Below are 57671 nucleotides of genomic sequence, written 5' to 3'. Positions count from 1 at the left end.
GCGCCATTGGCCGCTCCGCGACGGCCTGGGCCTCGGCCCGGGTTGCGAAGCTCGACGTGACTGCGGCGGCGAGCGCCAGGATCCCTGCGCCAAACACGATCATCGATCTCTTCATGCTCTTCCTGTCCATCGTTCGAGGTTGCATGCGCATTCAGCGCAACACGCCGCTGACAAAACGGATGCCGCGGATCACCGCGACATCTGTGAAAGGGTCAGCCGTGGCTGTTCATTGGCTCGAACAGGGCTTCGCCCAAGCGGCGCGTCTCGACCGAGATGCCGACAAGAATCTCGTCCTTGCCCGCCTGGAGCTGCGCCACTGCCTCCGCCGCGAAATCTTCGGCGGACATCATCCGGCTGTTGACTGTCCCTCCGCTGCGCGCATCGCCTCCTAGGCCAGTGTCGACGATCGGCGGGGCGATCTCCACGACCTGGATCCTCGTCGCCTTCAGCTGGTGGCGCAGGCTGAGCGTGAAGGAGTGCAGCGCCGCCTTGGTGGCGCAGTAGACCGGCACGTCGGCCATCGGCGAGAAGGCCAATCCCGACGTGACGTTGACGATCGCGGCCGCGTCCTGTCGCCGGAGCACGGGCAGCAATTCGGTGATGAGGTGGATTGGCGCGGTGAAGTTGATCGCCACTTCCTGGTCTAGCGTGCCGATGGCCGGATCGTCACGGAAGTCACGCCGATGCTGAACGCCGGCGTTGTTGATGAGCACGTTGAGGCTTGGATGGTTCACCGTCAGCCATTCGACCATCGCCCGGCGACTGTCGGGATCGGCGACGTCGCAGACGCGGGTAACCAGTCCTGGCGCTTCTTGTCGGGCCCTATCGAGAGTGGCCGCGCTTCTGCCGCAAGCGATGACCCGGTTGCCGTCCTTGAGAAGACGCCGCGCCAGCGCCAAGCCGATGCCGCTCGCGCCGCCCGTGACGAGAATGGTGTTGCCTGTGAGTTTCAAGTCGCAAGTCCTTCCAACGAATGAGGAAGGTGCGTCGTCGATGACGTGGCGATCAGCGGACACACCTTCGCGACCGGCAAGCCGGGGCTAGGTGTCGCGGATGCCCGTGAGGGAGAGTTGCCGTCCGCTAGGACGACGACCGGGCTACCATCCGGTCAGCACTCTTTCGACGCTTGTTCTTTGGCAGAATTGGCGACCGACGGCAATCGCTCCCGCTGGCGGCGAAGGCCGCCAGCGGGGACGTCTTTTCGTTGATCAGAATTTGCGACTGAGGCTGAGCCCCCATTCGCGGGGACGCCCGAAGCTGGCCTCCTTCAGCCCGAAGCCGCTGGAGGCGTTGCCGGACACCATGTAGCGCTCGTCCGACAGGTTCGAGCCGAACAACGCCGCCTGCCACATCCGGTCGGGCGAGGCGTAGGCCAGCCGCGCGCCGAACAGGTCGTAGGCCGGCTGGGTCAGGGCCGGATCGTTGGCCACGTCGTTGTAGACGGTGCTGTAGTGCGTCCAGTCGACCCGGGCGGTCAGGCGGCCGCCGCCCGGCAGCTCCCGACCGTACTCGACCCCGCCGTTCAACGTCCATTTGGGCGCCTTGACGAAGTGGGTGGCCAGGGTGATCGGCAGCACCTGACCCGCCGCCAGGCCGGAGCCGACCTCGGTATATTTGGCGTCCATATAGCCGCCGCCGAAGTTGAAGCTCCAGTTGGCGGTCGGCTTGGCTTGCAACTCGACTTCGACGCCCTTGACCTCGCCCGCCGCGGCGTTGGCCACGAAGTTGCGCGGCGTCTGATTCACCGTGACCTGGATGTCCTGGTAGTCGCTGAAATAGCCGGCGACGTTGAGGATCAGGCGACGGTCCAGCCAGGCGGTCTTGGCGCCCGCCTCGTAGGTGAGCAGGGTTTCGGGCTGGTACTCGGTGACCTCGCTGGCGTCGTTGAGCGGCCGGGCGTTGTAGCCGCCGCTCTTGAAGCCCTTTCCGACCGATCCATAGAACAGGATGTCGGGCGTGGCCTTGAACTCCAAACCGATCTTGGGCGTGAAGGAGTTCCACGATCCGCTCGGGCTGACCTGGGCGATGACGACGCCGTCGCGGATGCGACGGTGGTCGAGCACATAGTCTTTCTCGTCGCGGTTATAGCGGGCCCCGACCGTGGCGCTGAGGCGGTCGGTCAGGGTCAGACTGCCTTGGGCGAACAGGGCGTAGGTGGTGCTGGTCACCTTGGTATAGACCGCCGCCGAGGGGCTGTAGGGCGGCGGGGAGGCGCCGGGCGCCAGGCCGAGCGCCAGCTTGGCGTAGCCGGAATCGGTGCCCCGTTCGCGGAAGACATAGGCGCCGGTCACCCAGGTCAGGCGATCGCTGAAGGACTGACCGCTGAGCTGGAACTCCTGGCTGTATTGCGCCTGGACGTCGTGGTTGAAGGTCTCGCGGAAGGTGAAGGGCGTGTTGTCGCCATCGCGGGCGAAGGTCGCCTTCAGGCCACGCACGGCGCTGATGCTCTTGAAGCTGACCGCGCCCAGGTCCCAATCCACGGTGGCCGAGCCGCCCCACAGGTCCAGGTCGTTGATGTTGGGGCCCGTGCCATAGGTCGTGAACGGGCTGTCCGTCAGGAACGAGGTGTTCAGCGACTTGGCCCCGTTCGGCGCGGTGATCCCCAAGCCGGGCGCGATATAGGTGTTGAAGTTGCCCATGAACGGCCCGACCGCGAAGCCCGGGACCGCGCCGATCACCAACAGCTTCTGCGGCGCCGAGTGCTCCCGCGCCCGCGTGTAGTCGGCCGACAGGTTGACGGTGACCGCGTCGGAGGCCTCCCAGCGAAGTTGGGCGCGGGCGGCGGTGGCGTTGCGATCGCCCAGGTCGTCTCCGACCAGCAGGCGCTTGCCGTAGCCGTCGCGGGTGAGCCGCGCCGCCGAGAGGCGGGCAGAGACCTTTTCGCTGAGCGGAATGTCGACGTGGGCCTTGACGTCCAGCCGATCGTAGCTGCCGGTCACGCCCTCGATCTTGCCGCCGAGCTCGTCCTTGGGCTGGTCGGTGGTGATGATCACCGCGCCGCCGATGGTGTTCTTGCCGAACAGCGTGCCTTGCGGTCCGCGCAGCACCTCGATGCGGCTGACGTCGAAGGCGTCCAGCGTGCCGCCGATCGAGCGGGCGTAGTAGACGCCGTCGACATAGACGCCCACGCCGGGGTCGCTGAAGATGGCGAAGTCGTTCTGGCCAACGCCGCGGATGAAGACGGTGGCGTTGTAATTGCCGCCGCTCAGCGCCGCGGCGCCATCGAAGCGGATGCTGGGCGCGAACTTGGCGATCTGGTCGACGCTGTCGACGCCCCGGCTTTCCAGGGCTTCACCGGCCAGGGCCGTGACGGCGACGGGGGTGTCCTGCAGTCGCTCCTCGCGGCGGCGAGCCGTGACGACCACCTCCTCGATCTGGACCGTGGGCGCCTCGGACTGTCCGGAGGCGAGGGCGGGGGACGCGATCGCCTGGGCGCCGGCGGCGGCGCAGATCAGCAGGCCTCCGGCGCGCAGCCGGCCGGAGATATTCCCATTCCTGGGCATCTGTTTCCTCCTCGTACGATGTTTTTCTCGACGAACCCCCGAGAGGCTGTCGGCAACACGCATTTTGTTATGAGTACTAATTATTTCAGAGCATGAATGTATGGGAGATTCAATCGGCGATGGACGGGAGAGGGGCGTTCGGAGAACCTTGTTGCGCGAGGGTCACTAACCGCGGCCTAGGACGCTCCGAGACAAATCCGCGCGGCGTGGCGCGGGAGCCGGAACAACGCTAGAGAAGCAGGATGATCGACGCGGCCGAACGTAAGGAACCGATGGACGAGGGCGTCTCGCTGGGCGGTCTGGAAACCACGGTCGGATTTGTGCTGCGCCTGGCCCAGGTGGCGGTGTTCAAGGACCTGCTGTCGGCCCTGAAGCCGTTCGACCTGCGCGTCACCGACTTGTCGGTGCTGCTCGTCATCGAGGCCACGCCCGGCCTGCAGCAACGCGCCATCGGCGACGTCCTGCGCATCCAGCGTCCTAACCTGGTGACGATCATCGACCAGCTGGAAGACCGCGGCCTCGTGCGGCGAGGACCGGTTCCGGGGGACCGCCGGGCCTATGCCCTGTCCCTGACTCCCGAAGGCGAAGCGCTGCTGCGGAAGGCCAAGCTCGCGCACGCCCAGCACGACGGCAAGGTCCTGGACGCCCTGGGCGACCTCGATAAGGAGCGGATGTTGGCCGCCCTCGAGCGGATCGCCGCGATCTGATCGGGAAGGCCCGGCGCGACCGACGAGGGTGTCGGCCGCGCGCGGAGCGTCAATCTTCCGAAGTCGGGCGCGCCGCCAGCCAGAGGCAGATCAGGCCGCCGGCGACAATGACCGGCAACAACGCCAGAAGCACCTGGTTGGACGAGCGTCCCGCGCCGATCAAGGCGGCGGCCAGCAACGGGCCCGCGGCCGAGCCCAKTCGCCCCATGACCACGGCGGCGCCGACCCCCGTGCCGCGCAGGCGGGCGGGATAGAAGCCCGGCGCCAGGCCGTAGACGGCCGATTGCACGCCCGAGACGGTGGCGCCCAGCGCCGCGCCGACCGCGAGATAGACCAGCAGCGAGGCCGGCGCGCCGGCCGCGGCCGCCACCGAGGCCGCCGAGGCGCCGAACACGCCCAGGATGGTCAGCGTGCGCCGGCGACGGTTGTCCATCAGCCAGCCGGTGGCGACGCTGCCGGCCGCCCCGGCCAGGTTGAAGGCGATCTGCACCAGGCCAGCGTCCGGCCGGCTCAGGCCTCGGCCGATCAGCAACGACGGCAGCCAGCTGAGCAGCAGGTACATGATCAGCAAGGCCAGGAAGAAGGCGGTCCATAGCAACAGGGTGGTCAAGGTCCGCCCTTGGCCGGTGGCCGCCTCGACGAAGCCTGATTTCTGGCCGTCAGCCACCGCGTTCGAGGCTTTCGGCGGGTTGGGCAGCAGGGGAATGGCGAGCAGCAGGGCCAGCAGCGGGCCTACGCCGCCGACGTAGAAGATCATCCGCCAGTCCGACGGTTCGGCCCCGGCCAGGCTGACCAGGCTGGCGAGGGCGCCGCCGCAGGGCAGGCCGGCATAGAGAAAGCCGACGGCGCGGCCGCGCAGCTTGAGCGTGACGCTCTCGGCCACGATGGCGATCAGGTTCGGCAGCGCCCCGCCCAATCCGACGCCGGTGAGGAAGCGCGCCAGCAGCAAGCTGTTGAGATCCGTGGCCAGGCCGGTGGCGATCGACAGCAGCCCGAACGCCGCCACGGAAACCAGGAGGGTGACCTTTCGGCCGAAACGGTCGGAAAGCCGCCCGCCCATCGCCGCGCCGGCCATCAGGCCGAAGGTGCTGACGCTGAAGAACCAGCCCAGGTCCTCGGGCTTCAGGCCCAGATTCGGCGCCAGCCGTGGCGCGGCGACTCCGGCGGCCTGCAGATCGAAGCCTTCGAACAGGGCCAGAAGGCAGCAGATGGCGACGGCGATCAGGCCGCCGCGCTGGGGAATTGCGGTGTCGTCGCCGTCGCGCATGATGTCTCCTGGATTTCCTCGACGTCGAACCTTCTGGTTCGATCTTGTTGGTTGGGGTCAGCCGAGTTCGGACATGACCTCCGCGGCCTCGGCGAAGGCGGTGTTGGCGGCCGGAACCCCGGCATAGATGGCGATCTGCATCAGCACCTCCTTGAGCTCGTCCTGGGTGAAGCCGCCCTGTTCGAGGCCGGCGCGGACGTGGAGGCGGAACTCCTCCCAGCGGGCCAGGCTGGCGCAGATCGCCAGCACCAGCAGTCGCCGGGTGCGGTGATCCAGCCCCGGGCGGCTCCAGATCTCGTTCCAGGCATAGCGGGTGATCATCGCCTGGTAGTCGGCGGTGAACGGCGTGCGGCCGGCCAACGACTTGTCGACCCAGGCGTCGCCCAAGACCTTTCGGCGGGTGACGAGGCCGGCCTCGAACAGCGTGTCCTTGGCGTCCTGGACGGCGGTTCCGTGCAGGACCTCGGCCAGGAATCCGCGTACGGCCCCGGCGAAGGCGGCGGGGGCTTCGAGGCTGGGCAGGTGGGCGCCCTCGACCACGGCGTGGCGAGCGCCGGGGATGGAGGCGACGATCCGGTCCCCATGGCCTTCGAACGGCGTCGCGATGTCCCTGGCCCCGGTGAGCACCAGGGTTGGCGCGGTGATGGCCGACAGGCGGTCGAGCAGGGCCATGTCGCGGATCGCCGCGCCGCAGCCGCAATAGCCGTCGGGGCTTTGGGCCAGGATGCCGGCGCGGACGGTGTCAATGACGTCGGGACGCCGTGCGCGGAAGTCGTCGGAGAAGAAGCGGCCCAGCACCGCCTCGACGATCGCGCCCAGGCCCTCGGCGCGGATCAGCGCCAGACGCTGGTCCCAGGTCGACGGATCCATGGCCGGCGAGGTGCAGGCCAGGATCAGGGCCTCGACGCGTTCCGGCGCTTTCGGCGCGAGGACCATGGCGATCATGGCCCCCAGCGAGGTGCCGCAGATCGAAGCCTTGGCGACGCCCGCCGCGTCCATGACCGCCAGCACGTCGTCGGCCAGCAGATCCAGGCTGTAGTCGCCGGCCGGCGCGTCCGAGGCGCCGTGGCCGCGGGTGTCCAGGCGCAGCACGCGGAAGTCGGGCGTCAGGTGCGGGACGGCCAGGTCGTAGAGGGAAATGTCCAGGCCGATGGAGTTCAGCAGCACCAGCGCCGGCTTGTCGGCCGCGCCGTCCAGCCGCCAGTAGATCCGCGCGCCGTGGGAGGTGGCGAAAGGCATCAGCGGTCCTCTTTCCGATGTTCAGCCAGGGCGCGGGCAACCAGGGTCTCGGACTCGCCGAGGTCGGTCCCGACCCCGGCGGCGGCCAGGTTGGCGGCCATGCGGGCGGGGTCGACCTCCAGGCCTTCGACGACCGGCGTCATGGCGCTGAGGGCGCCGTGGGCCAGCTGGAAGAGATCGGCCAGCACGGGCGCCTCGACCTGCCAACCGCCCAAACCGCGCTCGTGATGCTGGAAGGCGAGGGCGGAAAAGACCGTCGCCGCCAGGTGAGGCGCGCGAATGGCGGCCGATAGCGCGACCTGGCAGCCCGTGGGATTGCGCTTATGCGCCATGGCCGAGGAACCGCCCCGGCCCTCGACGCGTGGTTCGAAGGCTTCGGCCACTTCGGCCTGGGCCAGCAGCGAGAGATCGCCGGCGATCTTGCCGACCGCGCCGACCAGGATGGCCAGGCTGGACGCCAGGCCGGCCACGCCCTCACGGCGAGCGTGCCAAGGCGTGGCGCTCGGAGGCAGGTCCAGCAGCGCCGCCATGCGTTCGACGACGACCTGGCCCTGGCCGTCCAGCCCCGCCAGCGTTCCGGCCGCGCCGCCCAGCTGCAGCCGGATGGCTGCGGCTTGCTCGGCCTCGAAGCGGGCGAGGGCGGTGTCGAGGCCTTGCAGCCAGCCGGCGACCTTCAGGCCAAAAGTGATCGGCAAGGCGGGTTGCAACAGGGTGCGGCCCAGCATCGGCGTGGCCGCGTGACGTTCGGCGAGGATCGCCAGAGCGTGGGCGAGGCGAACGCCTTCGGCCCGGATAAGCGCGGCGCCGGCCTTGGCCTGCAGCATCAGCGCGGTGTCGGCGAGGTCCTGACTGGTCGCGCCCTTGTGCAGCAGCGGCGCGACATCGAGCGGCAACCGTCCGCGCAGAGCGCTGACGAGGGGAATGGCCAGGGTCCCGGCGTGGGCGGCCTCGCGGGCGAGCGTTTCGATGTCCAATGGCTGCGCGCAGGCATTCGCGATGGCGTCGGCCGCCGCCGCGCCGATCAGGCCCGCCTCGGCCTGGGCGCGCGCCAGCGCGATCTCGAAATCCAGGGCGGCGCGCAGCAACGCCTCGTCACCGAAGGCCGCCAGCATGGCGGGGGTCGAGGCGGGGAGATCGCGCAGCAGGGACAAACGGAAACCTTTCGATCAGACGTCGAAGAAGACGGTTTCCCGCTCGCCTTGCAAGACGATGTCGAACCGCCAGGCGTCATCGATCTTGCGAGCGACCAAGGTGTCGCGACGTTCGGCCGGAACCAGGGCCAGGATGGGGTCGCTGGCGTTCTCGGCCGCGTCCTCGAAATAGATCCGCGTGACGAGGCGCTTGATCACGCCGCGGCCAAAGACGCCAACCGCGATGTGCGGCGCCTGCGCGCTATTGCTGGGCCCCGGGACCGAGCCGGGCCGCACCGTCTTGAAGCGATAGAGGCCGTTCTCGTCCGTGGCCGCGCGGCCGAAGCCGATGAAGCCCTCGTCCAACGGCAGGTTCACGCGGTCATCGCCAGGGCTGGCGTATCGGCCCGCCGCGTTGGCCTGCCAGATCTCGATCATGGCGTCCGGCACGGGTTTGCCGTCGGCGTCGTAGACCACGCCCTCGAGCGTGATCGTCTCGCCGGCGACGGCCCCGCGCGGCGGCGACAGGTTCAGAACGTAATGCTCTTCCGGAAAGAGCTCCGGGCGAGCCCCCATGTCGGACTGTCCCACCAGATCGGCGCCGCCCTTCCAGGGCAGGCCGTAGTGGAAGAACGGACCGACGGTCTGGGACGGCGTCTGGCCGAACAGGGCCGGATCCTGATTGTCCTGGCGCGGGGCCGGGTTGACCAACTCAGTCGTCATGATCGTCCTCGAAAGGCGTGGCCTCGCGGCCGCGCAGCACCACGTCGAACAGATAGCCCAGCGCCCAGTTGGCCTGGGTCGTGCCGATGTCGAAGCGCGAGACCATGCGCTGGCGGAACGGCATGGGCACGGCGTTGGCGATCGGGTCGATCTCGATCAGCGGATCGTCGGGGAAGTACATCTGGGTGATCAGGCGCGTGGCGAAGGCCGGACCCAGCAGGGACAGATGGATGTGAGACGGTCGCCAGGCGTTGTGGTGGTTGCCCCACGGATAGGCGCCGGGGCGGACGGTCACGTAGCGGTAGCGGCCCTCGGCGTCGGTGACCACGCGGCCGGCGCCAGTGAAGTTGGGGTCCAGCGGAGCATCCCACTGGTCCTTCTTGTGGATGTAGCGGCCGGCGGCGTTGGCCTGCCAGATCTCCATCACGGTGTTGGGGACCGGACGGCCGTGCTCGTCCAGCACCCGGCCCGAGACGATGATCCTCTGGCCTTGCGGCGTTCCCGCGTGCTGCGCCGTCAGGTCGGCCAGGGCGCCGCCCATCAGGTTCTCCCAGCAGCCGGCCGGGCCGGTGGTCTCGGTCAGGGTGTGCGGGATCTTGACCAGCGGCTGGCGCGGCGAGCGGGCCACGGTCGAGGCGTACCTGGGATGCAGCGACGCCGGCTGGCTGGCGTCCTCGCGGGCATAGGGCCGGATCAGCGACATGACGGTCTCCTAGACGCGCTCGAAGGCCAGGGCCGCGCCTTGGCCAACGCCGATACAGAGCGTGGCCAGGCCGCGCTTGCCGCCGGTGGCCTCCAGCTGGCGCAGAGCCGTCAGCACCAGCCGCGCGCCCGAGGCGCCGAGCGGGTGGCCCAGGGCGATGGCGCCGCCATTCGGGTTCACGTGAGGCCCGTCGTCGGGCAGGCCCAGCTGACGCAGCACCGCCAGGCCCTGGGCGGCGAAGGCCTCGTTCAGCTCGACGGTGTCGAAGTCGCCGATCGAGAGGCCGGTCTTGGCCAGAAGCTTGCGGACCGCCGGGACGGGACCGATCCCCATCACGCGCGGCGGCACGCCGGCGGTGGCGTAGCCGGTGATCCGGGCGCGCGGCGTCAGGCCGTGGCGTTTGACGGCCTCTTCCGAGGCGACGATCAGGGCCACCGCGCCGTCGTTGACGCCCGAGGCGTTGCCGGCCGTGACCGTGCCGCCTTCGCGGACGACAGGCTTTAGCTTGGCCAGCGCTTCGAGGGTCGTCTCGCGTGGGTGCTCGTCGCGCTCCACCAAGGTTGGACCGGCCTTGCCGGGGATCTCGACGGGCGTGATCTCGCCGGCCAGGAAGCCCGAGGCTTGGGCCGCTGCCGCCCTTTGCTGGCTGCGTAGGGCGAAAGCGTCCTGGTCCTCGCGGCCGATCCCATGATCGGCGGCGACGTTCTCGGCGGTCTCGGGCATCGAGTCGACGCCGTGGGCCTTGCGCATGGCCGGATTGACGAAGCGCCAGCCGATCGTGGTGTCGAAGATCTYGGCGTTGCGCGAGAAGGCGCTGTCAGCCTTGCCCATCACGAACGGCGCGCGGCTCATGCTCTCGACGCCGCCGGCGATCACGAGATCGTTCTGGCCCGACAGGATGGCGCGGGCGGCGTAGCCGATCGCCTCTAGACCCGAGGCGCAGAGGCGGTTGACGGTGACGCCGGGAACCTCGACCGGCCAGCCGGCCAGCAGCAGCGCCATGCGGGCGACATTGCGGTTGTCTTCGCCCGCCTGGTTGGCGCAGCCCAGGACCACTTCGTCGATGGCCGACAAGTCCAGGCCGGGATTGCGGGCGGCCAGAGCCCTCAGCGGGATCGCCGCCAGATCGTCGGCCCGCACCTTGGCCAGCGCTCCGCTATAACGGCCGATGGGGGTGCGGATACCGTCGCAGAGATAGGCCGTGGTCATTGGAAGGCTCCCGGATCGAAGGCGGCGCGGGTCTTCGCGCGCACCTCATCCAAACGAACGTTTGGAGCCAGTTCAATGAGTTTCAGGCTCTTCTCCCCCGAGGGCCCCCGTCGCTCCAGATCGAAGACGCACAGATCGGTGATTACCAGGTCGACGCAACCGGCCCCGGTCAGGGGCAGGGCGCAGCGCTCGAGGATCTTGCTCTCGCCGGCCTTGTTGGCGTGGTCCATGACCACGATCACCCGCTTGACGCCGGCGACCAGGTCCATCGCGCCGCCCATGCCCTTCACCATCTTGCCGGGGATGGTCCAGTTGGCGATGTCGCCGTTCTGGGCCACCTCCATCGCGCCCAGCACCGTCAGGTCGATGTGTCCGCCGCGGATCATGGCGAAGCTCTGGGCGCTGTCGAAGAAGCTGGAGGTCGGCAGTTTCGTGATCGTCTGCTTGCCGGCGTTGATCAGGTCCGGGTCGGCCTCGCCTTCGAAAGGGAAGGGACCCATGCCCAGCATGCCGTTCTCGCTCTGCAAGGTGACGTGCACGCCTTCGGGGATGTGGTTGGCCACCAGGGTCGGGATGCCGATGCCCAGGTTGACGTAGAAGCCGTCCTGCAGCTCGCGGGCGGCGCGGGCCGCCATCTCGTCGCGGGTCCAGGCCATCAGACGGTCTCCCCATGGGCTTCGCGAGGGCGCGTCGTCAGCTTTTCGATCCGCTTCTCGTTGATCGTCGAGCGGATGATGCGGTCGACATAGATGCCCGGCGTGTGGATGGCGTTGGCGTCCAGTTCGCCCGCCTCGACGATCTCCTCGACCTCGACGATCGTGACMTTGCCGGCCGTGGCCATCACCGGATTGAAGTTCCGCGCGGTCATCCGGAACATCAGGTTGCCTTCCGGGTCGGCCTTCCAAGCCTTGATGATGGCGAGGTCGGCGCGCAGCCAGGTCTCGCGGACGTAGGTCTCGCCCTCGAAGGCCTCGACCGGCTTGCCCTCGGCGACCACCGTGCCGACGCCGGTCTTGGTATAGAAGGCCGGGATGCCCGCGCCGCCGGCCCGGATGCGTTCGGCCAGGGTGCCCTGCGGGTTCAGCTCCAGCTCCAGCTGGCCCGACAGGTAGAGCTGCTCGAACAGCTTGTTCTCGCCCACGTACGAGCTGATCATCTTCCGGATCTGGCCGTTGTTGAGCAGCATCCAAAGCCCGAAGCCGTCGGCCCCRCAGTTGTTGCTGATCACGGTCAGGTTCTTGACGCCGGTGTCCTTCAGGGCCGGGATCAGGGTCTCGGGATTGCCCGACAGGCCAAAGCCGCCCGACATCAGGGTCATGCCGTCGAAGGTCACGCCCTCCAGGGCGGCCGCGGCGCTGTCGTAGATCTTGCTTTTCATGATGTCTCCAGGGCGCGGCTAGACCAGCGGAAGGCCGACATAGTTTTCGGCCAGCGTCACCTGAGCGGCGCGCGAGTCCTTGATGTAGGCCAGCTCGGCGACCTGCATCTTGCGGTCGAAGCCGTCACGGTCGGGGAAGCGGTGGGTCAGGCTGGTGAACCACCAGGAGAACCGCTCGGCCTTCCACACCCGGGCCAGGGCGCGGGCCGAGTAGCCATCGATCCCGGCCGCCGAGCCCTCCTGGAAGTACTCGGTGAGCGCTTCGGAGAGCATGATCACGTCGGAGACCGCCAGGTTCATGCCCTTGGCGCCGGTGGGCGGGACGATGTGGGCGGCGTCGCCGGCCAGGAACAGCCGGCCGTGCCGCATCGGCTCGGTGACGAAACTGCGCAGCGGCGCGATCGACTTCTCGAACGAGGGCGCGCGAACGATGCGCGAGGCGGCCTCGGGACCCAGGCGGATCGACACCTCGTCCCAGAACCGCTCGTCGGGCCAGTCCTCGAGACGATCGTCCAACGCGCATTGCACGTAATAGCGACTGCGGGTGGGCGAGCGCATCGACGCCAGGGCGAAGCCGCGCTCGTGGTTGGAATAGATCAATTCGTGGTCGCAGGGCGGGGMGTCGGTCAGAATGCCCAGCCAGCCGAACGGATAGACGCGTTCGAAGGTCTTGAGCACGCCCTCCGGGATCGCGGCGCGGCTGACCCCATGATAGCCGTCGCAGCCCGCGATGAAGTCGCAGTCGAGCCGATGCTCGACCCCGCCATCGCGCCAAGTGACGTAAGGGCGGTCGCCATCGATGTCGTGAGGCTGGACGTCCTCGGCCTCGAAGACGATCTGGACGTCGCGCTGCTCGGCCGCGTCGAACAGGTCCTTCATCACCTCCTGCTGGCCGTAGACCATGACGGTCGAGCCGCCGGTCAGTTCGGCCATGTCGATGCGGAAGATTTCGCCGTCGCTGGCCAGGTTGGTCCCGCTGTGGACGAGGCCCTCGCGCCGCATCCGTTCGGCGAGGCCGAGGCGCTCCATCAGGTCGACGGTGATCCGCTCCAGCACGCCGGCGCGCACGCGGCCTTCGACATAGGCGCGGTCCTTGCGCTCTAGGATGACAGCGTCGACGCCGGCCTGTTTCAGCAAGTGGCCGAGAAACAGTCCGGCCGGTCCCGCGCCGATGATGGCGACTTGGGTTCGCACGATGGAGCTCTCCGCCCTGATGTCGCCTCCCGCGACTTGCGTCAAACCTGACCCTGGCCGTCAGCAATTAGGATGGACAGAGCGTCACAAAAGTTGGATTTTTCGACTGATCGCGCCAGCCTTCGAACCTCGGTGTGGAGCTTCCGGACTTGTCAAAAACCCCCACGGTACCGAGCTTCTTTCTGTTCGGAGAGCCCTTGAAGACTGTCGAGGGCAAGTTCATCCACCTCGAAGAGTTGGACGATCGAACTCGGCCCAACGATTGGAATATCCGCGCCCACGCGCACGCGGACCTCAATCACGTCTTCCACATAACCGCTGGGGGCGGGATGATGCATGTGGACGGCGAGACGATCGCCTTCGCCGCGCCGTGCGTGCTGCTGGTCCCGTCCGGCCGGGTTCACGGGTTCGCCTATGAGGTCGAGACGGCCGGTTCGGTGCTGACGGTCGCCGACAGCTATCTTCGCGACCTGACCACCCGCGAGCCGGCGTTCACAGACCTGTTCCAGGCGCCGCGCCAGTTGCCGCTTGATCCTCAATCGCGGATCGCGGCCTCGCTGGAGGCGCTGTCGCGCGAGCTCGTCTGGACGGCCCCGGCCGGTGGCGCGGCGGTGGAAGCCCATCTGTTGACGATCCTGGTGGAGGCTCTGCGGCGGCTGGTCCGAGGTGAGGCCGCCAGCCCGGCCGTTCAGGGCGGGCACGTCACCTTGGTCGCGCGGTTCCGCGAGCTGGTCGAGGCGCACTACCGCCAGGGTTTGCCGATGGAGGCCTACGCCCGGCGGCTGGGCGTCACGGTCGCCCGCCTGCGCGCCGCGTGTCTGAGGGCCGCCGGCGCTTCCCCCCTGCGCCTGGTCCAGGACCGGCTGCTGCTGGAGGCCAAGCGCGCGCTTCTGTACTCCAACATGACGATCGCCGAGGTCGCCTACCATTTGGGCTTCGAGGACCCCGCCTATTTCTCACGCTTCTTCGCCAAGGCCGAAGGGGTTTCGCCCAAGCGCTATCGCGCCGCGCGAGCGGAACATTCGCCGACGATCGCCGCGTAATTCTGTCCCGCGGCCAAACGTCGGCTTGCGCGTATTGTTTGCTTGGCGTACAAAATGTCGAGCGTACAAATAATCAGCGCCGCGATGCGCTTTCGCGCCAAGGGAAGGAACGACCATGAGCTCGACCCAGGCCGTCTTCGAGCGTCTCGACCCCGTCACCGGCGCGGTCGCCACCACCTCCGCCGCCATGACCCCGGACCAGGCTCGCGCCGCCGTCGACGCGGCTCAAGCCGCTCTGCCGGCCTGGAGCGCGCTCGGACCGAACGCCCGCCGCGCCTTGCTGTCGAAGGCGGCCGAGGCGCTGGAGGCGCGGGCCGACGCCTTCGTGGCGGCGATGATGGGCGAGATCGGCGCGACCGAGGGCTGGGCGCGCTTCAACCTGATGCTGGCCGCTTCGATGGTCCGCGAGGCCGCGGCTATGACCACCCAGATCAACGGCGAGGTGATCCCGTCCGACAAGCCCGGTTGCCTGGCCATGGCGGTGCGCGAGCCGGTCGGCGTGATCCTGGGCATCGCCCCGTGGAACGCGCCGATCATCCTGGGCGTCCGCGCGGTGGCCACGCCCCTGGCCTGCGGCAACACCGTGGTGCTGAAGGCCTCCGAGAGCTGTCCGCGCACCCACGAATTGATCGCCGAGGCCTTCGCCGCGGCGGGTCTGCCGAAGGGCGCGCTGTCGATCGTCACCAACGCCCCCAAGGACGCGGCCGAGGTGGTCGGCGCCCTGATCGACCATCCGGCGGTGCGGCGGATCAACTTCACCGGCTCGACCGCGGTGGGCAAGATCATCGCCAAGCGCGCGGCCGAGCACCTTAAGCCGGTGCTGCTGGAACTGGGCGGCAAGGCGCCGCTGATCGTGCTGGAGGACGCCGACCTCGACGAGGCGGTCAAGGCGGCCGCCTTCGGCGCCTTCATGAACCAGGGCCAGATCTGCATGTCCACGGAACGGATCATCGTCGTCGACGCCGTGGCCGACGCCTTTGTCCAGAAGTTCGCCGCCAAGGCCAGCAGCCTGGCGGTGGGCGACCCGCGCGAAGGCAAGACGCCGTTGGGGGCCGTGGTCGATCTGAAGACGGTCACCCATGTCCAAGGCCTGGTGGCCGACGCCGTCGCCGCCGGGGCGATCCAGGTCAGCGGAGGTCCGGCCCTGGGCGTGCTGATGCCCGCCACGGTGGTCGACAAGGTCACGCCGGCCATGCGCCTGTTCCGCGAGGAAAGCTTTGGCCCGGTCGTGGGCGTGATCCGCGCGCGCGACGAAGAGCACGCCATCGCCCTGGCCAACGACACCGAATACGGCCTGTCGGCCTCGGTCTTCACCCGTGACATCGCGCGCGGCCTCAAGGTCGCGCGGCGGATCCAGTCCGGCATCTGCCACGTCAACGGACCGACCGTGCACGACGAGGCCCAGATGCCGTTCGGCGGGGTCAAGGCCTCGGGCTACGGCCGCTTCGGCGGCAAGGCCGGCATCGACGCCTTCACCGAGCTGCGCTGGATCACGGTCGAGACGCAAGCTGGCCACTTCCCGATCTGACATTCCCCGATCTGACATCCTGTGGGGGCGCCGCGTGTCGCCCCTCTACGATTTCCAAGGACCGAACATGACCGACGCCAACGACACCGCGACCTTTCGTGTCGAGAACCGCATCGCCTGGGTGAAGTTCAACCGCCCCGACAAGCGCAATTGCATGAGCCCCACCTTGAACCGCCGCATGATGGAGGTGCTGGACGAGCTGGAGTACCGTGACGACGTCGGTGTCCTGGTCCTGACTGGCGAAGGCTCGGCCTGGTCGGCGGGCATGGACCTGAAGGAGTACTTCCGCGAGACGGAAGCCAAGGGTCTGGGCGCGACCCGCCAGGCCCAGCGCGAGTCCTACGGCTGGTGGCGTCGCCTGCGCTGGTACCAGAAGCCGACCATCGCGATGGTCAACGGCTGGTGCTTCGGCGGCGGCTATGGCCCGCTCTATTCCTGCGACCTGGCGATCGCCGCCGACGAAGCCCAGTTCGCGCTGTCGGAGATCAACTGGGGCATCCTACCGGGCGGCGGCGCCACCAAGGTCGTGGTCGACCTGATGCCGCTGCGCGACGCGATGTATCACGCCATGACCGGCGAGCTGATCGACGGCCAGAAGGCCGCCGCCTGGCGCTTGGTCAATGAGAGCGTGCCGCTGGAGCGCCTGGAGACGCGGGTGCGCGAGCTGGCCGAGGTGTTGCTGAGCAAGAACCCGGTGGCGCTGAAGGCGACCAAGGACGCCGTCCGGCGGGTCAAGGAAATGACCTACGACGGCGCCGAAGACTATCTGGTCCGCGCCCAGGAGGCGGCCAACTCGTTCGACAACGAGGGTCGCAAGGAAGGCATCAAGCAGTTCATCGACGACAAGACCTACAAGCCAGGACTCGGCGCCTACGATCTCGCCAAGCAGAGCTGAGACGAGGGCAGGGGAGGACATGACGGCGGGAGGGACGATCAGATGACCCCGATGGACCATGTCGCCRTCCAGGCGCGTCTCCAGCCGGACCGGGTGGCGGCCGTCGACCTGGCCGGCGGCCGGCGCTGGACCTATGCCGAGCTCGACCTGGCGATCGCCCGGGCGGCGGGCGTGCTGCGGCGACGCGGGATCGGCGAGGGCGAGCGCCTGGCGGTGCTGGCTCGCAACCGGGTCCTGCTGGCGGTCCTGCATCTGGCCTGCGCCCGGCTTGGCGCGCTGTTCGTGCCTCTGAACTGGCGGCTTAGCAGCGGCGAAATCGCCGCCCTCGTCGAGGACGCCGCGCCCGCCCTGATCGTCGGCGACGCCCTTCTCGGCGCGGCTGGACTACTGGGTCTTGATCTCAACGCCCTGCAGGCGGAGATCGACGCCGCCCAGCCCGAGACGTCGACCCAGGGCGACCGTGAACGGCCGTCGCTGATCCTCTACACCTCGGGGACGTCCGGCCGTCCGAAAGGCGCCTTGCTGTCCGAGCGCAACCTGGATCAGACCGCGATCAATTTCGGTCGTCTGGGCAAGGTCACGCACCAGAGCACCTTCCTCGTCGACGCGCCGATGTTCCATATCATCGGCCTGATCACCTCGATCCGCCCGGCGCTGATGCATGGCGGGACGGTGCTGGTGTCCGACGGGTTCGAACCGAGCCGAACGTTGAGCCGCTTGGCGGATCCGGCGCTGGGCGTCACCCACTATTTCTGCGTGCCGCAGATGGCCGCGATGTTGCGGGGCTTGCCCAATTTCGACGGCGCGGCGTTGTCCCGCCTGACGGCCGTGTTCACCGGCGGCGCGCCGCATCCGGCCGCCGATATCCGCGCCTGGCTGCAGCAGGGCGTGCCGGTGGTCGACGGCTATGGCATGAGCGAGGCGGGCACCGTGTTCGGCATGCCGGCCGACATCGGGCTGATCGACGCGCGAGCCGGCTCGGCGGGCCTGGCCATGCCGGCCGTGGCGACCCGGATCGTCGATGAACAGGACAACGACTGCCCGCCCGGCGCCGCTGGCGAGCTTCTGCTGAAGGGCGACAATGTCTTCCAGGGCTACTGGCGCCGATCCGAAGAGACGGAACGCGCCTTCACCGCCGATGGCTGGTTCCGCACCGGCGACATCGCCCGCGCCGACACTGAGGGCTATCACTGGCTGGTCGATCGCAAGAAGGACATGTTCATCTCGGGCGGCGAGAACGTCTATCCGGCCGAGATCGAGGCGGCCCTGGCCGATCACCCGGCCATCGCCGAGTGCGCCGTGGTCGGCATGCCCGACCCGCGCTGGGGCGAGATCGGCCATCTGGTCGCGACCTGCCGGGATGGCGCCGTCCTCGATTTGGCTATCATTCTGAATCATCTCGAAAATCGGCTGGCGCGCTATAAGCTGCCCAAGGCTCTCACCCTGGTCGCGGCCCTGCCGCGCACGGGCTCGGGCAAGATCCAGAAGACGATCCTTCGCGAGCAGTTGCTCGCCGAGGATCCAAGAACCTGAACGTCAGCGGTCTCTCGGGGAGCGACTGGCGAACCAAAGGGAGGGATGAGATGGCGCCCAGTCTCGATCTACAAGGCGGCGCGGCTCGCACCAGGGTCGGGCTCGACGCCTGGAACGCCGTGGTCGCGTCTACCTTCGACAATCTCGTCGTCGACGCCGACCGCGAGGGGTTCGAGGGCAGCATCGATGTGTGCGACCTGGGCGGCATGGACCTGTCGCGGGTCGCCTCCAGCGCCGCCGTGGTCCGGCGCGGCCGCTCGGCCTTGGCGCAACGCCCCTATTTCAAGCTGCACGTCCAGGACGTCGGCCGCAGCCTGAACCTGCAGGATGGCCGCGAAGCCGTGCTGGACGAGGGCGACCTGATGCTCTGCGATCCGGCCCGCCCCTACACCATCCGGTTCGACGATCCGAACCGCATGCTGGTGCTGCGGATCCCTTCCGAGCGCCTGGCCGACCGGATCGGGGATCCCGAAGCGCTGTGCGGCCGGCGACTGGCCGGGACCGGCCTGGCGGGCGCCTTGCTGACGTCCTTCATCCGCACCCTCTGGACCAATGCCGGCCGCGGCTGCGCGCCCGTCGGAGAAGCGGTGCAGGAGGCGGCTCTGTCCCTGCTGACCGCCGTGGCGCGGGAGAGCGACGGGGAAGGGCGGAGCGTCCGGGATCTCGACCCGAGCCAGAGCGCGGGCGGCCGTATCAAGCGCTTCATCGACGAGAACCTGTGCGATCCGGACCTAAGCGTTAGCCGGGTGGCCGGCGCGCTCGGCGTGTCGCCCCGCTATGTCCAGATGGTGTTCGCCGGCATGGCGACCACGCCGCTGGCCTATATCCGACGCCGGCGATTGGAGCGCGCGGCCCGGACCCTGCGCGAGGACGGGACGACCTGCAACATCACCGAACTTTCGTTCGGTCTCGGCTTCAACGACCTCTCGCATTTCAGCCGTGCTTTCAAGGCCTTCTACGGCGTGGGGCCGCGAGAATTCCGGGCCAGCTGAGCCTCGATCCAACCTCGGCGTCCCCGAAAACGACGTCGGGCTTCGCACTCGTGAAAGTCGCCTTCGCGCCTGGCCAAGTTTGCCGCCGCCGCCCGTGCTCCACTGTCGACAACGACATAATAGGGAGGTTCGGGCCATGGGGCGTAAGCTCTGGTTACATCAGGTGTTCGGGGCGGCGTCGTTGCTGGCCCTGGCGACCGCGGGCGTCGCGCACGGCCAAATGCTCGAGGAGGTGGTCGTCACCGCCCAGAAGCGGGCGGAAAACGTCCAGGACGTGCCGATCGCCATCTCGGCCTTCACGGCCAACGCCCTGCAGGAACGGGCGGTCGGCAATGTCGCCCAGCTGTCCAACCTCGCCCCCAACGTCACCCTGGACGGCGGCACGCCGTTCTCGGGCTCGCCATCGGTGCTGTCGGCCTATGTCCGCGGCATCGGCTCCGACGACTTCGCGTTCAACATCGATCCGGGCGTCGGCATCTATGTCGACGGCGTCTATCTGGCCCGCACCGTCGGCGCCAACCAGGACCTGCTGGACGTCGAACGCATCGAGATCCTGAAGGGGCCGCAAGGCACGCTGTTTGGCCGCAACACCATCGGCGGGGCCATCTCGATCGTCACCCGCGAGCCGGGCGATGCGTTCAAGTTCAAGGGCGATGTCACCGTCGGCAGCTTCAAGCTGATGCAGGCGCGCGGCAGCGCCGACCTGCCGTTGGCCGAGGGGCTGTCCTCGTCGATCACCTTCGGGATCAAGAGCCGTGAAGGTTATGTCGAGCGCATACCGTTTCCGGACGCCCGCGCTCGCAACACCACCTCGTACACCGCCTTCCCGTCGTCCGACTATCGCACCGCCTCGCGCGAGGGCGGCGAGAACAGCTGGAACCTGCGGGGCAAGCTGAAGTGGAAAGGCGAGGCGACCAAGGTCGTGCTGGCGGCCGACTACACTCACGAGGACGGCGGCGGGCTGGCCAATACCCTGGTCGGCACGACCGAGACGGTCCCCGGCAACTTCGCGGGCACGACCAACCTGCCGGGCACGGCCTTCGATCCGACCGGGACCACCGGTTTCCTGTTCGGCGGGCTCTACAACTTCTGCATCGGCGCGACCCCGACCCAGATCGCCGCCCGCAGCGCCCAGGCGCTGTGCGGTGTGCGCGGCACCCAATACAGCCCTGGCCTGCACGTCGCCTCGCTGGCCGGCGTCAATGTCGACGCCGATCCGAACAACAACCGGCTGCCCTATGACGGCCGCTTCATCAGCAAGGACATCGACAAGAGCTACGCCACCGGCAACAGCTTCTCGAACCTGGTCAACTGGGGCGTCGGCGCGACCGTCGAGCACAGCCTCACCGACGAGGTGACGCTGAAGTCGATCACCGCCTACCGCAAGCTGCTGTGGAAGAGCGGCACTGACGCCGACGGCTCGCCGCTGAACATCGGCCAGCTCAGCTTCGACATGAAGCAGTGGCAGTTCAGCCAGGAGTTTCAGCTGCTTGGATCGGCCTTCGACAAGAAGCTGAACTATGTGCTGGGCGGCTATTACTTCAAGGAAAAGGGCTCGCTGCACGACTATGTCACCTTCGACGAAGGTCTGCTGCAGGTCGACGGCCCCAACCAGCTGGAGACCAAGAACTACGCCGCGTTCGGCCAGATCGACTGGCGACCGATCGACCTGATCGGCGTCACCATCGGCGGCCGCTACACCAAGGAAAAGAAGCTGTTCGAGGGCGGCCAGCAGGACCTGAACGGCTTCAACTACAAGCTCTTCGGCTGTTCGGACGCCAATGGCGCCATCACGCCGAACGGCGCCTTCCCGCTGGCCCCGATCTCGTGCCAGACGGGCCTCGGCTATCCCGATCCCAGCAATCCGGTGCGGGTCTATGCGCCGGGCGTTAACGAGCAGACGTTCAGCAACTTCTCGCCCAAGGTCGGCGTGCAGCTCCATCCAGCCGACGACCTGATGGCCTATGTCAGTTGGTCCAAGGGCTACAAGACCGGCGGCTGGACGACCCGCCTCACCAATCCCCAGCTGCTGGCCCAGCCATTCGGCGAGGAAGAAGCGACCACCTGGGAGGTCGGCTTCAAGTCCAAGCTGCTCGATCGCCGCCTGCAGCTGAACGGTTCGGTGTTCAAGACCCAGTACGACGGCATCCAGTTGAACTTCCAGCAGGGCACCTCGCCGACCATCCGCAACGCCGGCAACGCCGAGATCAAGGGTGTCGAGTTCGAGGCGGTCGCCGCGCCGATCGAGGGTCTGACGCTCAACGCCTCGGTGGGCTATCTGCACGCCCGCTACACCGATGTGCTGGCTGGCGTGCTGGCGGTCAGTGGTCCCAATCCCTTCCAGGCGGGCACCTTCGTCGGGGCGCCGTTGCCCAAGACGCCCACGTGGAAGATCAACTTCAGCCCGCGCTACGAGTTCAAACTGGCCAACGGCGGCTCGATCACGGCGATCGGCGACTGGACCTATACGTCCAGCATCTGGAACAACGCCCAGCGCACCTATCTGCTCGAGCGCCCGGCCGTCCAGGTGGTCAACGCCAGCCTTGCCTATGCCGATCCGGGCGGCGCCTGGAGCGTCAGCGTCGGCGGCACGAACCTGACCGACAAGCGCTACCTGACGACCGGCAACGAGAACATCGCCGCCGGCGCGATCTTCGGCACCTACAGCCGACCGCGCGAAGCCTATGTCCGCCTGGGCGTGACCTTCTGACGAAGAGTGGGGCGAGGGCGCATGCCGCTCGCCCCTTTTCGCCCTCTGGGGCTCAGTAAATCTAGGAGCGCGAGATCGCCATGAACGACATGAGCCCGCGACCCGGCGCGTTGATCGATGCGCCGTTGCTGTCGGCCAGCCAATGGAGCGAACGCCTGTTCTCCAACGGCTGGCGCACGCCCCAGGGCGGCGTGATCGACGTCCTGGAGCCCGCCACCGAGACGGTGCTGACCCGCGTCGGGCGCGCCGACCGGTTCGACGTGGCGCTCGCCGCGGCCTCGGCCAAGGCGGCTCAGCCCGCCTGGGCCGCGCTGACCGCCGATGCGCGGCAGGAAATCCTGTTCCGCGCCGCCGATCTGCTGGACCAGCACGCCGCCGACCTCGCGCCGTGGATCATGCGCGAGAGCGGTTCGGTCGGGGCCAAGGCCGCCGTCGAACTGGAGCACGCCGCCGGCTTCGTACGCCAAGCTGGCGCGATAGCGACCGAGGCCGCCGGGCTGGTCTTGCCCGCCTCCCTGGGCAAGACCAGCATAGCCCGCCGCGTTCCCCTGGGCGTGGTGGCCGTGATCTCGCCGTTCAACTTCCCGTTGGTCCTGTCGATCCGCGCCGTCGCTCCGGCCCTGGCGGCCGGCAATGCGGTCGTGCTCAAGCCCGATCCGCGTACGCCGATCAGCGGCGGCTTCCTGATCGCCCGACTGTTCGAGGCGGCGGGCCTGCCCGAGGGGCTGCTGCACGTGCTGCCCGGCGACGCCGAGGCCGGCGACGCCCTGTGCCGCGATCCCAACATCGCCATGGTCGCCTTCACCGGCTCCACGGGCGCCGGTCGCAAGGTCGGCGAGGTGGCCGGCGGGCACCTGAAGAAGGTGGCGCTGGAACTGGGCGGCAAGAATCCGCTGATCATTCTCGACGACGCCGATCCGGACGTCGCGGCCTCAAACGCCGCCTGGGCCGCGTGGCTGCACCAGGGGCAGATCTGCATGACCGCCGGTCGCCTGCTGGTGCAGCGGGGGATCCACGACGCCGTGGTCGAGCGCCTGGCGGCCAAGGCGGCGCACCTGCCGGTCGGCGACCCGATGGGTGGCGACGTGGCGCTGGGTCCGCTGATCAGCCGCAGCCAGCTCGACCGCGTCCACGCCATCGTCTCCGATACGGTGGCGGCCGGCGCGCGCCTCGTCGCCGGCGGAACCCGTGACGGCCTCTTCTATGCACCGACCGTGCTGACAGGGGTCACGCCGGGCATGCGGGCGTTCGAGGAGGAGATCTTCGGCCCCGTGGCGGCGGTCACCGTGTTCGACGATCTGGACGAAGCCGCGCGCCTGGCCAACCATGGCCCCTACGGCCTGGCGGCGGGGATCATCACCGGTTCGGTGGGGCGCGGCATGAGCCTGGGGAGCACGCTGGACGTGGGGCACCTGCACATCAACGACCAGACGGTCGACGCGGGGCCGCACTCGCCGTTCGGCGGCATGAAGGCGTCCGGCAACGGCAGCCGCATCAGCGGACCGGCGAACCTGGACGAATTCACCACCTGGCGGTGGGAGACGGTCAAGGCCGTCGCCACGCCGTATCCGTTCTAGCGCCGCGGTTTTCGAGGAGCCTTCCGTATGCAGATCACCGCCGCCGTCACCCGCACATCGGCCGGACCCTTCAGCCTCGAGACGCTCGACATCGAGGCGCCGCGGGCGGGCGAGGTCCTGGTCCGGGTCGCCGCCACCGGGGTCTGCCATACCGACATGGTGATGCGCGACCAGCATCTGCCCACGCCCCAGCCCGTCGTCCTGGGTCACGAGGGGGCGGGGATCGTCGAACGGGTCGGCCCCGGCGTGACCAAGGTCGCGCCCGGCGACCACGTGGTCATGACCTTCAATTCCTGCGGCCGGTGCCCTTCGTGCTCGGACCATGCCCCGACCTATTGTCACGAGTTCTTCCCACGCAACTTCATGGGCGCGCGCGAGGACGGCTCGTCGGGCCTGTCGCGAGGCGGGGAGACCATCCACGCCAACATCTTCGGCCAGTCGTCGTTCGCCACCCACGCCCTGTGCCACGAGCGGAACGCGGTGAAGGTCGACAAGGCCGCGCCGCTGGAGATCCTGGGACCACTCGGCTGCGGGGTGATGACCGGGGCAGGCGCGGTGATGAACGCCCTGAAGGTCCCCGCCGGCCGCTCGCTGGTGGTGTTCGGCGCCGGCGCGGTCGGCCTGTCGGCGGTTCTGGCGGCCAAGGCGATCGGAGCCGGTCCGATCATCGCCGTGGACATCAATCCCGAGCGCCTGGCCTTGGCGCTCGAGCTCGGCGCCGACCACGCCCTGGACGGCGCGGAGGGCGAGGTGGTCGAGAAGATCCACGCGATCACCGGAACCGGCGCGCACTTCTCGATCGACACGACCGCCAATCTCAAGGTGATGCGCCAGGCGGTCGATTGCCTGGGCGCTCGCGGCGTCTGCGGCCTGGTCGGCGCGTCCAAGATGGGCGACGAGCTGCCGCTGGACGCGGTGTCGGTGATGAGTGGCGGCAAGGTGGTGCGCGGCGTGGTCGAGGGCGATGCCGATCCCGACGTGTTTATCCCCGAGCTGATCGCGCTTTACCAGGCCGGGCTGTTCCCGTTCGACCGCCTGATCCGCTTCTACCCGCTGGCCGAGATCAACCAGGCGGTGGCGGATGGCGAGGCCGGCAGAGTGATCAAACCGATCGTGCGGATGACCTAATCCTCGGCGGTCTCCGCTTCCTTGGCCCGACGCGGATCCCGCGCCGGGCTCTTTTTTGTCCTAGAGATCAAGCACCAAGCGTGGCGTGCGCGCCCGCGAGCAGCAGGGCGTGAACTGATCGCCCGCGGTCTTCTCGGCGTCGGTCTGGAAGGCGTCACGATGGTCGGGCTCGCCCTCGATCACGCGGGTCAGGCACGTGCCGCAGACACCCTGTTCGCACGAGACGGGCACGAAGACGTCGGCCTCCTCCAGCGCCTGGGCGGCGGTCTGACCTGCGGCGACGGATACGACCTGGCCGGTGCTGGCGATCACTAGCTCGAACGGCCGATCCTCGCCCTCGGGCGCCGGCGCGGCGGCGAAGTGCTCCTTGCGGATCTGGTCGGGGCTCCAGCCGCGCGCCAGAGCGCCGTCGATGACGTGAGCCATGAAGCCGCCGGGACCGCAGACATAGAGGCGGCGTCCGGGCGCGGGATCGGCGAGCGCCGCGTCGAGGTCCAGCCGCGTGCCGGGTTCGGCGTCGAAGGACAACCGCACCGCATCGGCGAACGGCGCCGCCGCCAGCTCATCCAGAAAGGCGGCCCGCGACCGATCCCGGGCGCAATAGTGAAAGATGAAGGGGCTGCCCAAGGCGTGCAGTCGGCGAGCCATGGCCAGGATGGGTGTGACGCCGACGCCCCCGGCGAACAGCAGGTGCTCCTTGGCCGTCTCGTCCAGCGCGAACAGGTTGCGAGGAGCGCTGATGTCCAGCATCGCGCCCTCGGCCAGGGCCTCGTGCACATAGGCCGAACCGCCGCGCGAGGCTGGGTCGCGCAGCACGGCGATCCGATAGTGGCCGCGCTCGGCCGGGTCGTTGCACAGCGAGTACTGGCGCGTCAGGCCGTTGCCCAGGAAGAGGTCGACATGCGCGCCAGCGCTGAACGGCGGCAGATCGCCCCCCTCGGGACAGACGAGATCGAGCCGCACGATGCCCTCGGCGGCCTGGGCGCGGGACGCCACTCGAACCTTGATCATCAGGCCAGCGCCGCCTGTGGCGTCGCTTCGGCCGCGATCGCCTTGTCGATCGCCATGCGCGAGCGCACGCCGCCGGCGTCGATGTTCAGCTTCAGCAGCTTGCGGTCCGGGCGGGCCAGCAGGTTCGCCTGCTGCCGTTCCAACATCTCCAGATCCTCCGAGAAGATCTTGCCCTGGCCTTCGCGAATGGTGTCGGTCAGGCCCGCGTCGTTGACCGCGAAGCTTCGAGCCATGCCCCAGAAATACCAATGCGAGGTCTCGGTCTCGGGCGTGATGAAATCGACCACGACGCTGGAGACCTTCTTGTCGGCCGGGGCGTGATAGCCGCCGTGTCCGGCCAGGGCGACGCCGACCTCGATCATTACGTGGCTGGGCAGCGAGAAGCGGCAGATCTGCCAGCGGTCGACGAGGGCGTCCTCGGGCAGGCCGGCGCCGCGCAGCGCCATGCGCCAGAACGGCGGCGCGTGGATGCCTTCCATGAAGCGGCTGGTCACCACCTCGTCGCCCTCGAGACGGGTGGTCACCGGCGCCTCGTCGATCTCCTTCTGCCCGATGCTGGTGGCATGGACATAGGTCTCGTGCGTCAGGTCCATCAGGTTGTCGACCATCAGTCGGTAGTCGCAGGCGATATGATAGAGGCCGCCGCCATAGGCCCAGTCAGGACTGTCGGCCCAGAACAGCGGGTGCAGCTTGGCGGGATCGGCCTGGGCAGGATCGCCGGGCCAGACCCAGATGAAGCCGTGGCGCTCGATCGCCGGAAAAGCGCGGATCGCGGGGAAGGCCGCGACCCGCTGGCCCGGCATCGACGTGGCGTGGCCTTCGCACCCCATGGTCAGGCCGTGATAGCCGCAGACCAGCTCGCCGTCGCGCACGAAGCCTAGCGAAAGCGGAGCGCCGCGGTGGGGGCAGAAATCCTCGAGGGCGACGACCTGGCCGTCCTTGCCCCGATGAAACACCATCGCCTCGCCGCAGATCCGCCGGCCCAAGGGCTTTTCCGCGATCTCCTGGGGGGTACAGGCCACATACCAGGCGTCGCGCGGCCAAACCGCCGCGTTTTGGGAGGGCATGGTGTTTCCTCGTGGTTCTCGTTCGTTATTGGATCCAATAACGAACTGATATTCGCATTTCGTCAAGCATTGGATCCAATAACTGGGATTCAGGTTGTGGCCGCGACGGCGGCTCGGATAAGGTCGCGGCATGGAGACCAAGCGCATTAAGCCAGGCCAACGGGTAATCGTGGCGCTTCGCAAGATGATCGCCTCGGGCGAGATCAAGAGTGGCGAGCGCATTGGCGAGATCTCGACCGCCGCCGCGCTGGGCGTCTCCCGCATGCCGGTGCGAACGGCGCTGCGCACGCTTGAGCAGGAAGGCCTGGTCGAGCGTTTGGGCGCGCGCGGCTACGCGGCGCGGAGCATTTCCAGCGCCGGAATCCGAGACGCCATCGAGGTGCGCGGCGTGCTGGAGGGATTCGCGGCCCGCCGTTTAGCCGAGCGCGGCATGACGCCGGCGACACGCGAGCGACTGTCTGGGCTGATCGCCGAAGGAGAGACGCTCTTCGCCGCCGGGCGGTTGAGCGCCGAGGACATGGACCGCTACGCCGCCTACAACCTGGCCTTCCACGACGCCCTGGTGGCCGGCGCGGGCAACGGCGCGATCGAGACCGCCCTGGCGCGCAACAACTTCCAACCCTTCGCGGGCGCGGGCGCCCTGGCCTTGGATCTGATGGATCTGGACGCCGAGTATGATCACCTGCTGGCCGCCCACCGCCAGCACCAGTCGGTGTTCGACGCGATCGAGCGTGGCGACGTCGTGACGGCCGAGCGGATCATGCGCGATCACGCCCTGGCGGCGATCCGCAACACCAAGGTTTTCGAGGCGGCGGCCAGCGCGGGCTTGCCGCTGGGCGCGGCCGGGACGGTTCGCGCCGACTGACGATCAAGGCGCGCGAAGGGCCTGGAGATCGCCGCCAAAGCGCTCTACAAGCGACTGGAATACAGTTTCCCTGACGTACGAATTGGGTTTGCCGACCATGGAAGAGATCGCCGCCTTTGGCGTGCTGGGCGAAAGGCTGGGGCTACAGCTCCACTACGCCGACGTACGCGCCATGGCGGGGCTCGCCGCGCGGCTGTCGCCCTTGAAGGTCACACCGGCGCGGGCGACGGCGATCGTCTATATCGCCCTGCACGCCGGCTGCGATCAGACGACCTTGGGGCGCGCCCTGGGCGTCAATCGAGCCAGCACGATGAAGGCCGTCGACGAGTTGGAGGTCCTGGGCGCGATCGAGCGTCGTCCCGGCCGCGACCGGCGCACCAACGCTCTCCATCTCACCCCCGCCGGCGAGACCCTGCGCGCGCGAATAGAGCAGGAAACGCTGGCCCACGATCAAGCCGCGTTTGGAACGCTAACCGTGGCCGAGCAGGCGGAACTCAGCCGCCTGTTGGCGAAGGTCCGGTCGGACGGCGCGCCAGGCTAGTCGTCGCGCCTCGACTGACCAACAGGTCCGATAGGGTGTCAGGCGTTTTACGCCGACAGCGCCCCTATGGGGGGAGGACTGTCCAAGGCCTCGCGCAGGGCGGCCTGGCGGGAGCGGCTGACGGGCAGGGGCGGGCCCTCGCTCAGATGTAGCCGACAGCGGTCGCCGTCGCGCTCCAGGCGCTGCACCTGGGTCAGGTTGGCGATCACCGACCGGTGGACGCGCAGGAAGTTCGCCGGCAGCTGGGTCGCTAGACCGTCGAGGCGAGCGGCGTGCAGCAGGCTGCGGCCGCCGACCAGGCGCAGCTCGACATAGTCGTCGGCCCCCACCACGGCCAGGATCTCGGCGATCGGCACCAGCTCGACGCCGCGCGCCGAGGCCACGGTCAGGCGATCGGGGCGGCTGGCAGCGCGGGTCAGGGCGGCTTCTCGGCCGCGATCATCGCGGCCCAGCCGCACCACCTCGACCATCAGCAGCGGCAGGACCAGGCCGGCGGCGAGCAGGAAGTAGGACAGATCGGCCAGCCAGTCGGGGAAGCCGAGGGCCAAGGTGAGAAACAGCGCCAGATAGGCCAGGGTCAGCCGCGCACCAGGGAGGCGCCGATACGCGCCCGCCGCGGCGGGCAGGGCGGCAAGCGCCACGCCGATGATTAGCGCCCACACCGTCTTCTGGTCGAAGCCAGGCAACAGGGCGGTGATCCCGACGGCGACCAAGGCCGAGCCGACTATCGGGCTTCGCGCCTTGGGCAAAAACCGAGCGGCCGTATAGGTCACTAGAAGGATGGCGAAGGCGGCCGCCAGCAACCAAATGGCGCTCATCCGCCAGGCGTGCAGAGGGTAGGCGTAGTTGAACAGCGTTCGCAGGCTCTCGACGATGGCCTGCAGGGCCGCGACTCCGGCCATGGCGGCCAGGATCAGGCTGGATCCTGTGCGGCGCATGGCGTGGATGACAGCGAAGCCGAACGCGGCCGCTAGCAGCGCCCCGGCCGCCACGAAGGTGACGGCCAGCAGCGCTTGGCGCTGCGGAATAGGATAGGGCCAAACGTCCATGGCGTTCATCGGGCGAGCGAAACGCAGGCCGCCATGGAAGGACGAAAGATGCAGCACCAAGCTGTTCTCGCCAGGTCGCCAAGCGGTGTCGCGGATGGGAAAGACGGTCTGGTAGCGTCCGGGGATCTCTTCCCGCTCTGTCGCGCCGGGGCGGCCGTTGGCGCCGAGGCGTTGGCCGTTCAGCCAAGCCTCGGATGAAGCGACACCCCCCAGATAGAGCGCGCGAGGCCGGGCGTCGCCCGGGGCCTGGATCGTGGAGCGGATCCAGAGCTCCCGACCCTGCGGATCGACGAAATCCTGGACCGGGCGGCAATCGCTCAACACGGGACCGCCCGGGCCGATCACCCCATGACAAGCCTGCCACGACAGATCTTGGGCCCGGGCCAGGGTCGTAAAGCCGGTCAGGAGCAGGCCGAGAAGCAAGGTTCGCCACATGGCCCCTCTATAAGGCGCCGCTCGCCGAGACGCGCCGCCATTCGCCGATGGCGGGGCGCCATTGACCGAAGCGGCATGGCGGACGGCGCCGCGGACGGCTCAGCTGTCGACATGACCCACACCTTGCTTCATCGCCGCACCCTGCTCGCCGCCGCCGGCCTCGCTCTCCCGAGCCTGGCGTTCGCACAGGCTGTCCCTCCGGCCCAGGCTCAGACGACCTCTCCGTCGCAGGCGGGCCCATTCCGCTTCAAGAGTTTGCAGGGCGTGGAGACCGACGCCGAGCGTGGCTTCTTCGAGGTTCCGGAGGATCGCCGCGATCCCGGCTCGCGGAAGATCCGGCTGAGCTATGTCCGGTTCGCTTCGACAGCGGCCAAGCCGGGGCCGCCCATCGTCTACCTGGCGGGCGGACCCGGCGGCATGGCGACGCGGGCCGCGGGTGGACCGCGCTTTCCGATCTTCATGGCCTTGCGCGCGGTGGCCGATGTCATCGCCTTCGACCAGCGAGGCACGGGCCTGTCCAACGCCATCCCGACGCGGTCGCTCTCGACGCGCCCGCCGCCGGTGCTCACCGAGGCCGGGCTGACCTCCTACTTCCGCGACGAATTCCAGAGCGCCTGGGCCGACTGGACCAAGGCTGGTGTGGCCATGACCGGCTACAACACCGAACAGAATGCCGACGACATCGACGATCTGCGGCGTCACTTGGGCGCGGAAAAGGTCGACCTCTGGGGCATCAGCTACGGCACGCACCTGGCGCTCAGCATGCTCAAGCGCCACGGCGACAGGGTGAACCGCGTTGCCCTGGCCAGCCTGGAAGGCCAGAACCAGACGGTGAAGCGGCCGGCGGCGATCGACGATCTTCTGCGCCAGGTCGACGGCCTGCTGGCCGCCGATCCGGCCGTTCGAGCGGCCGTGCCGGACCTGCCGGCCCTGATGCGGCGCGTGCACGCCAGGCTGGAGGCGCAACCGGCCCCGACGAAGGTCAAGCTGAACGGTGCGCCGGCCGAGATCAGGATGGGTGGCTTCGGCGTCCAGATGCTGGCGGGCGGGCTGATCGCCAATCCCAATACCCTGGCCATGCTGCCGAGCTTGTATCTCGCCCTAGACGCGGGGCGGACCGACGTGCTGGCGCCGTTCCTGGGCGATGTGGCCGACCTGCTGAGCATAACCGGCATGCCGGAAGCCACGGATCTGGCGTCCGGGATTTCGCCGCGCCGGCTGGCCTTGGTGAGGCGTGAGGCGCGGACCGCCGTGCTGGGCGCGGCGCTGAACTTCCCGATGCCGCAGCTGCTGGGCGCGGTTCCGGGCGTTGACCTGGGCGAAAGCTTCCGGGCGTCGCTCCGCATCGACCATCCCGCCCTGCTGGTCGCCGGTTCGCTGGACGGCCGCACCCCGCTGGCCGAGCAGGATGAAGTCGCGGCTCAGTTCCGGCGCAAGTCGCGCGTAATCGTCGAGAATGCTGGCCACAATGTTTTCGAGGCCCATCCCGACGTGCGGGATTTGCTGGTGCGGTTCTTCCGTGGCGAGCCGGTGGCCGACACCCGGCTGAGCTTGCCGCCGCCGAAGTTCCAGTTGGCTTTACCCGGCTTGGCGCTCTGAAATCCCTTCGTGAGTCAGCGGGTAGGCAATGTCGCGTGGCTTCCGGCTGATCACGGCCGGCTATGACCATCCAGGCGCATTGACCGCCGGTCGCCGCCTCGCGAGTCCAGTCGTGATCACCGAAACACTTGCAAAATACCCGAACCTCTCGAACTATGAGTTCAGCATGATACCGGTGTCATAAGAACGCCGGGCCAGGGAGGTAATTGGATGTTGCAGTCAGATCGGTCCAGGTTGCGCGCGCGACTCGTCGCGGGAAGCGGCGCTTTCGCCTTGTTGCTGTCCGCCGGCGCGGCGGTCGCCCAGACCAGCGGGGCAGGGGCGCCCGCCACGTCGGACGACACCGTCGAGGCGGTCGTCGTTACGGGTTTCCGGAACAGCCTGGCCCAGGCGCTGAACGTCAAGCGCTCGTCAGCCGCGGCCGTGGACGCGATCTATGCCGAGGATATGGCCAAGTTCCCGGACTTGAACCTCTCGGAATCCATCCAGCGCATCCCGGGCGTCGCCATTTCGCGCGACGCCGGCGAGGGGCGCCAGATCTCGGTGCGGGGCCTGGGCGCCCAGTTCACGCGCGTGCGCATCAACGGCATGGAGGCCCTGACCACCTCGGGCGGCACCGACGCTTCCGGCGGCACCAACCGCAGCCGCTCGTTCGACTTCAACGTCTTCGCCTCGGACCTCTTCAACCGGATCACGGTGCAGAAGACCGCCTCGGCCGAGACCGAAGAGGRCTCGCTGGGCGCCACGGTGGACCTGAACACCGCCCATCCGTTCGACAAGCGGGGCTTCAACTTCGCGGTGTCAGGCAAGTACGGCTACAACGACCAGGCCAAGAAGGCCTCCCCGCGCGTGGCCGCCCTGATCTCCAACACCTGGCGCGACGACACCATCGGGGCCCTGTTCTCGGTCGCCTATTCCCAGCGCGACCTGCTGGACGAGGGCACGAGCACGGTCCGCTGGCAGACCGGCACGGCCACCTCGCCGGGCTTCCGCAGCGTGAGGGGCGTGACCTGCGCCACCAACGCGGCCGCCTGCGCCGAGGCCAATGGCGCCGTCCACCCACGCATCCCGCGCTTCGACTGGTATCACACCACGCAGGACCGCCTGGGCATGACCGGCTCGCTGCAATGGGCGCCCGACGACAAGACCCAGGTGTCGTTCGACGTGCTGTACGCCGACTTCAAGGGCAAGCGGAACGAGGACTTCCTCGAGACCTTCACGCCCCAGACCGCCGGCGCCTGCACCGCGACCTCGCCGGCCTCGTGCGGCATCAATCAGGTCGACGTGCTGGACTATACGATCAGCACGCCGCGCTCGAACTTCCCGGTGATGACCAAGGGGACGTTCAACAACATCGACCTGAAGACCGAGCAGCGCCACGACGAGCTGGAGACCGAGTTTCGCCAGTTCACCCTGGCCGGCGAGCACCAGTTCACCGACAGGCTGAAGGTCAAGGGCGTCCTGGGCTTCTCGAAGTCGACCTTCGCCAACCCGGTGCAGAACACGGTCCAGTGGGACCAGTACAACGTCCAGGGCTACAGCTGGGACTACAGCGGCGGCGACACCTATCCAACGATCAAGTACGGCACGGGCGACACGACGAACGCCGACGCCTGGACTCTGGCCGAGATCCGCATGGTCCAGGGCTATGTCGACAACAGCTACAAGACCGCCCAGTTCGATCTCGCCTATGACTGGAACGACAACTTCAAGCTCAAAGGCGGCCTGTCCTACAAGGCCTACAACAGTGAGAGCACCGCCTTCTCGCGCACCAACGGCACCTCGGCCAACATCAACCCGATCACCTCGACCGACCTGCGGAGCGTGCCGCGCTCGACCTATGCCGAGACGATCGATTTCTCCAGCCTGAACCTGCCGGCCGGCAACGTCTCGTCGTGGATCACACCGGACCTGCAGAAGGCCATCTCGGCCCTGCACATGGACGATCCGAACTACGGCAAAACGGTCACCACCACGCCGGGCACGGTCTGGAGAAGCCCGTTCGGCAACGAGTGCTTCACCACCGGCTGCGGCCTGTACCATCTGGGCCGCGAGGCCAGCCTGGGCAGCAACTACGCGATCGATGAGTGGGACACGATCGGCTACGTCCAGGGCGATTTCAACTTCGACCTCTGGAACGTGCCGGTGCGCGGCGACGTCGGCGTGCGCTACGTCCAGACCCGCCAGAAGGCGCTCGGCTACGGCGTCGTTCCGTCGACGGTCAGCGGCGTCAACTACCAGACGATCTCGGCCACGACCGCCACGCGTAGCTATGACGACGTGCTGCCGGCCCTGAACCTGGTGGTCGAACCGCGCGAGGACCTGCTGCTGCGCTTCGGCGCGGCCAAGGTGATGTCGCGTCCGAACCTCGGCTCGCTGACGCCGGGCGTGAACATCAGCACCGGCAGCAACAAGACGGTGACCTCGGGCAATCCGTTCCTGAATCCGTTCCGCGCCAAGACCGTGGACGCGGCGGTCGAGTGGTACTTCCAGCCCGGAGCCCTGTTGTCGGCGGCGTTCTTCTACAAGGACATCTCGACCTTCGTGCAGAGCTACACCTCGCCGCTGTCGACCTTCGACCAGAACCCGTTCGGCCTTCCCGACAGCGCGGCCGTTGCGGCCTGCGGCAGCACGCCGGGCTGCTCACCCAGCCTGCCGGTCTGGCAGTTCAGCACCTCGGTCAACACGCCGGGCGGCCCGCTCAAGGGCTTCGAGCTGAACTACCAGCAGCCGTTCACCTTCCTGCCCGCGCCGTTCGACAAGTTCGGCTTCCTGGGCAACTACACCCACGTGACCTCGGAGGTGACCTACCTGTCGTCGACGGGAGCGGTGACGGCGGTCGGCCCGCTGACCAACTTGTCGAAGAACAGCTACAACGCCACGCTCTATTTCGAGAACAAGAAGGTCAGCAGTCGCGTCTCAGCGGCTTACCGCAGCAAGTACTTGACCCAGATCCCGGGGCGTAACGGCTCTGATGTGGAGGGCACCAAGGGCACGCTGAACATCGACGCGTCGCTGACCTACACCTGGAACAAGCACCTGGCCTTCACGCTCGAAGGGGTCAACCTGACCAACGAGGTGCAGGACCAGTACTACGACTCCAGCAAGTTGGTGTCGTTCTACCACGAGACCGGCCGCGAGTTCTTCGCCGGCTTCCGCTACACCTTCTAGTCCACGGCGCGGCGCGGTTCCTTGAGAGCCGCGCCGTTTCGCCTTTCATGGCCTTCCCGCTTCGCTAGCCGGGGCGAGAAGCCGACTATTGGGCCTCTCGCTTCGTCGTGACCTTGCCGAAGACCGGAGCCCCTACGGTCGTTAGGCGATCGGTGGCGTCACCCGTCAGATCGAAGAAGACAATCCGATTGGCGCCGCGCCGCATCCAAGGGGCGGGCGCGTACAGTGTGTGCGCGGGTCCGATCGACCAGAACCGGCCAAGATTGTGCGTTCCGAGCCAAAGCTGGCCTTTGTGAAGACCGCGCATGTCCAAATAGGTGTCCGCGGGTCGGTCCACCGTCATCTCGGCTTCGTAGAAGCAGGGGCCCGCGCAGGGTTGAGGCGACATGCGCAGCTTGGACAGGTCGTCCATCGGCAAGCGGAACATGCTCCAGTCGTCCAGCGCCGCGCCGTCCAGGGTGACGGCGCCGGTCAGCCCGGTCTGCTCGGTTCGGATCGCATGCGAATAGTTGATGCGCCCGGTGTTCTCGACCAGGATATCGAGCGTGGCGCGGCCAGCCCGCGGGGGCAACTCCACGGTTTCCTGGCCCAGACGCCGATCGAGCGTTCCGATCAGCTTCTGGTCGACATAGACCTGGGCGTAGCTGTGCATCCCCTTGAGGACTAGCGAGCCGGCCTTCCCGTCGGCGAGGGAGACCCGATAGAGGACGTAGCCGTAGTTCTGGCCCAGCTCCTCGAACGTCAGCGGATGCTTGGCGCGAACAGGCTCGGGAAGGTTGCGCCATAGCGACGCGCTGCGCCGGATCGACGAGACCGGGAAGGTGGCGGCGACGCTAGCGGCGGGAGTTGGCGCGGCCGGTTTGCCCGTGACCTCGGCGATGACCGAGGCCAGCAGTCCGTATTTGTAGCGAGGGTTGCCCGCTTCATCGAGCGGCGCATTGTAGTCATAGCTCGTGGTGTCCGGGTGGTAGTCGGCGCCGGTGTGCGAATCCGCGCCGTTCATCCAGCCGAACGTGGTGCCGCCGTGGAACATATACAGTGAGACCGAATAGCCGCGCTGGAGCATGAAGCGCAGTTCTTCGGCTTCCTTGCGGCCGTCGGTCTCGTGATGATCCTCGCCCCACTTGTCGAACCATCCGGCCCAGTATTCGCCGACCATCCGCACCCCGTTTGGCCGGAACGCCTCCAGCTTGGCGACCGCGTTCTCCGCGCCGCCCGAGCCGAAGTTCACCACGGATGGCAGATGGGGCAGGGACCCCTTGGCGAGGTCGGATGCCTGGTTGGAGGTGAACAGCACACCGTCGCCCAACCCGGCGCGGCGGTAGGTCGCTTCCAACCCTTCGAGATAGGTCTGGTCGCTGCCGAACGCGCCGTATTCGTTTTCCAGCTGCACCGCGATGATGGGGCCGCCATTACGAACAAGAAGCGGCTTCACTTCCTGGCCCAGCCGCACCATCCATCGCTCGACCGCCGCGGTGTATTTCGGGTCGGTCGAGCGCAGGACGAGGCTGCGGTCCTTCAGCAGCCACGACGGATAGCCGCCGAGCTCCCATTCGGCGCACACATAGGGGCCTGGCCGAAGGATCACGTCCAACCCTTCCGCCTGCGCGGCGCGGATGAACGCGGCCAGATCGTTCTGCCCGGTGAAGTCGTAAACCCCGGGGCGCGGCTCGTGCGCGTTCCAGAACGCATAGGTGGTGATGGTGTTTAGCCCCATCGCCTTGGCCTTGTGCAGGCGATCGCGCCAATAGGCGCGCGGGATGCGGACATAGTGCATCTCCGCTGAAATGACCTGGTAGGGCTTGCCGTCCTTGAGGAACTCGGCGCCGCTGACCGCGAAGCTGTGCGTCGGCGCGCGAGACTGCGCCCCTGCCGGCAACGACAGCAGCGCCGACGCCGAAAGGGCCGCGCATAGCATCGATCGAACAGCCCGCTTCACATGTCTCTCCCGCCTAAAGACCCTTTGGTCGCTCAGAATCGGATTTGTCGTACAAGTTGGCGTTACCTTAGCGATGGCGGGCACGGCTAGGATACAGTCCTCGCGGAACCAGACGATGACGGGCTCAAGCTTCGCCTCATGGTCGCCTAGGTCTTTGCGCACTTGCAACGTCCCGCTCGAAGGGTCACCTCTTGGGCGCTTCAAATCCCCGTCCCTTGGAAGAGTTGCCGTGAGTCAGCCGCAAGCCGTAGCCCCGAACGCCGTCGTCGAGATCAAGACGCCAAACGGCGCGCCTGTCCGCATCGGCAACGGCGAGAAGCTGTCGATCATCGCCGGCCCGTGTCAGATGGAAAGCCGCCAGCACGCGCTTGAAACGGCCCACGCGCTGAAGGAGATGGCCCAGCGACTCGGCGTCGGCCTGATCTACAAGACCTCATACGACARGGCCAACCGCACCTCGGCCAACGCCCAGCGCGGCATCGGCCTGCACGACAGCCTGCCGATCTTCCAGGAGATTCGCGAGGTGACCGGCCTGCCGACCCTGACCGATGTGCACGAGACCAGCCATTGCCCGATCGTGGCCGAGGCGGTCGACGTCATCCAGATCCCGGCCTTCCTGTGCCGCCAGACCGATCTGCTGGTCGCCGCCGCCAACACGGGCCGGGCGATCAACATCAAGAAGGGGCAGTTCCTGGCGCCTTGGGACATGAAAAACGTCATCGCCAAGGTGACGGGCGCGGGCAATCCCAACGTCATGGCCTGCGAGCGCGGCGCTTCATTTGGCTACAACACGCTGGTCAGCGACATGCGGTCTCTCCCGATCATGAAGGAGATTGGCTGCCCGGTGGTGTTCGACGCCACCCACAGCGTGCAACAGCCGGGCGGGCAGGGCACGTCGTCGGGCGGCCAGCGCGAGTTCGTGCCGGTCCTGGCCCGCGCGGCCGTGGCCGTCGGTGTCGCCTGCGTCTTCATCGAGACCCACCCCGACCCGGATCACGCGCCCTCCGACGGTCCCAACATGGTGCCGATGAGCCAGTTCGAGGCCTTGGTCGGCAACCTGCTGGCCTATGACGCCCTGACCAAGGCGGCGGCTTAGCGCATGAGCCGGCGCATCGTTCTCGTCACCGGCGGCGCGGGCTTCAYCGGCTCGAACGTCGTGGCCCGTCTCTGCGAGGATCCGTCGCTGGACGTCGTGGTCTGCGATCGCCTGCGCGACGCGGCCAGCGGCAAGTGGCGCAACATCGCCAAGCACCCGATCGCCGACTTCGTGGCCCCCGAGCAGCTGACCGAGTGGCTGGCGCGCAAGGGCGAGAACGTCGAGCTGATCGTCCACATGGGCGCGGTCTCCTCGACCACCGAGGCCGACGCCGACAAGATCGTGCAGTCAAATTTCGTGCTGTCGCGCGACCTGTGGGACTGGTGCGCCGAGCACGGCAAGCGGCTGATCTACGCCTCGTCGGCGGCCACCTATGGCGACGGGACCCTGGGCTTCGAAGGCAAGGACGATCTCGACTCCCTGAAGGCGCTGCGGCCGCTCAACGTCTATGGTTGGTCCAAGGCCCTGTTCGACCTCTACGCCGTACGCGAGGCCCATCGCGGCCGCGCCCCGGCCCAGTGGGCGGGCCTGAAGTTCTTCAACGTCTATGGCCCCAACGAAGAGCACAAGGCCGGGATGAAGTCGGTGGTGGCCCAGATCTGGCCGCGCATCGCCGCCGGCGAGGGCGTCAAGCTCTTCAAGTCGCACCATCCGGACTACGAGGATGGCGGCCAGCTGCGCGACTTCGTCTATGTCCGTGACGTGGTCGACGTGATCGCCTGGCTGACCAGGAGTCCGGCCGTGAACGGCGTCTTCAACCTGGGTTCGAGCCACGCGCGCTCGTTCCGCGACCTGGCCGTGGCCGCGTTCCACGCCGCCGGGCGAGAGCCCGACATCACCTATATCGACATGCCCGAGGTGCTGCGCGGCAAGTACCAGTACTACACCCAGGCCGACATGAGCCGTCTGCGGGCCGCCGGCTACGACGCGCCGATGACGCCGCTCGAGGACGGGGTGGCCGATTACGTCGCGGGCTATCTCAACACCGAGGACCCGTATCGCTGACGTCAGGGCACGGTTGCCGGGCGCGACCGCCGGCGTAGGCTGACGTCCGAGATCGAGGCGGAAACCTCGACGCCAGGGAGTTGGTCATGGCCGGCATCGCCGCCTGGGGCGCCTATGCGCCGCGTCTTCGTCTGAGCCGCAAGGCGGTGACCGAGGCCAATGCCTGGGTCGCACCGAACCTGAAGGCCAAGGCCAAGGGCGAGCGGTCCATGGCCAACTGGGACGAGGATGCTCTGACCATGGCGGTCGAGGCGGCCCGCGACGCCCTTGGCCCCGCCGACGACCGCTCCCACATCGACGCCCTCTATTTCGCTTCGACCACAGCGCCGTTCGCGGACCGGCTGAACGCCGGGATCGTCTCGGCGGCGCTGACCTTGGAGAAGTCGATCAGCGCCAGCGACGTCACCGGCTCGCAGCGCTGCGGGCTGACCGCGCTGGGACAGGCCCTGGTCGGCGGAGGAACCGCCCTCGTCGCCGTCGGCGAGCACCGCAAGGCGCGCGCGGCTTCGGCGCAGGAGCTGGACTTTGGCGACGGCGCGGCGGCCTTCGTGGTTACKAGCGAGCCTGGCGCGGCGGAACTGCTCGGACGCGGCAGCATCACCGACGACTTCGTCGACCACTTCCGCGGAGAGGATGGCGGCTTCGACTACTACTGGGAGGAGCGCTGGATCCGTGACGAGGGCATCGTCAAGCTGGTCCCACCAGCCATCCGAACGGCGCTCGAAGTCGCTGGCCTAAGTCCCTCTGATATCGACCATTTCTGCTTCCCATCAACCTTCGCCGGCATGGCCGCGACCCTGGCCAAGGCCGTCGGGGTTCGGTCCGAGGCCGTCCGCGACAACCTCGCCGCGGTGATGGGCGAGGCGGGCTGCGCGCACGGGCCGATCATGCTGGCGCACGCGCTTGAACAGGCGAGGGCCGGCGAGACCATCCTTGTCGCCCAGTTCGGCCAGGGCGCCGAAGCCCTGGTGTTCCGCGCCACGGGAGCCGGCCAGCGGCCCGCGCGTGGCGTCACCGGCGCGCTGGCCGATCGCCAGGAAGAAACCAACTATCTGAAGTTCCTGACCTTCAACGGCCTGGTCGAGTGGGACAAGGGCATGCGAGCCGAGAAGGACAACAAGACGGCCCTGACCACCCTCTACCGCAACGAGGACATGATCTTGGGCCTGGTCGGCGGCCGCTGCCGCGAGACCGGCGTCGTCCAGTTCCCGCGCACCCGTATCTCGGTCGCGCCCAACAACCCGGCCGTCGACACGCAGGAGCCCTATCGCTTCGCCGAGCGCAAGGCGTCGGTGCTCAGCTATTCGGCCGACTACCTGACCTTTTCGATGAGCCCGCCCAACCACTACGGGATGATCGTCTTCGAGGGCGGCGGACGGATCATGATGGACATCACCGACGTCGCGCCGGGCGATGTCGAGACTGGCCTGCCGGTGCGGATGGTGTTCCGGATCAAGGACATCGACGAGAAGCGCGGCTTCGTCCGCTACTTCTGGAAGGCCGCGCCGGACCGGACGGCGATCGCGGCTCAAACCGCTCAAGCGGCGGAATAGGAGGCGACCATGCCACAGGGTATCCGCGACAAGGTCGCCATCCTCGGGATGGGTTGTTCGAAGTTCGGCGAGCGCTGGGACGCCGGGCCCGACGACCTGATGGTCGAAGCCTATCTGGAGGCGATGCAGGATGCGGGCGTCGAGCCGACTCAGCTGGATGCGGCCTGGTTCTCGACCCACATCGACGAAATCGGCTCGGGCAAGGGCGGCACGCCGCTGTCGATCGCCCTGCGCCTGCCCAATATCGCCGTCACCCGGGTCGAGAACTTCTGCGCCTCCGGCTCGGAAGCCTTCCGGGGCGCGGTCTACGCGGTGGCGGCGGGGGCGGCCGACATCGCCCTGGCCGTCGGCGTCGAAAAGCTGAAGGACACGGGCTATGGCGGCTTGCCGATCGGCAATCCCGGCACGCTAAATCCGCAGGTCATGCCGAACGGTTCGGCTCCCGGAAATTTCGCCCAGCTGGCCAGCGCCTATCGCGCCAAGCACGGCGTCTCGAAGGACGACCTGAAGCGCGCCATCGCCCATGTCTCGGTCAAGAGCCACGCCAACGGGGCCAAGAACCCCAAGGCCCATCTGCGCAAGCCGATCACCATCGACCAGGCGCTGAATGCCCCGATGATCGCCGAGCCGCTGGGCCTGTTCGACTGCTGCGGCGTCTCGGACGGCGCGGCGGCGGCCATCGTCACCACGCCCGAGATCGCCCGAAGCCTGGGCAAGCGCAACCTGACCACGGTCAAGGCCCTGCAGCTGTCGGTCTCCAACGGCTACGAGAGCCAATACAACGGCTGGGACGGCAGTCACTTCCACACCGCCCGCATCGCCGCCGGCAAGGCCTACAAAGAGGCCGGCATCGAGCGGCCGCGCGAGCAGATCTCGATGATGGAGGTGCACGACTGCTTTTCGATCACCGAGCTGGTGACCATGGAGGACCTGTTCATCTCGCCGGAGGGACAGGGCTGGCGCGACGTTCTGGACGGCTTCTACGACGCCGATGGCGGCGTGCCGTGCCAGATCGACGGCGGCCTCAAGTGCTTTGGCCATCCGATCGGCGCCTCGGGCCTGCGCATGCTCTACGAGATGTATCTGCAATTGCAGAGCCGCGCGGGCGAGCGGCAGCTGGCCGACCCGGTTTTCGGCATGACCCACAACCTGGGCGGCGCGCCGGCCAGCAATGTCTGTTCGGTGGCGATCATCGGCCAAGAGGGCGCGTAGGAAAGGGGCTTAATCCCAGGCGGGGCTTGGTGTACCCACGGTCCATGGGTGTCATTGGCTTGAGACGCTGGATCTTCGCGGGCGTGGCGCTATTCCTGGCGCTGGTCATCGCGGCGGCGTTCATCTGGCGCTACGACATCCTCAGCAACGCCCTGGACCCCAAGGTCCCGTTTCTGACCTATCGCCCGCCGCCGGCCCCGGACTACGGCAAGCGCGCCTCCTGGGCGCTGCTGCCCCGCGACGCCGACGGCGTGGCGCCGACGGGCCAACCGGTCGACGTGTTCTTCGTCCATCCGACCACCTTCGACGGCGGTCGTGACTGGAACGGCGGGATCGACCAGCCGAAGGCGACCCGCTTTCTGTCACGGGTGGTGCTGCCCAACTACGCCGGACCGTTCGACCGTGTGGGCCGGGTGTTCGCGCCGCGCTACCGGCAGGCCAGCCTCTACACCTATCTGACCCTGCGCGACGACGCGCGCGACGCCCGGCGCTTCGCCTATGGTGACGTTCTGCAGGCCTTCCGGACCTATCTGTCGCGCTATGGTCACGACCGGCCGTTCATCGTGGTCGGGGTGGAGCAGGGCGGCTCCCTGGCCGCGCGCCTGCTGCGCGAGGAGGTCGCCACCAAGCCGGATCTGAAGCGTCGCCTGGTCGCCGCCTATCTGATCGAGACCGTGGTCCCCGCCGACGAATACGCGCCGGACTCGCCGTTGCCGGCCTGCGAGCGGCGGGGCGAGACCCAATGTGTCGCCGCCTGGGCGTCGGCCCAGGAAGGCGACTTCCACAGCGTCCAGGAACTGATGGGCCGCTCGCTGGTCTGGGACGGGGCCGATCAGCTGGTCAATCTCGAGCATCGCGAGCCCCTGTGCTTCAACCCGCTGCTGGGCGGGGTCACCTTGGAGCGGGCGCCGGCCCGGCTGAACCTGGGCGCGACCAACGCCACGGGCCTGGACTGGGGCGCGCGTCCAGCCTTCCTGCAGCGGCAGGTGTCGGCCCGGTGCGAGAACGGATTGCTGCGCACCAGCAAGCCCAAGTCCAACTCCCTGCGCGACAGCGGCTCATGGGCCGACCGCCGCAAGGTCGACGCCTATAACCTGTTCTACGCCGACCTGGAGGCCGACGCTCAGGCCAGGGCGGCGGCGATGACGGGGCATCCAGGAAGCCCGTCGCGCCTTTACGGCGAGGCCGGCGCGCCTTAGGCGTGGGCGCTCAACTCTGCCCAGGATCGCTCATGCCCTCCGGTCTCGCCGCCCTGCTCGATGACGTCGCCGGCATCACCAAGCTCGCCGCCGCCTCGTTGGACGACGTCAGCGCCGCCGCCGGCAAGGCGGGCACCAAGGCCGTGGGCGTGGTGGTCGACGACACGGCGGTGACGCCGGGCTACGCCCTGGGCTTCACGCCCGACCGCGAGCTGCCGATCGTCTGGAAAATCGCGCTGGGGTCGCTACGCAACAAGCTGCTGTTCCTGTTGCCCGGGGCCATGGTGCTGAGCGCCTTCGCCCCGTGGGCGGTGACGCCGCTGCTGATGTGCGGCGGGGCCTATCTGACTTTCGAGGCGACCGAGAAGGTGCTGGAAGCCTTCACGCCGCAAAGCGAGGGCGAGGCGATCGAGGAGCTGGCGCTGAGCGGCCCCGAGCTGGAGAAGCAGAAGGTGGGCGGCGCGATCCGCACCGACTTCATTCTGTCGGCCGAGATCATGGCGATCGCCCTGGCCGATGTTTCGGACAAACCCCTGGCGATCCAGGCCGGCGCCCTGGCCCTGGTCGGCGTGCTGCTGACCATCGGCGTCTATGGCGTCGTCGCTCTGATCGTGAAGATGGACGACATCGGTTTGCACCTGTCGCGCGGCCGGTCGCCCGGGCTGCGGGGGTTCGGCCGGGGCCTGGTCAAGGCCATGCCCTGGACCATGGAGGGGCTGACCGTGATCGGCACGGCGGCCATGCTGTGGGTCGGCGGCGGCATCATCGTCCACGGCCTGGAGAAGTTCCACCTGACGCCGGCGCCGCACTGGGTCGAGGGCTTTTCGCATTGGGCGGGGCAGGTTCCGGGGATCGGCGCCCTGACCGGCTGGCTGGCCTTCGCCCTCGGCTCGGCTGTCGTTGGACTGGCGATCGGCGGAGTCCTGGCCGGAGTCATGCACCTCTGGCATCACCGCAAGGGCGCTGCGGCCCATTAGGCTGGCTTGCGGCCCGCCACCAGAGTCGCGCAGCCGAAGAAGCAGCGCCGGAACTCGACTTCCAGTCCTTCGGCGCGAAGCATGTCGCCGAATCCGGCGGCGTCGCCGAAATTGGTGCTGTAGGTCCCAATCATCGTGAAATCCTGGGCCCCGGCCAGGAACACGCGCTCGATCAGCGGCAGCACCGCCTTGAGGTGGAACAGGTAAAGCGGTCGCAGGATCCAGCCTTTGGGATCCGACGCCTCGATCAGAGAGAAGACGCCGCCGGGGCGCAAGCAACGGGCGATCAGGCCGGCCAGCCGCCGGCGCTGCTCCGGCGCGAACGTCTTCAAGCCGAAGGTCGAGATCACGAAATCGGCGCTGGCGTCCGGCAGGGCGCTCGCCAGAACGTCATCCTCGACGAAGGTGATCCGGTGCGCGCGATGGCGGTGCAGGCGCTCCAGGGCGCGCTGGTGCATACCCGACGAGATGTCGACCGCGGTGATCGACTTCAAATCCGGAAAGCGCCGCAGCAGATGGGGCCAGACCTCGCCGGTGCCGGCCATCAAATCGTAGCCGGCCGGGGTCGAGGTCGATAGTTCGGGCAGAGCGGAGACGCACTGTTTGCGCCATCGCTCGGTGAAGCCGAATGAGCAGATCCAGCTAAAGGCGATGTATTTTCCGGAACAGCGATCGAAGACGGCCTTCACGAACGTCGGGTCGTAGATATCCTGCATCGCTTCGCCCTCTCTCAGCCCGCGTCGTGCAGTGGCGAGGCGGGCTTCCAGTCGAACAGTTCCTGCAGCATCCTTAGGGCCTGGCCGCGCGGGGAGGTCAGGTTGGGATCGCGGGCCAGGATCAGCCTCGCGTCATCCGCCGCCACGGCGATCAGGTCCCGGTGGGCCACGGGGTCGGCCAGGCGGTAGGCCGGGAAACCGCTCTGCTTGAGGCCCAGCGGGTCGCCGCCGCCACGCAGTTCCAGGTCTCTCTCGGCGATCTCGAAGCCGTCGTCGCTGCGGCGCAGGATGTCGAGGCGCTGCTGGGCCACTTCCGACAGCGGGGGATCGTAGAGCAGGACGCAGGAGCTCTCGCGCGTGCCTCGGCCCACGCGGCCGCGCAGCTGGTGCAGTTGAGCCAGGCCGAAGCGGTCGGCGTGCTCGATGACCATGATGCTAGCGTTGGGCACGTTGACCCCGACCTCGACGACCGTGGTGGCGACCAGGACGCTGACCTCGCCGTCGACGAAGCGCTGCATGACCGCATCCTTCTCAGCGGCCGGCATCTGGCCGTGAACCAGGCCGACGCTGGGGCCCAGCTGCTGGCGCAGATCGGCGGCGCGGTCCTCGGCGGCCCGCAGGTCGACCTTGTCGGACTCCGACACCAGCGGGCAGATCCAGAAGGCCTGGGCTCCCCCGGCGATCGCGACGCGCAGGCGATCGACGATCTCCGGCACGCGGGGGATCGGCGCGGCGCGCGTGGCGACGGGCGTGCGGCCCGGCGGCTTTTCGTCGATGCGCGAGACGTCCAGGTCGCCGAACACGGTCAGCTCCAGGGTGCGCGGGATCGGCGTCGCCGACATGGCCAGCAGGTGGACACCCCAATCTACGTCAGGAGGACCCTTGTCCTGCAGGCGGCGGCGCTCGTTGACGCCGAAGCGGTGCTGCTCATCGATGACCGTGAAGGCCAAGGCCTTGAAGGCGACGTCGTCCTGGAACAGGGCGTGGGTGCCGACGGCGACCTGATGTGTCCCGTCGGCCAGGCCAGCCAGCTTTGCCGCGCGGCCCGGACCCCTGTCGCGGCCGGTCAGCAGAATCACTGACAGGCCCAGGGCCTGAAGCGGCGGGGCGATGGTCTCGAAGTGCTGGCGCGCCAGGATCTCGGTCGGCGCCATCAGGGCCGATTGCAGGCCGGCGTTGGCCACATCGGCCATGGCCAGCAGGGCCACCACCGTCTTGCCCGAGCCAACGTCGCCTTGTAGCAGGCGGCTCATCCGCTCGCCGGAGGCCAGGTCGCCGCGAATCTCCGAAAGGGACCGGATCTGGGCCCCGGTCAGTTTGAACGGCAGGGCCTGCTCGGCGGCGTCGGACAGCGGCCCCGCCGCGATGCGCGGACCAGGGTGGGCCCGGCGCGAGGCCTTGCGCTGGGCCAGAGCCAACTGGTGGGCCAGCAGCTCGTCATAGGCCAGGCGCCGGCGCGGCCGGGCCAGGGGCGAAAGATCGGCCTCGCTGGTCGGCGCGTGGACGACGGCCAGGGCCTCGCGCCAGCCGGGCAGCTTTTCTCGCTCGCGCCAGGCGGCGTCCTGCCATTCGGGAAGCTCGGGCGTACGTTCCAGGGCCTCGAGCGCGAACTTGCGGAAGGTGCGCGAGGGCAGGCCCGCCGTCGCGGGATAGACCGTCTCGACGTCGGGGATGTCGCCAGCCCGTTCCTCGGCGACAATGTAGTCGGGATGGGCGATCTGCAGTTCCGAGGCGAAGCCGTCGGGGCGCTCGACCTTGCCGCTGACCACCCGGCGCGCGCCCTTGGGATGCTGGCGCTCCAGGTGCGGTCCGTGGCCCTTGAACCAGATCAGGGTCAGGAACCCGCTGCCGTCCCAGGCGCGGATCTTCCACGGCTGGCCCAGGCGGTGTGGGGGCTGATGAGCGTCGATGGTGACGACGAAGGTCTGGACCTGCCCCTCGACCGCCCGATCGACCGTGGTCACCGAGCGACGGATCAGGCCCACCGGTGTGGTGAACAGCACGTCGCGCACGATCGGCCCGGCCAGCTTCTCGACCAGAGGCGCGACGCGGGGGCCCACGCCTTTCAGCGTGGACACCGAGGTAAACAGGGGGAAGAGAATCTCAGGGCGCATCCGTCGCGACCTTAGCCGCGTCCGCGCCCCGAAACAGGCCCTAGTCGGCCTGATTCATCACAGGCGTGAGGGCGATGACGATGTCGGAATATTCGTCGGCGCGCGAGGCGCCTGAAACGTTCAGACGGGTATAGAGCCAGGTCGCGCCATAGCGCGCATAGGCTTCCGACCAACGGGTCTTGGAGTCGACAAGGTTGTTGGCCTCGCCCGCGTAGACGACGGTCCCCTTGTTGTCGACATAGACATAGTTGCCGGCGATCGTGGTGTTGGGGTCACCGTTCTCGGCCAGCTTGTAGCGATAGACGGCGCCCGAGGCGCCCTTGAGTTCGATGTAAGGCTTCACGCTGTCCTCGCCAAAAAAAGCCACCCGGCGTAGGGCTTTGGATTCAAATGTTTAGAACGCGCCTCAGCAGCGAAGCCGCCTACGCTTTCGCCTAACGCGCTACCAGGACGTGAAGCGTCCCGTGGGCCAAATTATGGCTACCCCAGACTAAGGTTGGAGGACGCCTGACCTGGCCAGAAACCGACGAGTCCGCTCCTCGCGCGGCGAGGCGAGAAGTTGACGGGACGGTCCTTGCTCCACGATGACGCCGCCGTCCATGAAAATCGTGCGATCGGCCACATCTCGCGCGAAATCCATCTGGTGGGTGACGATGACCATGGTTCGTCTTTCGATGGCCAGGTCGCGGATCACGGCCAGAACCTCGCCCACCAGTTCGGGATCGAGGGCCGAGGTCGGCTCGTCGAACAGGATGACTTCGGGATCCATGGCTAGGGCCCGGGCGATGGCGCAGCGCTGCTGCTGGCCGCCCGACAGGGCCGCCGGATAGGCGTCGGCGCGGCCACCCAGCCCGACCTTTTCCAGCAAGGCGCGGGCCTTGGCGTGGGCCAGGGCGGGCTCGGCCTTGCGAACCACGATCGGACCCTCGGCCACATTCTGCAGCGCGGTGCGGTGCGGGAACAGGTTGAAGCTCTGGAAGACGAAGCCGACCCGGCCATTCAGCTGTCTGGCCAGGGGCGTCTTGCCGCCCACCGTGACGCCCGCGATGGTCAGGTCGCCGCCGTTCAGGGGCTCGAGGCCGGCCAGGCAGCGCAGCAGGGTGCTCTTGCCCGAGCCGCTGGGGCCGATGATGGCCACCACCTCGCCGGGGACGACGGTCAGGTCGACGCCCGCAAGGACGGGGGTATCGCCGAAGCTCTTGAACAGGCCCTTGGCGTCGATCGCGCTCATCGGCGGCCCTCCGTGGCGCGGCGCTCCAGCCGGTTCTGCACGGCGGCGAGTGCGCTGGAGACGATCCAGTAGATGGCCGCCGCGGCCAGGTACATGGTGAAGATCTCGTAGGTGCGGGCAGTGATCAGCTGGGCCTGGCGGAACAGTTCGGGCACCTGGATGGTCGCGGCCAGTGAGGTGTCCTTGACCAGGCTGATGAAGCTGTTCGACAGCGGAGCCACGGCGGTGCGGGCGGCCTGCGGCAGGATCACCCGGCGCAGGGCCTGGCTCCGGCTCATGCCCAGCACGCTGGCGGCCTCCCACTGGCCCTTGTCGACGGCGGCGATGGCGCTGCGCAGGATCTCGCAGGCATAGGCGGCGACGTTCAGCGAAAAACCGATGCCGGCGGCCAGCAGGGCCGGCATCTCGATCCCGAACTGCGGCAGGCCGTAATAGATCAGGAACAGCTGGACCAGCAGCGGCGTGCCTCGGAAGGCCGAGACGTAGACGGCCGCGGGCCAGCGCAGCAGCGGCGCGCGCGACAGGCGCATCAGGGCCAGGGCGAAGCCCAGCACGACGCCGATGCTCATGCCGATGATGCTGAGCAGAACGGTGTAGCCAGCGCCCTTCAGCAGCAGGGGCGCGGACTGGGCGAGCAGGGCGAAACCGGTCTCCATGGGCCTAGCGGGTCACGTCCATGCCGAACCACTGCTGCGAAATCGCGGTCAGACGGCCGCTCTTGCGAAGGGCGTCGATGGCTTGGTCGATGACGATCTTCAGGCCCGGGTCCTTCTTCATCGCCACGCCCGCGCCCTGGGCCGCGAACGGCGGGCCCGAGGCCACGAAGTCGGGCGAGGTCTTGACGAAGTCGGCGGCGACCAGGCGGTCGTTCAGCACCGCGTCGGTGCGGCCGGCCTTGAGGTCCTGGTACTTGGTCGGGTCGTCGTCATAGGTGCGGACGTCGGCGGTCGGCACGTTGGCGCGGATCCATTGCTCGTAGTTGGTGCCCAGGCCCACACCGACCTTCTTGCCGGCCAGGTGCTCGGGCTTGGTCAGGCCGGTCTTGCCCTTCAGGGTGATGATCTGGATGCCGGAGACCGTATAAGGCTCGGAGAAGTCGTACTTGGCCTGGCGGTCGGGGGTGATGGTGATCTGGTTGATCACGACGTCGACACGGCCCGATTCCAGCGAGCCCAGCAGGCCGGCGAACGGGGCGGGGTGGAACTCAGGGCGTAGACCCAGTTGGGCGGCCAAGGCCTTGGCGAAGTCGACCTCAAAGCCGGCCAGTTCGCCGCTCTTGTCCTGAAAGTTGAAGGGCGGATAGGTGCCCTCCAGGCCGATCCGCAAGGTTCCGGACGCCTTGATCCGGTCCCAGCCGCTGGCGCCCGCTTCGGGCTTCTTGGCGCAGGCGGCGGCCAGCAACGAAACACCAAGACCGGAAAGCACGGCGCGGCGGGCGGGGAATCGCATCGGATAGACCCTTGGACGAAACAATACCGCGCAGTTCTATACGGGACCGCGTCGTTCGCCAGCCTCAACATGACCCCCGGACTTCCGCCGCACGCGGATCATGACCTCGATTTAAGCTGACGCCGGCCTCCCGGTCGGGCCTCCTCCACGGCGCGCCGCCGTTCGAGCGCCGCCAGGGAAACTGGAGATCGACCTCATGAAGGCCCTACTTCTGTCGCTGGTCCTGCTGGCGTCCGCAGGCGCCGCGCCCTCCGTCGTCCTGGCGCAGACCGCGCCCGTTCAGGCGTCGTCGCCCGACGCGGCCGTTCTGGAAAAATTGAACGGCGAATGGATGACCGCCTACAAGACCCGTGACGGCGCGGTGCTGGACCGCGTCCTGGCCGACGACTTCGAGGCGATCTATCCGGGCGGGCGGATCATGAAGAAGGCCGATCTGATCAAGGCCGCCACCAATCCCGCGCGCACGGTCGACGCCGTCACCTGGGAAGATCTCAAGATCCTGGTGTTTGGCGATGTCGCCGTGGTGCGGGCGCGCAGCCGGCTTAGCGGTAAAACCGCAGAGGCCCCGTTTTCGAGCGTGAACGACTATGCCGACGTCTATGTGCGGCGCGCCGGGGCCTGGCGGGCCGTGTCGGCGCACGTCGTGCGCGTCGCCGAGTGAGCCGTCAGAAGCTCAGGGACGCATTCTGGCCTGGGCCATGCGGATCATGACCTCGATTTAAGCTGACGCCGTGACGGACTCGCGTCCTGCTCCCTCGATTCATCTCTGGGGAGAGGGGACATGGCTCAATCGTTCGATCCCGCGGCCGCCACGGCCGCCTATCTGGCGCAGCTGCCGCCCGAAGCGCACATCAAGGCGCAGCACTACACTCAGGGCGGCCACTGGCTGCTGCTGTGGGGCGCTGTCGTCTCGATCGTGGCCGCCTGGATCATCATCCGCACCGGCGTGCTGACCAAGGTCGAGCAGGGCGTCGAGCGCAAGAAGGGGCGGCCGTTCCTGGCCAGCCTGGCCGTCGCGGCCGTCTTCATCGCCTTCAGCTGGCTGCTGGAGTTGCCCTGGTCCGTTTACTCGAACTGGTGGCGCGAAAAGCAGTACGGCCTGACCAGCCAGGCCTTTGGCGGCTGGCTGGGCGAGAACCTGATGTCGACGGCGATCTCGGTGGTGTTCACGGCGCTGTTCCTGGCGCTGCTGTACCTGCTGATCCGCCGCGCGCGCCGCCTGTGGTGGCTGTGGGCGGGCGGGCTGACGGCGGCCTTCATCGTGCTGAGCATGCTGATCGCGCCGATCTATATCGAGCCGCTGTTCAACAAGTACACGCCCGCGCCGGCCGGTCCGGTCCGCGACGAGGTCGTGGCCATGGCCAAGTCGGTCGGCATCCCGAGCGACAAGATCTTCGTCTATGACGGCTCCAAGCAGTCCAACGCCTACACCGCCAACGTCTCGGGCCTGGGCGGCTCGGCCCGGGTGGCGATGAGCGACACCATGTTCAAGAAGGGCGCGGACATCGCCGAGGTGCGCGGCGTGGTCGGCCATGAGATGGGCCACTATGCTCATCAGCATTCGCTGTGGATCACCGGCATCTTCGCCGTCCTGGCCGTCGTGGCCTTCTTCATCGTCGACAAGACGTTCCCGTGGTTCGCCTCGGCGCTGAACGCCAAGGGCGTGACGGGGATCGCCGAGCCGGCCGGCCTGCCGGTGCTAGCGGTCATCATGACCGTGCTGGGCCTGATCGGCGGGCCGATCACCAACACGCTGATCCGGGAGGTCGAGAGCGACGCCGACCGCTACAGCTTGGTGAACTTCAACGAGCCGGACGGGCTGTCCAAGGCGCTGGTCAAGACCATCGAGTACCGCGCCGCGACGCCTTCAAAGCTGGAGGAGGTGCTGTTCTACGACCATCCGGCCGTGGGTGTGCGGGTGCGGCGGGCGATGGATTGGAAGGCGACGCACCCGAAGTCGTGATCCGTCGAGCGGCGTGCGCGTTTCTTCCGCGATGAGGAGCCGCGCATGACCATCGATCCGATCCGCCATCAGATCCGCGTCCACGGGGCGCCGGCCCAGGTCTTTGCGCGCTTCGTCGAGCTCAGCCGCTGGTGGCCCATGGGCTACAGCCGCGCGGGCGCGCGCTTTTCCGGGGCCTATGTCGAGCCGAAGGTCGGCGGACGGTGGTACGAAAAGGACCAAGACGGAAACGAGAGTTCGTGGGGCGATGTGCGGGCTTACGACCCCGGACATCGCCTCGTGCTCGGTTTCAACATCCGCCCCGACCAGGGCATGGAGCCGCCCGAACGGCAGAGCGAAATCGAGGTAGCGTTCGAGGCCGATGGCGACGACACGGTCATCACCCTGGAGCACCGCGATCTCGACAAGCATGCCGAAGGCGCGGCCTCCGTGGCCAAGGGGATGGCTTCCATGCACGGCTGGCCGCTGATCCTGGCCAGTTTCGAGCGGGAATTTAAGTTTACCGCCTAGCGCTTGCGCACGAACACCGTACCCGCCGAATAGCCCGCGCCGAAGCTGCAGATCAGCCCCGTCTCGCCCGCCGCGAAGTCGTCGTTGGCGGTGTGGAAGGCGATGATCGAGCCTGCCGAGCTGGTGTTGGCGTATTCGTCCAGGATGATGACGTTCTCTTCCGGCGTCGGGTCGCGGCCCAACACCTTGCGGCCGATCATCTCGTTCATGTTGATGTTGGCCTGGTGCAGCCAGAGGCGCTTGAGGGCGTGCGGGTCGATGCCCAGGTCGCCGGCGTGCTCGATGATCATCTCGCTGACCATCGGCACCACTTCGCGGAACACCTTGCGGCCTTCCTGGACAAACAGCTTGTCGCGCGCCCCTTCGCCTTCTGGCGCGGCGCGGTTCAGGAAGCCGAAGTTGTTGCGGATGTTGTTGGAGAACTGGGTCTTCAGGCGCGTGCCCAGGATGTCCCAGCCGTCCTTGGCCTGGTCGGCGTCCTCGACGATGACCGCGGTCGCGACGTCGCCGAAGATGAAGTGGCTGTCGCGATCCTTGAAGTTCAGGTGGCCCGAGCAGATCTCGGGATTGACCATCAGTACGGCCTTGGCGCTGCCGGTCGTTACGAAATCGGCGGCGGTCTTGATGCCGAAGGTCGCCGACGAGCAGGCGACGTTCATGTCGAACGCGAAGCCGTCGATGCCCAGGGCCTGCTGCACCTCGATGGCCATGGCCGGGTAGGGGCGCTGCATGTTCGAGGCCGCGCAGATCACCGCGCCGATCTCGGACACCGGCTTGCCCCAGCGGGCGATCGCCTGCCTGGCCGCCTCGACCGCCATCTCGGCCAGGATCGACAATTCGTCGTTCGAGCGCTCGGGGATCACCGGCCGCATCAGGTCCGGATCGAGGATTCCGTCCTTGTTCATCACGAAGCGCGACTTGATGCCCGACGCCTTCTCGATGAATTCGGGCGAGGACGGGGCCAGGGCGACGACGTCACCGGCCGTGATGGCCTCGGCGTTGGCGGCGTTGAAGCGCTCGACGAAGGTGTTGAAGGCCTCGACCAGCTCGGTGTTCGAAATGCTGTGGGGCGGGGTGAAAAGCCCCGTGGCGGCGATGACGGCTTGCGGCAAGACGGCGGTCCCGATGATGCGCGCGGACGGCTTGGAGCCCGCGTTCTGACGCTTGTTTGAACCCGTAGATAGCATGGAAGACGCGCCCGTCATCCCTGCGGCATTTCGGTCACGACACCCAATGACCTTAAACGCGGCCGTGAACCGCCCCATGCCCGCCGCGTTATCGGCCTAGCCCTAGGCTGGCTGAGGGAGCTGAAGACTACGAGTAGAATTGGAGTACAACAATGAAGACTCTCATCGCCACCACCCTGGTCGCCGGCTCGGTTCTCGCGGCCCCGCTTTATGCTCAGGCTAAGAATTCGACCGAAGTGTACGGCTCTCTGAACTACGGCCAAACTCGGACCCGAGGCGCTGACACCGGCGCTATTCAAGGGCGCGTCGGCGCCAAGCTTACGCCGCATTTCGGCGTCGAGGCCGAGGCGGCCGGCGGCGTCGATAGCGACACGGTCTATACGCCCACCGGTCCGGCCAATGTGAAGATGGAACACCAGGTCGCGGGCTACGCCGTCGGCTACCTGCCGGTGACCCCGAACCTCGATCTCCTGGCCCGCGCCGGCTATGGCACGACCAAGTTCAAGACCAACAATCCGGCCGCGACGGAGTTCGACGGCAGCCGCGACAGCTGGAACTACGGCGTCGGCGCCGAGTACAAGTTCGACGACAAGAATGGCCTCCGCGCGGACTGGACGAAGTCGGAATACACCAAGAGCGATCTGAGCTCGAACACGGTGGCCGTGGGCTACGTTCGCCGCTTCTAACGACAGCTTTCAGACATGAAAAACGGCGCGCCTCTCGCGGGGCGCGCCGTGGTCGTTTGGGCGGTGACGCCTATTCGACGATGCTGGCGGCGGGCTTGGGCGGCTCCGCGCCGTAGTAGTGATTGTGCACCACGGGGCCGCCGCCCGACGGGCCGGCGCGACCCTTGGGATCCTCGCCATAACGATTGGGGCCGGGCGTGCCGTCGATCAGGGTGAAGATCAGGATGACGAAGCTGCCGAACGGAATCAGCGACAGAAGCAGCAACCAGCCGGATTTGTCGCTGTCGTGAAGGCGGCGGACCGAAACCGCCAGGCTGGGGATGAACATCGCCAGGCAGAAGGCTCCGATCAGCAGCAGGACGATCACGACGAGGCTCGCGGCGCCGGCCCCCGCGGCCGAATCCGCGTTCGACACGCCCGCCGCGCCGACGCCGGCGATCATCAGCAGGATGCCTGCCGGAATGCCGCTTAGAAACAGAAACAGCGAGAACAGCCAGTACTCCGAGCGGCGCGCGCGCCCCTCGAAAGTCGCGTACTTGCGCAGCGGTTCAAACATCAAGGACATGCATTTCCCCTCCGGCGGCGCGACGGCGCGGCCTCAACCTGGGGGACTTTAAGCGGCGGCCGGACACCTCGTAAAGCGCGGCGGCTTGACGRCCCGCGCGCAGCCGTCAATCTGAACGGCAATAAGTTAAGGGGGGATGCGTCGGTCTTGGACAAGGCGCTGTTGATTCAGCTGGGCGGTTCGGTCGTCGCCGTTATCCTGCTCGTGGCGTTCGCGGCCTGGWTGGGTGTGGCGCGCGCCACCCCGCCGCTGGATGCGGAATCGGCCCGGGCGCTACTGGCCCAGGAATTCCCCGACTGCCAGCCGGACGCGGTCTGGATCGCCGCCGACGGGGCGGGGATCATCGCCCGCGCGGCCGATCTGGCCTTGGTGTTGTGGCGGCGCGGCGACGGCTATGTCGCTCGCGACGCGCCCTGGTCCGCCGTCGCCGCTCTGAAACCGATCAACGGCCGGCTCGTCATCCGCTTGGCCGACGCCCGTCCCATATTCGCCGTCAGTGACGACGTCTGGCCGCCGAAAGAGCTCGCCTGATGCTGAAAGCCTCGTTCGATCCCGTCCAGTTGGCCATCCCATTCTTCGTGCTGGCCGTCATCCTGGAAATCCTGCTGGGCCGGCTCGGCAAGGCCAAGGCCAATTACGAGACGCGTGACACGGCCATGTCGCTGTCCATGGGCCTCGGCAGCACCGTGGCCGGCCTGCTGTTCGGCGGGGTGATCTTCGCCACGACCGTCTGGGTCTGGAGCCATCGGATCTTCACGATCCCGATGACGGCGATCTGGGCCTGGATCGTCGTCTTCCTGCTGGAGGACCTGACCTACTACTGGTTCCATCGCATCGCCCACGAGCGGCGCTTCTGGTGGGCCAGCCACGTCAATCACCACACCTCGACCCACTACAACTTGTCGACCGCCCTGCGGCAGACCTGGACCGGCGGCGTCGCGGGCACCTGGCTGCTGTGGCTGCCGCTGTCTTTCCTAGGCTTCCCGCCGGCCATGGTGGCCATCCAGAAGGGGATCAGTCTCGTCTACCAGTTCTGGATCCATACCGAGGCCATCAAGCGCATGCCCCGCTGGTTCGAGGCGGTGTTCAACACGCCCTCGCACCACCGCGTGCACCACGCCCGCAACGCCCGCTATCTGGACRCCAACTACGCCGGCATCCTGATCATCTGGGACAGGATGTTCGGCACCTTCATCCCCGAGCTCGACGAGGAACCCTGCCGCTACGGCACGGTGAAGAACCTCGGCAACTTCAACCTGTTGCACAACGTCTTTCACGAGTGGATCGGCATCGCCAAGGACGTGGCCGGCGCGAAGTCGCCGCGTGAGGCGCTAGGCTATGTCTTCGGCCCGCCAGGCTGGAGTCCGGACGGCTCACGCGACACGTCCCACACGCTGAAGGCCAAGTGGCGGGCGCGGCTCGAGGCGGAAAAGGGCGGCGTCTGACAGGCCTCAGGCGAACGGGCCGAGGACCTTTCTCAGCGCCGCCATCGGATCACCGTTCAAACCCAGGGCGTGGCCCATGCCAACCAGGCAGAAGCCGATCACGGCGATGCGCAGGGCGAAGCTGAGCGCGAAGGCCATGGGCTGGGCGTCGCGGTCGTAGCGATAGGTCTCGCCAGCCAGGACGCCGGTCTTCACGCCGCGAAACAGGGTCCAGGCGATGAGCACGGCCATCGCCATGTAGCCGCAATAGATCAGGACGTTGTCCAACAGCCCGCTCCCGGTTCAGCCGCAGGTCTACACGGCCAAGGGTTAAGGCTGGCCTTAGTCCCGCAGCAGCGGCAGGGACAGGCCCGTCGCCTGCCGTGTGGCCAGCATCTCGCGGCGGAAGCGGAACAGCTCGGCCGGCCGTCCGCCGGTTTCGGCGTCGAGACGGCCCAGGCCTTCGACCAGTTCCTCGCGCTCGACCACCCGGCGGAAGTTCTGCTTGTGCAGCGGCACCCCGGCGATGGCTTCGACCGTGCGCTGCAGGGTCGAGAGGGTGAACTCCTCGGGAGTCAGTTCGAACACCACGGGGCGATACTTGATCTTGCCGCGCAAGCGCGAGAGGCCGGTGGCCAGGATCCGCCGGTGGTCGGAGATCATCGGCTCGCCTAGGGCTGCCGACAGGGCGGCGGGTTCGGCCGGATCGTGGCCGTCGGCGCGGGCTCGGTCGCGGGCGGCCTCGGGCGCCAGGCCGGCCTCGTACAGCAGTTCGTAGCGCTCCAGCACGCGCTCCTCGTTCCAGGGCGCGCCATCCAGGGCGAAGGCTAGGCGGGCGCGCGACCACTTGGCCGCGTCGTCGGCGGCCCAGCGGCGAAGGGCCGGGGCGATGGCCTCGTCCAGCAGGGCGGGGCGGCCGACGCGCCAATCTTCCCAGGGGAAGAAGCGGGTCCACGGGGCCCAGGCGGTGTCGGGAGCGTCGGTGTCGACGGCCTTGGGCGTCAGGCCCAGATAGCCGACCGAGACCACGCGCGCCGCGCCGGCCCCGACCTCAGCGCGTGGGGCGTCCCGGCCCTTGTCGCCGAAGGTGTAGAGCTGCTCGACATAGCCCAGCTGGAACCGGGTCTGCGCCGTCACGAAGGCCCGCAGGCCCAGCTCGAAGGTGCGGTGCGCCTCGGGATCGAACGGGCCGAACGGCAGGCCTGAGAGCGGGGAGGCGATGTCGGTGACGGCGTCGTGCGGCCGCACGGTCAGGACCACGGCCTCGCCGTCGCGGATCGCGACGACCACCGCCGAAAGGCCGATGACGACCGAAATACTCATGCTGGGGCGCTCATTCGGTCTCGAACGCCGCGCCGGGGGCGGACTCGTAGCCGGCCGCTCGCGAGAGCACGTGGAAGCGCTGCACATAGCGGGCCTGGGCTTCGAACGGGGGCAGGGGCGTGATGTGCAGATCGTAGCCCGCCGGCGGGGCGCCGAAGATCGCCAGCGACTCCGCGTGCTCGAAGCCCGCCAGCTGGGTGGCTTCAAAGAAGGCGCAGGCGCGGTCGGCCTGCTTGATCAGCTTCTTGATCGGGGCGGGAGTCTTCACCGGCAGGCCGAAGCGGATGTGGATCGCATCCTCCAGCCGGGCTTCGAAATCCTTGTAGCTCACCCCCAGCGCCGCTTTGAACGGGCTGATCATGTCGCCGATCACATATTCGCTGGCGTCGTGCAGTAGGGCGGCCAGGCGCCAGCGCGGCTCCAGGTCGGGCTTGATGTGCGTGGCGATCTCCTCGACCACCAGGCTGTGCTGCGCCACCGAGAAGCCATGGTCGCCGATTGTCTGCCCATTCCATCGCGCCACGCGGGCAAGGCCATGGGCGATGTCCTCGATCTCGATGTCCATCGGCGACGGATCGAGCAAGTCGAGCCGCCGGCCGGAGAGCATTCTTTGCCAGGCACGGGGCGGTCCGCCCCTATGCAGCCCTTTGGCCACGAGATCGTTCCTTACGGTGAAGGTGGTTTGACTGGCGCATCGGTTGAGAAAGATCAATGTGCCCGTCGCCGTCATCTGTGGAAATGCCCTTAGAGGGAGTTCGATCATGAGTTGGGCGAGAATCATGGTTCCGCTGGCCGGAATCCCGAACGACCAGGGCGTCCTGACCTCCGCGGCGACCTTGGCGGGCGCGTTCCAGGCCGAGCTGGCCTGCGTGCACGCGCCGGCCGACATGGCCGATTTGATGCCCTGGATGGGCGAGGGCTTCATGGGCGGGGTGCAGGTCACCGCGCTCGAAAGCCTGAAGGAAGCCGCCCTGGAAGGCGCCCGCGCCGTCGGCAAGCTGGCGGCCGAGACCGGCTATCCCCGCACCCGTGTGGTGACCCTGGACTCGCCCGTCTGGGCGGGCCTGGCCATGGAAGGGCGGCTTTCGGACGTCATCGTGTTCGACGACGCCTCGGCGCGCGGCAAGGGGCCCCTGGCGGAGTCGTTCCAGCAACTGGTCGCCGACGAGCAGCGCCCGACCCTGGTGGCGCGCGCCGGCTTCAAGGTCGACGGCGTGGCCCTGGTGGCCTGGGACGGTGGCAAGGAGGCCAGCCGCGCCATGCGCACGGCCCTGCCACTGCTGCAGAAGGCCGGCTCGGTGATCGTGGCCGGCGCCCCCGGCGCC

The 57671-nt window shown here is 67.9% G+C and carries 53 protein-coding genes (2 of these 53 only partly in view); 26 read left to right on the top strand and 27 right to left on the bottom strand.

Features of this window, described 5'->3' with window-relative positions; all coding sequences use genetic code 11:
• The 3 genes from AC1DSO_RS02975 to AC1DSO_RS02965 form a co-directional block, all read right to left on the bottom strand.
• Positions 1–115 carry the 5' end (the start) of a putative quinol monooxygenase gene (locus AC1DSO_RS02975; protein WP_477067418.1) on the bottom strand. 326 nt of this gene lie to the left of the window's left edge, so the window shows 115 of its 441 coding nt (coding positions 1–115); its start codon is at positions 113–115; its stop codon lies beyond the left edge, outside the window.
• Between the two features lie 97 nt (positions 116–212).
• The gene (locus AC1DSO_RS02970; RefSeq protein WP_477067417.1) at positions 213–953 is read right to left on the bottom strand and encodes an SDR family oxidoreductase; all 741 of its coding nucleotides are present in this window, start codon (positions 951–953) and stop codon (positions 213–215) included.
• Positions 954–1208: 255 nt separating this feature from the next.
• On the bottom strand, positions 1209–3503 hold the full coding sequence (locus AC1DSO_RS02965; RefSeq protein WP_477067416.1) for a TonB-dependent receptor: 2295 nt from the start codon (positions 3501–3503) through the stop codon (positions 1209–1211).
• Positions 3504–3745: 242 nt separating this feature from the next.
• On the opposite strand from AC1DSO_RS02965, the gene AC1DSO_RS02960 reads away from it, so the two are divergent.
• Positions 3746–4210 carry a MarR family winged helix-turn-helix transcriptional regulator gene (locus AC1DSO_RS02960; RefSeq protein WP_477067415.1) on the top strand — a complete coding sequence of 155 codons (465 nt, stop codon included), beginning with the start codon at positions 3746–3748 and terminating at the stop codon, positions 4208–4210.
• Between the two features lie 49 nt (positions 4211–4259).
• Here AC1DSO_RS02960 and mhpT read toward each other — a convergent pair whose 3' ends face one another.
• The 9 genes from mhpT to pobA are packed head-to-tail and all read right to left on the bottom strand — an operon-like array spanning position 4260 to position 13053.
• Entirely contained in the window at positions 4260–5477 is a 1218-nt protein-coding gene (gene mhpT, locus AC1DSO_RS02955) for a 3-(3-hydroxy-phenyl)propionate transporter MhpT (RefSeq protein ID WP_477067414.1), read from the bottom strand.
• A 57-nt stretch (positions 5478–5534) separates the two neighbouring features.
• Positions 5535–6716 (bottom strand): bifunctional 3-oxoadipate enol-lactonase/4-carboxymuconolactone decarboxylase PcaDC, encoded by a 1182-nt coding sequence (gene pcaDC / locus AC1DSO_RS02950; RefSeq protein WP_477067413.1) that lies wholly within the window; start codon positions 6714–6716, stop codon positions 5535–5537.
• Positions 6716–7867: a 3-carboxy-cis,cis-muconate cycloisomerase gene (gene pcaB, locus AC1DSO_RS02945; RefSeq protein ID WP_477067412.1), complete on the bottom strand. Its 1152-nt coding sequence runs from the start codon at positions 7865–7867 to the stop codon at positions 6716–6718. The genes pcaDC and pcaB overlap by 1 nt, the downstream gene beginning before the upstream one ends.
• Positions 7868–7882: 15 nt before the next feature.
• Positions 7883–8569, bottom strand: coding sequence for a protocatechuate 3,4-dioxygenase subunit alpha (pcaG, locus tag AC1DSO_RS02940; RefSeq protein ID WP_477067411.1), 687 nt, complete (start codon positions 8567–8569; stop codon positions 7883–7885).
• Positions 8559–9272 carry a protocatechuate 3,4-dioxygenase subunit beta gene (gene pcaH / locus AC1DSO_RS02935; protein ID WP_477067410.1) on the bottom strand — a complete coding sequence of 238 codons (714 nt, stop codon included), beginning with the start codon at positions 9270–9272 and terminating at the stop codon, positions 8559–8561. Before pcaH ends, pcaG begins: the two co-directional genes overlap by 11 nt.
• Positions 9273–9281: 9 nt before the next feature.
• A complete protein-coding gene (pcaF, locus tag AC1DSO_RS02930; protein WP_477067409.1) occupies positions 9282–10481 on the bottom strand; it encodes a 3-oxoadipyl-CoA thiolase in 1200 nt (399 codons plus the stop codon).
• Positions 10478–11137, bottom strand: coding sequence for a CoA transferase subunit B (locus AC1DSO_RS02925; RefSeq protein WP_477067408.1), 660 nt, complete (start codon positions 11135–11137; stop codon positions 10478–10480). The genes pcaF and AC1DSO_RS02925 overlap by 4 nt, the downstream gene beginning before the upstream one ends.
• Positions 11137–11859 carry a CoA transferase subunit A gene (locus AC1DSO_RS02920; RefSeq protein WP_477067407.1) on the bottom strand — a complete coding sequence of 241 codons (723 nt, stop codon included), beginning with the start codon at positions 11857–11859 and terminating at the stop codon, positions 11137–11139. Before AC1DSO_RS02920 ends, AC1DSO_RS02925 begins: the two co-directional genes overlap by 1 nt.
• An 18-nt stretch (positions 11860–11877) precedes the next feature.
• On the bottom strand, positions 11878–13053 hold the full coding sequence (gene pobA / locus AC1DSO_RS02915) for a 4-hydroxybenzoate 3-monooxygenase (protein ID WP_477067406.1): 1176 nt from the start codon (positions 13051–13053) through the stop codon (positions 11878–11880).
• A 149-nt stretch (positions 13054–13202) separates the two neighbouring features.
• On the opposite strand from pobA, the gene AC1DSO_RS02910 reads away from it, so the two are divergent.
• From AC1DSO_RS02910 to AC1DSO_RS02875, 8 genes are all read left to right on the top strand, one after another.
• A complete protein-coding gene (locus AC1DSO_RS02910) occupies positions 13203–14096 on the top strand; it encodes a helix-turn-helix domain-containing protein (protein WP_477067405.1) in 894 nt (297 codons plus the stop codon).
• 115 nt (positions 14097–14211) lie between these two features.
• On the top strand, positions 14212–15624 hold the full coding sequence (locus tag AC1DSO_RS02905; RefSeq protein WP_477067404.1) for an aldehyde dehydrogenase: 1413 nt from the start codon (positions 14212–14214) through the stop codon (positions 15622–15624).
• Between the two features lie 67 nt (positions 15625–15691).
• Positions 15692–16519 carry a p-hydroxycinnamoyl CoA hydratase/lyase gene (locus tag AC1DSO_RS02900; protein WP_477067403.1) on the top strand — a complete coding sequence of 276 codons (828 nt, stop codon included), beginning with the start codon at positions 15692–15694 and terminating at the stop codon, positions 16517–16519.
• 42 nt (positions 16520–16561) lie between these two features.
• A complete protein-coding gene (locus tag AC1DSO_RS02895) occupies positions 16562–18052 on the top strand; it encodes an AMP-binding protein (RefSeq protein WP_477067402.1) in 1491 nt (496 codons plus the stop codon).
• Positions 18053–18102: 50 nt separating this feature from the next.
• Entirely contained in the window at positions 18103–19044 is a 942-nt protein-coding gene (locus AC1DSO_RS02890) for an AraC-like ligand-binding domain-containing protein (RefSeq protein WP_477067401.1), read from the top strand.
• 136 nt (positions 19045–19180) lie between these two features.
• Positions 19181–21754: a TonB-dependent receptor gene (locus AC1DSO_RS02885; RefSeq protein ID WP_477067400.1), complete on the top strand. Its 2574-nt coding sequence runs from the start codon at positions 19181–19183 to the stop codon at positions 21752–21754.
• 113 nt (positions 21755–21867) lie between these two features.
• Positions 21868–23331 carry a benzaldehyde dehydrogenase gene (locus AC1DSO_RS02880; RefSeq protein ID WP_477067432.1) on the top strand — a complete coding sequence of 488 codons (1464 nt, stop codon included), beginning with the start codon at positions 21868–21870 and terminating at the stop codon, positions 23329–23331.
• 27 nt (positions 23332–23358) lie between these two features.
• Complete coding sequence (locus AC1DSO_RS02875) at positions 23359–24459, top strand: NAD(P)-dependent alcohol dehydrogenase (protein ID WP_477067399.1); 1101 nt, start codon at positions 23359–23361, stop codon at positions 24457–24459.
• A gap of 60 nt (positions 24460–24519) precedes the next feature.
• Here AC1DSO_RS02875 and AC1DSO_RS02870 read toward each other — a convergent pair whose 3' ends face one another.
• Positions 24520–25470 (bottom strand): PDR/VanB family oxidoreductase, encoded by a 951-nt coding sequence (locus tag AC1DSO_RS02870; RefSeq protein WP_477067398.1) that lies wholly within the window; start codon positions 25468–25470, stop codon positions 24520–24522.
• Entirely contained in the window at positions 25470–26537 is a 1068-nt protein-coding gene (locus AC1DSO_RS02865; RefSeq protein WP_477067397.1) for a Rieske 2Fe-2S domain-containing protein, read from the bottom strand. Before AC1DSO_RS02865 ends, AC1DSO_RS02870 begins: the two co-directional genes overlap by 1 nt.
• Positions 26538–26667: 130 nt before the next feature.
• Between AC1DSO_RS02865 and AC1DSO_RS02860 the strand changes: the two genes are divergently transcribed.
• Positions 26668–27402 (top strand): GntR family transcriptional regulator, encoded by a 735-nt coding sequence (locus AC1DSO_RS02860; protein ID WP_477067396.1) that lies wholly within the window; start codon positions 26668–26670, stop codon positions 27400–27402.
• Between the two features lie 88 nt (positions 27403–27490).
• Entirely contained in the window at positions 27491–27943 is a 453-nt protein-coding gene (locus AC1DSO_RS02855; protein WP_477067431.1) for a MarR family winged helix-turn-helix transcriptional regulator, read from the top strand.
• A gap of 47 nt (positions 27944–27990) precedes the next feature.
• Here AC1DSO_RS02855 and AC1DSO_RS02850 read toward each other — a convergent pair whose 3' ends face one another.
• Positions 27991–29427 (bottom strand): LytR/AlgR family response regulator transcription factor, encoded by a 1437-nt coding sequence (locus AC1DSO_RS02850; protein ID WP_477067395.1) that lies wholly within the window; start codon positions 29425–29427, stop codon positions 27991–27993.
• Between the two features lie 75 nt (positions 29428–29502).
• Between AC1DSO_RS02850 and AC1DSO_RS02845 the strand changes: the two genes are divergently transcribed.
• Both AC1DSO_RS02845 and AC1DSO_RS02840 read left to right on the top strand, forming a co-directional pair.
• Positions 29503–31026, top strand: a complete 1524-nt coding sequence (locus tag AC1DSO_RS02845) for an alpha/beta hydrolase (RefSeq protein ID WP_477067394.1) — start codon at positions 29503–29505, stop codon at positions 31024–31026.
• 273 nt (positions 31027–31299) lie between these two features.
• Positions 31300–34197, top strand: a complete 2898-nt coding sequence (locus AC1DSO_RS02840) for a TonB-dependent receptor (RefSeq protein WP_477067393.1) — start codon at positions 31300–31302, stop codon at positions 34195–34197.
• 85 nt (positions 34198–34282) lie between these two features.
• On the opposite strand, the gene AC1DSO_RS02835 is transcribed toward AC1DSO_RS02840, so the two are convergent.
• Complete coding sequence (locus AC1DSO_RS02835; protein WP_477067392.1) at positions 34283–36136, bottom strand: glycoside hydrolase family 35 protein; 1854 nt, start codon at positions 36134–36136, stop codon at positions 34283–34285.
• Positions 36137–36365: 229 nt separating this feature from the next.
• On the opposite strand from AC1DSO_RS02835, the gene kdsA reads away from it, so the two are divergent.
• The 6 genes from kdsA to AC1DSO_RS02805 all read left to right on the top strand — a co-directional run bounded on the left by kdsA (position 36366) and on the right by AC1DSO_RS02805 (position 43178).
• A complete protein-coding gene (kdsA, locus tag AC1DSO_RS02830; RefSeq protein ID WP_477067391.1) occupies positions 36366–37232 on the top strand; it encodes a 3-deoxy-8-phosphooctulonate synthase in 867 nt (288 codons plus the stop codon).
• Positions 37233–37235: 3 nt separating this feature from the next.
• Positions 37236–38237, top strand: a complete 1002-nt coding sequence (gene rfaD, locus AC1DSO_RS02825; protein ID WP_477067390.1) for an ADP-glyceromanno-heptose 6-epimerase — start codon at positions 37236–37238, stop codon at positions 38235–38237.
• Between the two features lie 86 nt (positions 38238–38323).
• Entirely contained in the window at positions 38324–39790 is a 1467-nt protein-coding gene (locus AC1DSO_RS02820; protein WP_477067389.1) for an OB-fold domain-containing protein, read from the top strand.
• A gap of 9 nt (positions 39791–39799) precedes the next feature.
• Positions 39800–41002, top strand: coding sequence for an acetyl-CoA acetyltransferase (locus tag AC1DSO_RS02815; protein WP_477067388.1), 1203 nt, complete (start codon positions 39800–39802; stop codon positions 41000–41002).
• A 44-nt stretch (positions 41003–41046) separates the two neighbouring features.
• Positions 41047–42201 carry a DUF3089 domain-containing protein gene (locus tag AC1DSO_RS02810; RefSeq protein ID WP_477067430.1) on the top strand — a complete coding sequence of 385 codons (1155 nt, stop codon included), beginning with the start codon at positions 41047–41049 and terminating at the stop codon, positions 42199–42201.
• Positions 42202–42233: 32 nt separating this feature from the next.
• Positions 42234–43178 carry a DUF808 domain-containing protein gene (locus tag AC1DSO_RS02805; protein WP_477067387.1) on the top strand — a complete coding sequence of 315 codons (945 nt, stop codon included), beginning with the start codon at positions 42234–42236 and terminating at the stop codon, positions 43176–43178.
• Here the strand turns inward: AC1DSO_RS02805 and AC1DSO_RS02800 are convergent.
• The 6 genes from AC1DSO_RS02800 to tcyJ all read right to left on the bottom strand — a co-directional run bounded on the left by AC1DSO_RS02800 (position 43175) and on the right by tcyJ (position 48688).
• On the bottom strand, positions 43175–43894 hold the full coding sequence (locus AC1DSO_RS02800; RefSeq protein WP_477067386.1) for a class I SAM-dependent methyltransferase: 720 nt from the start codon (positions 43892–43894) through the stop codon (positions 43175–43177). The genes AC1DSO_RS02805 and AC1DSO_RS02800 overlap by 4 nt on opposite strands.
• A 14-nt stretch (positions 43895–43908) precedes the next feature.
• A complete protein-coding gene (gene recG, locus AC1DSO_RS02795; RefSeq protein WP_477067385.1) occupies positions 43909–46008 on the bottom strand; it encodes an ATP-dependent DNA helicase RecG in 2100 nt (699 codons plus the stop codon).
• A gap of 40 nt (positions 46009–46048) precedes the next feature.
• Positions 46049–46351: a hypothetical protein gene (locus AC1DSO_RS02790; RefSeq protein ID WP_047405307.1), complete on the bottom strand. Its 303-nt coding sequence runs from the start codon at positions 46349–46351 to the stop codon at positions 46049–46051.
• A 147-nt stretch (positions 46352–46498) separates the two neighbouring features.
• Positions 46499–47239 carry an amino acid ABC transporter ATP-binding protein gene (locus AC1DSO_RS02785; protein ID WP_477067384.1) on the bottom strand — a complete coding sequence of 247 codons (741 nt, stop codon included), beginning with the start codon at positions 47237–47239 and terminating at the stop codon, positions 46499–46501.
• Positions 47236–47895 carry a cystine ABC transporter permease gene (gene tcyL, locus AC1DSO_RS02780; protein ID WP_477067383.1) on the bottom strand — a complete coding sequence of 220 codons (660 nt, stop codon included), beginning with the start codon at positions 47893–47895 and terminating at the stop codon, positions 47236–47238. Before tcyL ends, AC1DSO_RS02785 begins: the two co-directional genes overlap by 4 nt.
• Positions 47896–47899: 4 nt before the next feature.
• Complete coding sequence (gene tcyJ, locus AC1DSO_RS02775) at positions 47900–48688, bottom strand: cystine ABC transporter substrate-binding protein (RefSeq protein ID WP_477067382.1); 789 nt, start codon at positions 48686–48688, stop codon at positions 47900–47902.
• Positions 48689–48884: 196 nt separating this feature from the next.
• Here tcyJ and AC1DSO_RS02770 point away from each other — a divergent pair, with 196 nt between their 5' ends.
• The 3 genes from AC1DSO_RS02770 (at position 48885) to AC1DSO_RS02760 (ending at position 51161) form a co-directional block, all read left to right on the top strand.
• Positions 48885–49349, top strand: a complete 465-nt coding sequence (locus AC1DSO_RS02770; RefSeq protein ID WP_477067381.1) for a nuclear transport factor 2 family protein — start codon at positions 48885–48887, stop codon at positions 49347–49349.
• Positions 49350–49469: 120 nt separating this feature from the next.
• Complete coding sequence (locus tag AC1DSO_RS02765) at positions 49470–50651, top strand: M48 family metallopeptidase (RefSeq protein WP_477067380.1); 1182 nt, start codon at positions 49470–49472, stop codon at positions 50649–50651.
• Positions 50652–50696: 45 nt separating this feature from the next.
• The gene (locus AC1DSO_RS02760) at positions 50697–51161 is read left to right on the top strand and encodes an SRPBCC domain-containing protein (RefSeq protein ID WP_477067379.1); all 465 of its coding nucleotides are present in this window, start codon (positions 50697–50699) and stop codon (positions 51159–51161) included.
• Here the strand turns inward: AC1DSO_RS02760 and AC1DSO_RS02755 are convergent.
• Positions 51158–52273 carry a beta-ketoacyl-ACP synthase III gene (locus tag AC1DSO_RS02755; RefSeq protein WP_477067378.1) on the bottom strand — a complete coding sequence of 372 codons (1116 nt, stop codon included), beginning with the start codon at positions 52271–52273 and terminating at the stop codon, positions 51158–51160. The two genes, AC1DSO_RS02760 and AC1DSO_RS02755, sit on opposite strands and share 4 nt — an antisense overlap.
• Positions 52274–52500: 227 nt before the next feature.
• Between AC1DSO_RS02755 and AC1DSO_RS02750 the strand changes: the two genes are divergently transcribed.
• Positions 52501–53034, top strand: a complete 534-nt coding sequence (locus AC1DSO_RS02750; protein ID WP_477067377.1) for a porin family protein — start codon at positions 52501–52503, stop codon at positions 53032–53034.
• 70 nt (positions 53035–53104) lie between these two features.
• Here AC1DSO_RS02750 and AC1DSO_RS02745 read toward each other — a convergent pair whose 3' ends face one another.
• On the bottom strand, positions 53105–53599 hold the full coding sequence (locus AC1DSO_RS02745; protein WP_477067376.1) for a DUF805 domain-containing protein: 495 nt from the start codon (positions 53597–53599) through the stop codon (positions 53105–53107).
• A 147-nt stretch (positions 53600–53746) separates the two neighbouring features.
• Here AC1DSO_RS02745 and AC1DSO_RS02740 point away from each other — a divergent pair, with 147 nt between their 5' ends.
• Positions 53747–54130, top strand: a complete 384-nt coding sequence (locus AC1DSO_RS02740; RefSeq protein WP_477067375.1) for a hypothetical protein — start codon at positions 53747–53749, stop codon at positions 54128–54130.
• On the top strand, positions 54130–55044 hold the full coding sequence (locus AC1DSO_RS02735; protein ID WP_477067374.1) for a sterol desaturase family protein: 915 nt from the start codon (positions 54130–54132) through the stop codon (positions 55042–55044). Before AC1DSO_RS02740 ends, AC1DSO_RS02735 begins: the two co-directional genes overlap by 1 nt.
• A gap of 6 nt (positions 55045–55050) precedes the next feature.
• On the opposite strand, the gene AC1DSO_RS02730 is transcribed toward AC1DSO_RS02735, so the two are convergent.
• The 3 genes from AC1DSO_RS02730 to AC1DSO_RS02720 are packed head-to-tail and all read right to left on the bottom strand — an operon-like array spanning position 55051 to position 57001.
• The gene (locus tag AC1DSO_RS02730) at positions 55051–55311 is read right to left on the bottom strand and encodes a hypothetical protein (protein ID WP_477067373.1); all 261 of its coding nucleotides are present in this window, start codon (positions 55309–55311) and stop codon (positions 55051–55053) included.
• 54 nt (positions 55312–55365) lie between these two features.
• Positions 55366–56433, bottom strand: a complete 1068-nt coding sequence (locus tag AC1DSO_RS02725) for an NUDIX hydrolase (RefSeq protein WP_477067372.1) — start codon at positions 56431–56433, stop codon at positions 55366–55368.
• On the bottom strand, positions 56357–57001 hold the full coding sequence (locus tag AC1DSO_RS02720; protein WP_477067371.1) for a YfbR-like 5'-deoxynucleotidase: 645 nt from the start codon (positions 56999–57001) through the stop codon (positions 56357–56359). Before AC1DSO_RS02720 ends, AC1DSO_RS02725 begins: the two co-directional genes overlap by 77 nt.
• 106 nt (positions 57002–57107) lie before the next feature.
• Between AC1DSO_RS02720 and AC1DSO_RS02715 the strand changes: the two genes are divergently transcribed.
• Positions 57108–57671, top strand: partial view of a universal stress protein gene (locus tag AC1DSO_RS02715; protein ID WP_477067370.1) — the 5' portion only. It continues 249 nt past the right edge of the window; the window shows 564 of its 813 coding nt (coding positions 1–564); its start codon is at positions 57108–57110; its stop codon lies off the right edge, out of view.

It is taken from the genome of Caulobacter sp. P4_E5, assembly GCF_056401555.1.
Note: the sequence above shows the minus strand (reverse complement) of the source record. Positions and strands in the feature narration are given on the sequence as shown.

Bases quoted from the DNA above. Each gene is read 5' to 3' on its own strand.
- pcaG (WP_477067411.1), bottom strand. From the start codon at position 8,569: ATGACGACTGAGTTGGTCAACCCGGCCCCGCGCCAGGACAATCAGGAT.
- AC1DSO_RS02760 (WP_477067379.1), top strand. From the start codon at position 50,697: ATGACCATCGATCCGATCCGCCATCAGATCCGCGTCCACGGGGCGCCG.
- AC1DSO_RS02800 (WP_477067386.1), bottom strand. From the start codon at position 43,894: ATGCAGGATATCTACGACCCGACGTTCGTGAAGGCCGTCTTCGATCGC.
- AC1DSO_RS02865 (WP_477067397.1), bottom strand. From the start codon at position 26,537: ATGCCCTCCCAAAACGCGGCGGTTTGGCCGCGCGACGCCTGGTATGTG.
- AC1DSO_RS02745 (WP_477067376.1), bottom strand. From the start codon at position 53,599: ATGTCCTTGATGTTTGAACCGCTGCGCAAGTACGCGACTTTCGAGGGG.
- AC1DSO_RS02845 (WP_477067394.1), top strand. From the start codon at position 29,503: ATGGCGGACGGCGCCGCGGACGGCTCAGCTGTCGACATGACCCACACC.
- tcyL (WP_477067383.1), bottom strand. From the start codon at position 47,895: ATGGAGACCGGTTTCGCCCTGCTCGCCCAGTCCGCGCCCCTGCTGCTG.
- AC1DSO_RS02785 (WP_477067384.1), bottom strand. From the start codon at position 47,239: ATGAGCGCGATCGACGCCAAGGGCCTGTTCAAGAGCTTCGGCGATACC.
- AC1DSO_RS02870 (WP_477067398.1), bottom strand. From the start codon at position 25,470: ATGATCAAGGTTCGAGTGGCGTCCCGCGCCCAGGCCGCCGAGGGCATC.
- AC1DSO_RS02725 (WP_477067372.1), bottom strand. From the start codon at position 56,433: ATGTGCAGCGCTTCCACGTGCTCTCGCGAGCGGCCGGCTACGAGTCCG.
- AC1DSO_RS02965 (WP_477067416.1), bottom strand. From the start codon at position 3,503: ATGCCCAGGAATGGGAATATCTCCGGCCGGCTGCGCGCCGGAGGCCTG.
- pcaDC (WP_477067413.1), bottom strand. From the start codon at position 6,716: ATGCCTTTCGCCACCTCCCACGGCGCGCGGATCTACTGGCGGCTGGAC.
- AC1DSO_RS02905 (WP_477067404.1), top strand. From the start codon at position 14,212: ATGAGCTCGACCCAGGCCGTCTTCGAGCGTCTCGACCCCGTCACCGGC.
- AC1DSO_RS02875 (WP_477067399.1), top strand. From the start codon at position 23,359: ATGCAGATCACCGCCGCCGTCACCCGCACATCGGCCGGACCCTTCAGC.
- tcyJ (WP_477067382.1), bottom strand. From the start codon at position 48,688: ATGCGATTCCCCGCCCGCCGCGCCGTGCTTTCCGGTCTTGGTGTTTCG.
- AC1DSO_RS02900 (WP_477067403.1), top strand. From the start codon at position 15,692: ATGACCGACGCCAACGACACCGCGACCTTTCGTGTCGAGAACCGCATC.
- recG (WP_477067385.1), bottom strand. From the start codon at position 46,008: ATGCGCCCTGAGATTCTCTTCCCCCTGTTTACCTCGGTGTCCACGCTG.
- AC1DSO_RS02770 (WP_477067381.1), top strand. From the start codon at position 48,885: ATGAAGGCCCTACTTCTGTCGCTGGTCCTGCTGGCGTCCGCAGGCGCC.
- AC1DSO_RS02805 (WP_477067387.1), top strand. From the start codon at position 42,234: ATGCCCTCCGGTCTCGCCGCCCTGCTCGATGACGTCGCCGGCATCACC.
- AC1DSO_RS02885 (WP_477067400.1), top strand. From the start codon at position 19,181: ATGGGGCGTAAGCTCTGGTTACATCAGGTGTTCGGGGCGGCGTCGTTG.
- AC1DSO_RS02815 (WP_477067388.1), top strand. From the start codon at position 39,800: ATGCCACAGGGTATCCGCGACAAGGTCGCCATCCTCGGGATGGGTTGT.
- pcaH (WP_477067410.1), bottom strand. From the start codon at position 9,272: ATGTCGCTGATCCGGCCCTATGCCCGCGAGGACGCCAGCCAGCCGGCG.
- AC1DSO_RS02860 (WP_477067396.1), top strand. From the start codon at position 26,668: ATGGAGACCAAGCGCATTAAGCCAGGCCAACGGGTAATCGTGGCGCTT.
- AC1DSO_RS02925 (WP_477067408.1), bottom strand. From the start codon at position 11,137: ATGGCCTGGACCCGCGACGAGATGGCGGCCCGCGCCGCCCGCGAGCTG.
- AC1DSO_RS02765 (WP_477067380.1), top strand. From the start codon at position 49,470: ATGGCTCAATCGTTCGATCCCGCGGCCGCCACGGCCGCCTATCTGGCG.
- AC1DSO_RS02890 (WP_477067401.1), top strand. From the start codon at position 18,103: ATGGCGCCCAGTCTCGATCTACAAGGCGGCGCGGCTCGCACCAGGGTC.
- AC1DSO_RS02960 (WP_477067415.1), top strand. From the start codon at position 3,746: ATGATCGACGCGGCCGAACGTAAGGAACCGATGGACGAGGGCGTCTCG.
- AC1DSO_RS02810 (WP_477067430.1), top strand. From the start codon at position 41,047: ATGGGTGTCATTGGCTTGAGACGCTGGATCTTCGCGGGCGTGGCGCTA.
- AC1DSO_RS02850 (WP_477067395.1), bottom strand. From the start codon at position 29,427: ATGTGGCGAACCTTGCTTCTCGGCCTGCTCCTGACCGGCTTTACGACC.
- AC1DSO_RS02750 (WP_477067377.1), top strand. From the start codon at position 52,501: ATGAAGACTCTCATCGCCACCACCCTGGTCGCCGGCTCGGTTCTCGCG.